The sequence below is a fragment of the Elizabethkingia bruuniana genome (assembly GCF_002024805.1).
Lineage (GTDB): Bacteria > Bacteroidota > Bacteroidia > Flavobacteriales > Weeksellaceae > Elizabethkingia > Elizabethkingia bruuniana.
The window spans coordinates 3,402,615-3,460,285 of record NZ_CP014337.1 but is presented as its reverse complement, the minus strand read 5'-3'; the positions used below and the strand labels follow the sequence as shown (position 1 = coordinate 3,460,285).

Annotated in this window: 55 protein-coding genes (2 of these 55 cut by a window edge); 27 read left to right on the top strand and 28 right to left on the bottom strand. The window is 35.0% G+C overall.

Annotated elements, in window-relative coordinates:
- The 7 genes from AYC65_RS16155 to AYC65_RS16125 form a co-directional block, all read right to left on the bottom strand.
- Positions 1-47: the beginning of a hypothetical protein gene (locus AYC65_RS16155; RefSeq protein ID WP_034868095.1), read on the bottom strand. Its footprint begins 673 nt before the window's first position; 47 of the gene's 720 nt are visible here — the first part of the coding sequence; its start codon is at positions 45-47; the stop codon falls past the left edge of the window.
- Positions 19-528, bottom strand: a complete 510-nt coding sequence (locus tag AYC65_RS16150) for an RNA polymerase sigma factor (RefSeq protein WP_034868094.1) — start codon at positions 526-528, stop codon at positions 19-21. The genes AYC65_RS16155 and AYC65_RS16150 overlap by 29 nt, the downstream gene beginning before the upstream one ends.
- A 140-nt stretch (positions 529-668) precedes the next feature.
- On the bottom strand, positions 669-1,832 hold the full coding sequence (locus AYC65_RS16145; RefSeq protein ID WP_034868093.1) for a GlmU family protein: 1,164 nt from the start codon (positions 1,830-1,832) through the stop codon (positions 669-671).
- A gap of 54 nt (positions 1,833-1,886) precedes the next feature.
- A complete protein-coding gene (brnQ, locus tag AYC65_RS16140) occupies positions 1,887-3,191 on the bottom strand; it encodes a branched-chain amino acid transport system II carrier protein (RefSeq protein WP_034868111.1) in 1,305 nt (434 codons plus the stop codon).
- An 88-nt stretch (positions 3,192-3,279) separates the two neighbouring features.
- Positions 3,280-3,534 carry a type B 50S ribosomal protein L31 gene (locus AYC65_RS16135; RefSeq protein ID WP_034868092.1) on the bottom strand — a complete coding sequence of 85 codons (255 nt, stop codon included), beginning with the start codon at positions 3,532-3,534 and terminating at the stop codon, positions 3,280-3,282.
- Between the two features lie 204 nt (positions 3,535-3,738).
- Positions 3,739-4,983 carry a hypothetical protein gene (locus tag AYC65_RS16130; protein WP_034868090.1) on the bottom strand — a complete coding sequence of 415 codons (1,245 nt, stop codon included), beginning with the start codon at positions 4,981-4,983 and terminating at the stop codon, positions 3,739-3,741.
- Positions 4,946-7,483, bottom strand: a complete 2,538-nt coding sequence (locus AYC65_RS16125; protein WP_034868088.1) for a DUF2339 domain-containing protein — start codon at positions 7,481-7,483, stop codon at positions 4,946-4,948. Before AYC65_RS16125 ends, AYC65_RS16130 begins: the two co-directional genes overlap by 38 nt.
- A 381-nt stretch (positions 7,484-7,864) precedes the next feature.
- Between AYC65_RS16125 and AYC65_RS16120 the strand changes: the two genes are divergently transcribed.
- The 5 genes from AYC65_RS16120 (at position 7,865) to AYC65_RS16100 (ending at position 12,416) form a co-directional block, all read left to right on the top strand.
- Positions 7,865-9,409, top strand: coding sequence for a MazG nucleotide pyrophosphohydrolase domain-containing protein (locus AYC65_RS16120; protein ID WP_034868086.1), 1,545 nt, complete (start codon positions 7,865-7,867; stop codon positions 9,407-9,409).
- The gene (locus AYC65_RS16115; RefSeq protein WP_034868084.1) at positions 9,410-10,198 is read left to right on the top strand and encodes an SDR family oxidoreductase; all 789 of its coding nucleotides are present in this window, start codon (positions 9,410-9,412) and stop codon (positions 10,196-10,198) included.
- Between the two features lie 101 nt (positions 10,199-10,299).
- Entirely contained in the window at positions 10,300-11,115 is an 816-nt protein-coding gene (locus tag AYC65_RS16110; protein WP_034868082.1) for a hypothetical protein, read from the top strand.
- A 38-nt stretch (positions 11,116-11,153) separates the two neighbouring features.
- Positions 11,154-11,828 carry a tRNA (guanosine(46)-N7)-methyltransferase TrmB gene (gene trmB, locus AYC65_RS16105; protein ID WP_034868080.1) on the top strand — a complete coding sequence of 225 codons (675 nt, stop codon included), beginning with the start codon at positions 11,154-11,156 and terminating at the stop codon, positions 11,826-11,828.
- A 15-nt stretch (positions 11,829-11,843) separates the two neighbouring features.
- Positions 11,844-12,416: a DUF6759 domain-containing protein gene (locus AYC65_RS16100; RefSeq protein ID WP_034868078.1), complete on the top strand. Its 573-nt coding sequence runs from the start codon at positions 11,844-11,846 to the stop codon at positions 12,414-12,416.
- 41 nt (positions 12,417-12,457) lie between these two features.
- Here AYC65_RS16100 and AYC65_RS16095 read toward each other — a convergent pair whose 3' ends face one another.
- The gene (locus tag AYC65_RS16095; RefSeq protein WP_034868076.1) at positions 12,458-13,546 is read right to left on the bottom strand and encodes a DUF4407 domain-containing protein; all 1,089 of its coding nucleotides are present in this window, start codon (positions 13,544-13,546) and stop codon (positions 12,458-12,460) included.
- A 201-nt stretch (positions 13,547-13,747) separates the two neighbouring features.
- Here AYC65_RS16095 and AYC65_RS16090 point away from each other — a divergent pair, with 201 nt between their 5' ends.
- Positions 13,748-14,872 carry a hypothetical protein gene (locus tag AYC65_RS16090; RefSeq protein ID WP_034868074.1) on the top strand — a complete coding sequence of 375 codons (1,125 nt, stop codon included), beginning with the start codon at positions 13,748-13,750 and terminating at the stop codon, positions 14,870-14,872.
- Between the two features lie 4 nt (positions 14,873-14,876).
- Here AYC65_RS16090 and ruvC read toward each other — a convergent pair whose 3' ends face one another.
- Positions 14,877-15,431 carry a crossover junction endodeoxyribonuclease RuvC gene (gene ruvC / locus AYC65_RS16085; protein WP_034868072.1) on the bottom strand — a complete coding sequence of 185 codons (555 nt, stop codon included), beginning with the start codon at positions 15,429-15,431 and terminating at the stop codon, positions 14,877-14,879.
- 94 nt (positions 15,432-15,525) lie between these two features.
- Here ruvC and AYC65_RS16080 point away from each other — a divergent pair, with 94 nt between their 5' ends.
- The 6 genes from AYC65_RS16080 to AYC65_RS16055 all read left to right on the top strand — a co-directional run bounded on the left by AYC65_RS16080 (position 15,526) and on the right by AYC65_RS16055 (position 21,610).
- Complete coding sequence (locus tag AYC65_RS16080; RefSeq protein ID WP_034868070.1) at positions 15,526-18,261, top strand: M16 family metallopeptidase; 2,736 nt, start codon at positions 15,526-15,528, stop codon at positions 18,259-18,261.
- Positions 18,262-18,420: 159 nt separating this feature from the next.
- Complete coding sequence (locus AYC65_RS16075) at positions 18,421-18,750, top strand: PadR family transcriptional regulator (RefSeq protein WP_034868068.1); 330 nt, start codon at positions 18,421-18,423, stop codon at positions 18,748-18,750.
- A gap of 11 nt (positions 18,751-18,761) precedes the next feature.
- Positions 18,762-19,484: a hypothetical protein gene (locus tag AYC65_RS16070; protein WP_034868066.1), complete on the top strand. Its 723-nt coding sequence runs from the start codon at positions 18,762-18,764 to the stop codon at positions 19,482-19,484.
- A 4-nt stretch (positions 19,485-19,488) separates the two neighbouring features.
- Positions 19,489-20,199: a hypothetical protein gene (locus tag AYC65_RS16065; protein ID WP_052114634.1), complete on the top strand. Its 711-nt coding sequence runs from the start codon at positions 19,489-19,491 to the stop codon at positions 20,197-20,199.
- Positions 20,196-20,915, top strand: coding sequence for a hypothetical protein (locus tag AYC65_RS16060; protein WP_034868064.1), 720 nt, complete (start codon positions 20,196-20,198; stop codon positions 20,913-20,915). The genes AYC65_RS16065 and AYC65_RS16060 overlap by 4 nt, the downstream gene beginning before the upstream one ends.
- A gap of 2 nt (positions 20,916-20,917) precedes the next feature.
- On the top strand, positions 20,918-21,610 hold the full coding sequence (locus tag AYC65_RS16055) for a hypothetical protein (protein ID WP_034868063.1): 693 nt from the start codon (positions 20,918-20,920) through the stop codon (positions 21,608-21,610).
- A 36-nt stretch (positions 21,611-21,646) separates the two neighbouring features.
- On the opposite strand, the gene AYC65_RS16050 is transcribed toward AYC65_RS16055, so the two are convergent.
- The 3 genes from AYC65_RS16050 to AYC65_RS16040 are packed head-to-tail and all read right to left on the bottom strand — an operon-like array spanning position 21,647 to position 24,072.
- Positions 21,647-22,408, bottom strand: coding sequence for a hypothetical protein (locus AYC65_RS16050; protein WP_034868061.1), 762 nt, complete (start codon positions 22,406-22,408; stop codon positions 21,647-21,649).
- Positions 22,409-22,421: 13 nt separating this feature from the next.
- Entirely contained in the window at positions 22,422-22,949 is a 528-nt protein-coding gene (locus AYC65_RS16045; RefSeq protein ID WP_034868060.1) for a 2'-5' RNA ligase family protein, read from the bottom strand.
- Positions 22,942-24,072 (bottom strand): serine hydrolase domain-containing protein, encoded by a 1,131-nt coding sequence (locus tag AYC65_RS16040; protein WP_034868058.1) that lies wholly within the window; start codon positions 24,070-24,072, stop codon positions 22,942-22,944. The genes AYC65_RS16045 and AYC65_RS16040 overlap by 8 nt, the downstream gene beginning before the upstream one ends.
- A 171-nt stretch (positions 24,073-24,243) precedes the next feature.
- Here AYC65_RS16040 and AYC65_RS16035 point away from each other — a divergent pair, with 171 nt between their 5' ends.
- Positions 24,244-25,653, top strand: a complete 1,410-nt coding sequence (locus tag AYC65_RS16035) for a pyridoxal phosphate-dependent decarboxylase family protein (RefSeq protein WP_034868056.1) — start codon at positions 24,244-24,246, stop codon at positions 25,651-25,653.
- A 55-nt stretch (positions 25,654-25,708) separates the two neighbouring features.
- Here AYC65_RS16035 and AYC65_RS16030 read toward each other — a convergent pair whose 3' ends face one another.
- A complete protein-coding gene (locus AYC65_RS16030; RefSeq protein ID WP_034868054.1) occupies positions 25,709-29,074 on the bottom strand; it encodes a methylmalonyl-CoA mutase family protein in 3,366 nt (1,121 codons plus the stop codon).
- 178 nt (positions 29,075-29,252) lie between these two features.
- Between AYC65_RS16030 and AYC65_RS21105 the strand changes: the two genes are divergently transcribed.
- From AYC65_RS21105 to AYC65_RS16020, 3 genes are all read left to right on the top strand, one after another.
- Positions 29,253-29,699, top strand: a complete 447-nt coding sequence (locus AYC65_RS21105; RefSeq protein ID WP_236887492.1) for a toxin-antitoxin system YwqK family antitoxin — start codon at positions 29,253-29,255, stop codon at positions 29,697-29,699.
- 198 nt (positions 29,700-29,897) lie between these two features.
- Positions 29,898-30,779 (top strand): hypothetical protein, encoded by an 882-nt coding sequence (locus AYC65_RS21100; protein WP_236887490.1) that lies wholly within the window; start codon positions 29,898-29,900, stop codon positions 30,777-30,779.
- A gap of 8 nt (positions 30,780-30,787) precedes the next feature.
- The gene (locus AYC65_RS16020; protein WP_034868052.1) at positions 30,788-31,120 is read left to right on the top strand and encodes a hypothetical protein; all 333 of its coding nucleotides are present in this window, start codon (positions 30,788-30,790) and stop codon (positions 31,118-31,120) included.
- Positions 31,121-31,197: 77 nt separating this feature from the next.
- On the opposite strand, the gene AYC65_RS16015 is transcribed toward AYC65_RS16020, so the two are convergent.
- On the bottom strand, positions 31,198-32,313 hold the full coding sequence (locus tag AYC65_RS16015) for a DUF3667 domain-containing protein (RefSeq protein ID WP_034868050.1): 1,116 nt from the start codon (positions 32,311-32,313) through the stop codon (positions 31,198-31,200).
- Between the two features lie 318 nt (positions 32,314-32,631).
- Between AYC65_RS16015 and rplM the strand changes: the two genes are divergently transcribed.
- The 3 genes from rplM to rpsB all read left to right on the top strand — a co-directional run bounded on the left by rplM (position 32,632) and on the right by rpsB (position 34,421).
- Positions 32,632-33,087, top strand: coding sequence for a 50S ribosomal protein L13 (gene rplM / locus AYC65_RS16010; protein ID WP_034868048.1), 456 nt, complete (start codon positions 32,632-32,634; stop codon positions 33,085-33,087).
- A 5-nt stretch (positions 33,088-33,092) separates the two neighbouring features.
- A complete protein-coding gene (gene rpsI, locus AYC65_RS16005) occupies positions 33,093-33,479 on the top strand; it encodes a 30S ribosomal protein S9 (protein ID WP_034868046.1) in 387 nt (128 codons plus the stop codon).
- Positions 33,480-33,662: 183 nt separating this feature from the next.
- A complete protein-coding gene (gene rpsB, locus AYC65_RS16000) occupies positions 33,663-34,421 on the top strand; it encodes a 30S ribosomal protein S2 (protein ID WP_009085459.1) in 759 nt (252 codons plus the stop codon).
- A gap of 72 nt (positions 34,422-34,493) precedes the next feature.
- On the opposite strand, the gene AYC65_RS15995 is transcribed toward rpsB, so the two are convergent.
- The gene (locus tag AYC65_RS15995) at positions 34,494-34,934 is read right to left on the bottom strand and encodes a DUF6759 domain-containing protein (RefSeq protein ID WP_034868043.1); all 441 of its coding nucleotides are present in this window, start codon (positions 34,932-34,934) and stop codon (positions 34,494-34,496) included.
- Positions 34,935-35,077: 143 nt separating this feature from the next.
- On the opposite strand from AYC65_RS15995, the gene tsf reads away from it, so the two are divergent.
- The 3 genes from tsf (at position 35,078) to AYC65_RS15980 (ending at position 39,594) form a co-directional block, all read left to right on the top strand.
- Positions 35,078-35,902, top strand: coding sequence for a translation elongation factor Ts (gene tsf, locus AYC65_RS15990; protein WP_034868041.1), 825 nt, complete (start codon positions 35,078-35,080; stop codon positions 35,900-35,902).
- A 107-nt stretch (positions 35,903-36,009) separates the two neighbouring features.
- Entirely contained in the window at positions 36,010-37,470 is a 1,461-nt protein-coding gene (gene guaB / locus AYC65_RS15985; RefSeq protein WP_034868039.1) for an IMP dehydrogenase, read from the top strand.
- A 117-nt stretch (positions 37,471-37,587) separates the two neighbouring features.
- Complete coding sequence (locus AYC65_RS15980; protein ID WP_034868036.1) at positions 37,588-39,594, top strand: beta-N-acetylhexosaminidase; 2,007 nt, start codon at positions 37,588-37,590, stop codon at positions 39,592-39,594.
- A gap of 28 nt (positions 39,595-39,622) precedes the next feature.
- Here AYC65_RS15980 and AYC65_RS15975 read toward each other — a convergent pair whose 3' ends face one another.
- From AYC65_RS15975 to gltX, 3 genes are all read right to left on the bottom strand, one after another.
- A complete protein-coding gene (locus AYC65_RS15975; protein WP_034868034.1) occupies positions 39,623-40,669 on the bottom strand; it encodes a hypothetical protein in 1,047 nt (348 codons plus the stop codon).
- 121 nt (positions 40,670-40,790) lie between these two features.
- Positions 40,791-41,747: an acetyl-CoA carboxylase carboxyltransferase subunit alpha gene (locus tag AYC65_RS15970; RefSeq protein WP_034868033.1), complete on the bottom strand. Its 957-nt coding sequence runs from the start codon at positions 41,745-41,747 to the stop codon at positions 40,791-40,793.
- Between the two features lie 46 nt (positions 41,748-41,793).
- The gene (gene gltX, locus AYC65_RS15965; RefSeq protein ID WP_034868031.1) at positions 41,794-43,305 is read right to left on the bottom strand and encodes a glutamate--tRNA ligase; all 1,512 of its coding nucleotides are present in this window, start codon (positions 43,303-43,305) and stop codon (positions 41,794-41,796) included.
- Positions 43,306-43,532: 227 nt separating this feature from the next.
- Between gltX and AYC65_RS15960 the strand changes: the two genes are divergently transcribed.
- Together AYC65_RS15960 and AYC65_RS15955 are read left to right on the top strand one after the other, a co-directional pair.
- Positions 43,533-44,993 (top strand): glycosyltransferase, encoded by a 1,461-nt coding sequence (locus AYC65_RS15960; RefSeq protein ID WP_078674694.1) that lies wholly within the window; start codon positions 43,533-43,535, stop codon positions 44,991-44,993.
- Between the two features lie 20 nt (positions 44,994-45,013).
- Positions 45,014-46,240 (top strand): glycosyltransferase family 4 protein, encoded by a 1,227-nt coding sequence (locus AYC65_RS15955; protein WP_052114633.1) that lies wholly within the window; start codon positions 45,014-45,016, stop codon positions 46,238-46,240.
- Positions 46,241-46,256: 16 nt separating this feature from the next.
- On the opposite strand, the gene AYC65_RS15950 is transcribed toward AYC65_RS15955, so the two are convergent.
- The 3 genes from AYC65_RS15950 to AYC65_RS15940 are packed head-to-tail and all read right to left on the bottom strand — an operon-like array spanning position 46,257 to position 49,545.
- Entirely contained in the window at positions 46,257-47,534 is a 1,278-nt protein-coding gene (locus tag AYC65_RS15950) for a glycosyltransferase family 4 protein (protein WP_034868027.1), read from the bottom strand.
- 1 nt (position 47,535) lies between these two features.
- Positions 47,536-48,528: a hypothetical protein gene (locus AYC65_RS15945; RefSeq protein WP_034868025.1), complete on the bottom strand. Its 993-nt coding sequence runs from the start codon at positions 48,526-48,528 to the stop codon at positions 47,536-47,538.
- Positions 48,529-48,564: 36 nt separating this feature from the next.
- Positions 48,565-49,545 carry a WaaS/CpsH family glycosyltransferase gene (locus tag AYC65_RS15940; protein ID WP_034868023.1) on the bottom strand — a complete coding sequence of 327 codons (981 nt, stop codon included), beginning with the start codon at positions 49,543-49,545 and terminating at the stop codon, positions 48,565-48,567.
- 329 nt (positions 49,546-49,874) lie between these two features.
- Here AYC65_RS15940 and AYC65_RS15935 point away from each other — a divergent pair, with 329 nt between their 5' ends.
- Positions 49,875-50,747 carry a hypothetical protein gene (locus AYC65_RS15935; RefSeq protein ID WP_034868021.1) on the top strand — a complete coding sequence of 291 codons (873 nt, stop codon included), beginning with the start codon at positions 49,875-49,877 and terminating at the stop codon, positions 50,745-50,747.
- Positions 50,748-50,776: 29 nt separating this feature from the next.
- On the opposite strand, the gene AYC65_RS15930 is transcribed toward AYC65_RS15935, so the two are convergent.
- The 7 genes from AYC65_RS15930 to pdxA all read right to left on the bottom strand — a co-directional run bounded on the left by AYC65_RS15930 (position 50,777) and on the right by pdxA (position 56,918).
- The gene (locus AYC65_RS15930) at positions 50,777-51,523 is read right to left on the bottom strand and encodes a glycosyltransferase family 2 protein (protein WP_034868018.1); all 747 of its coding nucleotides are present in this window, start codon (positions 51,521-51,523) and stop codon (positions 50,777-50,779) included.
- Positions 51,524-51,553: 30 nt separating this feature from the next.
- The gene (gene rocD, locus AYC65_RS15925; protein ID WP_034868015.1) at positions 51,554-52,789 is read right to left on the bottom strand and encodes an ornithine--oxo-acid transaminase; all 1,236 of its coding nucleotides are present in this window, start codon (positions 52,787-52,789) and stop codon (positions 51,554-51,556) included.
- 180 nt (positions 52,790-52,969) lie between these two features.
- Positions 52,970-54,328: an acetyl-CoA carboxylase biotin carboxylase subunit gene (gene accC / locus AYC65_RS15920; protein ID WP_034868012.1), complete on the bottom strand. Its 1,359-nt coding sequence runs from the start codon at positions 54,326-54,328 to the stop codon at positions 52,970-52,972.
- A 90-nt stretch (positions 54,329-54,418) separates the two neighbouring features.
- Complete coding sequence (gene accB / locus AYC65_RS15915) at positions 54,419-54,895, bottom strand: acetyl-CoA carboxylase biotin carboxyl carrier protein (RefSeq protein WP_034868010.1); 477 nt, start codon at positions 54,893-54,895, stop codon at positions 54,419-54,421.
- Positions 54,896-54,999: 104 nt separating this feature from the next.
- On the bottom strand, positions 55,000-55,203 hold the full coding sequence (gene rpmF / locus AYC65_RS15910; protein WP_034868008.1) for a 50S ribosomal protein L32: 204 nt from the start codon (positions 55,201-55,203) through the stop codon (positions 55,000-55,002).
- A 38-nt stretch (positions 55,204-55,241) separates the two neighbouring features.
- The gene (locus tag AYC65_RS15905) at positions 55,242-55,781 is read right to left on the bottom strand and encodes a YceD family protein (protein WP_034868005.1); all 540 of its coding nucleotides are present in this window, start codon (positions 55,779-55,781) and stop codon (positions 55,242-55,244) included.
- A gap of 48 nt (positions 55,782-55,829) precedes the next feature.
- On the bottom strand, positions 55,830-56,918 hold the full coding sequence (gene pdxA, locus AYC65_RS15900; protein WP_034868002.1) for a 4-hydroxythreonine-4-phosphate dehydrogenase PdxA: 1,089 nt from the start codon (positions 56,916-56,918) through the stop codon (positions 55,830-55,832).
- Positions 56,919-56,961: 43 nt separating this feature from the next.
- Between pdxA and AYC65_RS15895 the strand changes: the two genes are divergently transcribed.
- Positions 56,962-57,543: a riboflavin synthase gene (locus tag AYC65_RS15895; RefSeq protein ID WP_034867999.1), complete on the top strand. Its 582-nt coding sequence runs from the start codon at positions 56,962-56,964 to the stop codon at positions 57,541-57,543.
- 3 nt (positions 57,544-57,546) lie between these two features.
- Positions 57,547-57,671: the beginning of a sensor histidine kinase gene (locus AYC65_RS15890; RefSeq protein WP_034867996.1), read on the top strand. 1,333 nt of this gene lie beyond the right edge of the window; only the first 125 of its 1,458 coding nucleotides appear in the window; the start codon lies at positions 57,547-57,549; its stop codon lies beyond the right edge, outside the window.

Here is a 57,671-nt window from a genome sequence, read left to right as displayed (position 1 = left end):
CCTGCGAAGTACTGGTCTTTATATTGTTTGGATCTGTCGGTTTTCATATTCGAAAATTTTTTCGAGTTGTGTTTTTATTTTTTGTCGGGCCCTCATCAGGTTTATTCTTACTGCATTGGATTCCATTTCCAGGGCTTCACATATTTCAGGAATACTGTATTCTTCAATGTCTTTCAGATGCATCACCATTTTCTGCTTCTCGGGAAGTTGGTTAATCATATTAATGATAATTTCCCGTGTATTGTCACTATGGTTAACTGAATAATCCTGCCTCACACTCTTAATCTGATAATCTTCTACTACTTTTGCATGTTTCAGTCTGTTCAGACATTCATTGCGCAGGCATCGTAAAGCAAAAGCTTCAATATTCTCATAACGATGAAGATCGTCTTTCATTTGCCAGAGCTTTATCATAATCTCCTGTACCACATCATAGGCTTCATCTGCGCTGACCAGAAAACTTTTAGCAAAACGGTATAATCTATCCTTGTGGATAAAAACCGTTGTTTTAAAAGTCTGTTGGTCCATAGTATTGCTTTTATAAGTAAGACAATCGGAAGAAGTATTCTGTTACATCTAAAATTAAAAAATATTATGATAATATTTAAATATTTGATTTTCAGATAAAAAAAGAATCATCAGTAATGATGATTCCAGTATATTATAGTCTAAAATTCATGATATACATGTTTTAGTATGGCTTTATCTTCTTCGGTCAGTTTTATCTTTCTTCTGGCCATCATAATCTCCGCCGTTTCATAGGCTTTATCCAGGCGGAATTTAGGATCATCATTTGCTCCGCCCCATGTAAAGGCATTGATTAAATTTGGTGGAAAGCCTGTCTTGAAAATATTAGCTGCAACACCAACAACAGTTCCGGTATTTAGCTGAGTATTAATTGCTGTTTTAGAATGATCTCCCATAACGGTTCCGCAGAATTGTAAGCCTGTTTCTACAAACCTTTTTTCGCGGTAAGACCACATTTTTACGGCGGAATAATTATTTTTCAGGTTAGAAGTATTGGTATCAGCACCAAGATTACACCATTCGCCAAGGACTGAATTTCCTAAATATCCATCGTGTCCCTTGCTGGTATAACCAAAGATTACAACATTACTTACTTCTCCACATATTTTGGAATAAGGGCCAAATGTTGTTGCTCCGAAAACCTTAGCACCCATTTTCATGACTGCATGATCACAAATTGCAATTGGACCTCTTAGCATAACGCCTTCCATGACTTCGGCCTCCTTACCAATATAAATGGGGCCGCCATTAGTGTTCAGATAGGCAAATTCAACATCTGCACCTTCTTCTATAAAGATATCTTCAACTTTTCCACGGATATTATTGGTTTCAGAAATTTTCTGAGAGGTCCGGCCTTTGGTTACCAGATCAAAATCGAATCTGATGGCTTTGTCGTTGTATGTAAAAAGATCCCATGGTTTTTTGAAAACAATCAGTTCCTCTGTAATATCTATACATTTTTCAATCTGGCCAATATTAAAATTTTCCAGATTGATATATGAGGCGATTAGTTCATTCTCATATACCAGGGCTTCTCCTTTCTGTAAATCTTTTATTTGTTGTAGTACGCTTTCTGTTGGAAGAAAATTCGGGACTATCAATAAAGATTCTTTTTTTTCAGGTTCAGGGTATTTTACCTGAAGATACTTTTCGGTGACGAAAAAGCTTTCATCAAATCCTAAAAGTTTTTCCCATCGTTCCTTAAATGTTAATATACCTACACGCATATCCGCAATGGGGCGGGTGAAGGTCAGAGGTAAAAACTCTTCCCAATATTGGGCATCAGAGAAAACAAGTTGTTTCATTTTTTAGTGAGGATAATAATATTACAAATTTAAGTAAAACAAAAATTTCCAAAATTACTCTTGGGTTGCAAAAGTATTATTTTTAGAAAAAATAGCAGTAATAATAAATGCTAAAAAAGAGGGAAGTACCCATTCCATGTTGTGTTGAACCAGTGGAAGACTTTCTTTTAAAGAGGTTATAAAATTTTTTGCAATACCATAATACTGGAATACAGTAAGGGAGGATACAAGCGTACTTATAATAACAGCAGCTACATAAGGAGCCTTGGACTTAACAATTTTTCCGAAGAATACTAAGTACATGACCAAAGCAAAAACAACCGGATATACAAAGCCTAGCAATATTCCGGCATAGTTAATTATTTCATCTACTCCTTTTACCGAAAGTATAGCAGCAAGTACACAACAGAAAATAACATTGACTTTATAGCCGAATTTCCCGTTTGTAATTTTTTCCATAAAGCTGGCAAATGCTGATGTCAGTGCAATTGCGGTTGTTAAACATGCAAGCGCTATGGCAACGGAAATGATATAAGTTCCGTATTTTCCTAATACGGAATTAGAGATATGTAAAAGCAGTTTGGTTCGGGATAAATCATCGGTTACAGGATAGCCGGAAGTAGCTCCAAGATATACAAGTCCTCCATAGATCACCAGCAGACAAAAAGCAGCAATAAGGCCGGCCATAATAGTCATTTTGACTCTCTGGTTAACCTGAGTAAATCCTTTTTCGGTAATAGTGGTAATAATAATGCCGGCAAAAATAACAGCGGATAGGACATCCATTGTTTGGTAGCCCTCATGAAATCCTAATGCAAAACTTTCTCCGTGGCTAAGAGCAGATGATGCAGGAGCCCCTGGTGAATAAACAATACCAACAGCTATAAGGATAAGCAATAATAGAATAAGTACCGGCGTAAGGTATTTTCCGATAATATCGACAATTTTGCTTGGAGAGATTGCAAGAAAACCTGTTACAGCAAAAAATATTACAGCACTAATAATAGGTGAAAGTCCTGGGAACACAGGTTGTAATCCTATTTCGAAAGTAGTTGCTCCGGTACGCGGAATCCCGATTAAGGGGCCGATTAGCCAGATGATGATAAACGCAAGTATGGTTATCATGTTCTTATTAACCCGTTTCCCGATATCTGTAAAGTTATGCCCGATTTGTACTACGGCAATCAAACTGATCAGCGGAGCAATAATTCCTGTGGTGATAAATCCTACAATGGCATAAAACCATTCTGTTCCGGATTTTAATCCGATAAAGGGAGGTAAAATAAGATTCCCTGCGCCAAAAAACATGGCAAAAAGAGCAAATCCAAGGGTTATAATAGCGCCGTTGTTGTTTCTCACGTTGTAATATTTTCCGGTGTGCAATTAAATAAAAAACACCAAAGAATCCAATTCTTCGGTGTTTTTGTTCAGTATAAAACTGTATATCTTAGTTCTTAGCGAATTTCTTGTATTTATTCATGAACTTATCAACTCTACCAGCTGTGTCAACTAATTTAACTTTACCTGTGTAGAATGGGTGAGAAGTACTAGAGATTTCCATTTTTACCAATGGATACTCTACACCATCAACTACCAAAGAATCTTTGGTTTCAGCAGTAGATCTTGTAATGAAAACTTCATCGTTGCTCATGTCTTTAAAAGCAACTAATCTGTAATTGGATGGATGGATATCTTTTTTCATTGTCTTAATAATTAGACCGCAAAATTATAAATATTTTTTTAAATGGCAAAATATTTTTATTAATTAAAAAAATGATTTAGACGGTTTTAACTTTCCCGAAGTATAATCTTCAAAATTAATACACCATAAAATGAATGTCTATGCTAGTTTACTGTTGTTTAGCTGTTTATCCGGAAGGGCAAAAAATATTTTAAAAGAAAGCAATTATTCTGCTTTTTTGTTCATGTCTTTAATTAGTCCCAGCGCGAAAAATCCGATAATTATAATGGCGATGATTATACAGCCCCATACAAAGAAGGGAGTCTGCCAAAATGCTTTTCCTGATTTTGGATGCACCGAATGATCAGTGTCTTTCAGATCAGTAATCATTGCATCAGGATAATTCTGATTAAGATTAATTCCGGAGTTTACTAAATCATATTGCGGGGCAGATAATTCGGGATTAATATCCAGTGTATAAGTCTCTCCTGCTTTCAGATCTGCCAAAATTTTCTTTTGAGATTGAAAGAGGTTTATTTTCTTTATATCTAATGGGGGATTATCCTGATTATCTATTTCTATGATCAGTTCTTTTGTGAATAAATCCGGGAAGCCAAACTGGTTATTATTTTTAGATCTGATTTGAAAAGCAGTAAGCTCTTCTCTGTAATTTTCGGTTTTTCTTTTGTAAACTCTGGACTTATTAATTAGTATCCGTGCATCGCGCTGATAAAAAGAAGGTGAGAGAATATCAAAGCTAATTCCATTAATTACCTGCTCATTGGGGAAAGTAATTGTAATAATGCTCTGTTTATTATTCTTGTCCGTGTTTATTTTCTGCTCAAAGTTTTGTAATGCGGTTTTAGCACCAGTTACAACATTATCATATTCTAATCCGGCTTCTAGTACATTAATGGGCAAAGAATTCTTGTCGAGAAAATCGAATTTTAAAAATTTATAGTTGTTTAGAGGAAATGAGAAATTCTTATCGACTGACGTTTTTCCGGATTCATTAAGACCTGATATAATCTGATTGTCAACAAGCCCAAACCATTGCTTTTGGTCGTTGCTTCCACTGATGTTGTATTTCTTATCTATTTCTGTATTGGCAATCTTCAGGGTAAGATTATCCAGGTTAACTATATTCTCATTAGAGATAATAACAGAAGTTACAACATTTGGGATTGTATTTCTGGAGCTTATCGGAAATTGCTTGAAACCAGACTTTTTGAAATTTCCATTTCCCACGATATAAGGAGCTTCATTGTGCTTCGAATCGTAAATCCTTATGAAATCCGTATTGTTCCGGGTTGCAGCAATAACATCCGGAGAAAGCACGATCTGATGCAGTCCGTTTTCTTTTATATTACTGATTTTGCCCTGATAGTTTTGTGCAAGAAGGACAGAGGAACCAATTAGTATTGGCAGCAGCTTAATTATTTTCTGTATCATTTGGTTTGCTGGATTCATCAATAACTAGTTTTTTAATTTTTTGGTAAACAAATGATATAATAAGGATAAGAACCCCTAGTAAAATAAAGGCTATAATCTTTCCTGTCTCCGATACATTTTTGATATCATATAAGAACAGTTTAATAATAGTAATCCCCAGTAAAGCAAGTGCAATAATACGCAGTTGCTTGTTTTGTTTCTTTATTCCGATAATCAGAAAGACGAATGATAGTGCACCCCAAAGAATAGGGTATCCTATTTTGATGATCTGAAGTTTTACAAATCTGAGTTTATCGTCAATAAAAACTATTCTCTGATATTTATATAGGTGTTCCTTTGTAACAGGGTATGTTTTTGCAAGCTCTGCCTGAGAGATAATCTCTCCGGAAAATATTAATCCATGAACCATTATTTCATTACTCATAATGAAAACAATACAGAAAGCAAAAATCCATAAAGCAAATTTATGATTGAGAAGCATGGAGAAACTATTGTCATTTCTCAACTTTATGATGGTATATCCAAAATATACCAGACATGCTAATAATATATAATGTATGAAAAAGGCTGACTTGCCCGATAATCCTGCGTTATAATTCTCCACTATTTCATCTGTTACCAGCTGATGGAAAACTACAATATACAAGAGGATATTGATACAGGATAAAATAATTGCAAGGTTATTTACTGCTATGTTTTTGCGCTTTAATGTAAAGTATATAACTCCTGTACTAAATAAGAAATGATATAAAACAGAGTAAGATTGAGCAGAATAATAATTGGCAATGCCCGTATTCGCCTGATAAGAAATTTCGAATAAGCCTATGAAATACCCTACAATAACAGCGGCAATACTTATTCCGGATCTGTATAGTGAAGGGTTGAATTTAACTGTAAAAATATCAACAGGTTCGTTTTCTTTTCTCAACAGAAGATAAGTAAGTACAAGAGATACCAGAGAAACTAAACCTGTTATGAATATCGGGTTGAAAACTAGTTTCAGTACTCCAGTACTTCTCATGTAATAGAACTCCCAGTCCATCATGAGACTGAAAAGCATTAGAATCTGAACAACTATGGCTCCTAATTTGAAAGCTGCAATTCTTGATTTTTGGAATAGCCAGAATAAAAGCACAGCTTCGGCAGACCAGAATAATGTAATATAATTACCATTAAATTGGATTGGAATAGCGAGAGTTACAAAAGTGAGTGTCAGGCCAAGTAAAAGGTAGATTGCATTTTTGTCCAGCCCGAATTTTCTGTACAATAATATAGCATAAGCAAGATTGTATAATGCCAGCGCAATAGTAAACAGACCCTTGAAGTCCATTCCCCATTTATGAATAATACTAATTCCTATCCCGAAATAAAAGAATGTATTAGCAACGATGATGAAATATTCCAGTTTGGAAAATGTTCCCTTATTCCGCAGATTATTAACAACGGTAGCAATACTGAAGATAAGATAGAAAATAGTTGCATAAAATAAAGCTCCGCGATATGGAAGCCCCCCATCGATAACCTTTTCACCGAACCAGAATGAGAAAAGAACACAGGAAAAAATAAATGCCAGTAAGGTGACCAGACTCCATTTTTTGAAATAAGCAATAATCAGCATTCCTATATTAAGAATGGCAATGTAAGTAAAGAGCACTTTATAGTTCCCTTCGCCGGTACTCACCATAAATGGTACCGCAAAACCTCCAATAAGTGATAAAACAGCCAACTCCTTTCGGTCGTAGGATACTGAAACAAATGCACTAAATATGGTGATAACTACCATAATGATAAATGCTGTTGCCTGATTAAATAAATGATAATCGTGAAATGCAATACCAATGGTAAAGTAGAAGATACTAATGGCTCCGGCAACAAATACCGAACTAAATGCTTTGTAGTTTTTCTTTAATCGGTGTGCAACTCCCATAATGAGAGCACCACACAAAATACCGATCCCAACACGCGCAGGTTCATTAATCCAGTTTTTGTCAATAGCATATTTTACAAAGAAGCTAATTCCCAGTACCAGAATAAGAATGCCTATTTTATTAATAAGATTCTCTCCGATGAATTTTTCAATATCCGGATTTTTTTCTTTGAATATTTGCAGCCAGCTCTTTTTAGGAGGTAAAACAATTTTTTCTGTTACCGGAATCTCTGCATTTTCTTGTAATGGTATTGCCTCGGGTTGAAGTTCCTGAGATACTGCTGCAGACATGGCTGCCTGTACAGGTACTTCTTCAACAACAGGGATTTCCTCAATAATTTGCTTTTCTTCTTCGGCTTTTATTTCTTCCTTTATAGCAGGTTGTGGCTCTTCTGTAACAACAGATATGATCTCCGGTTGAGGTTCTTCAGCTTTTAAAGTTTGTGTGTTTGTACTAATCTTAAGGTTTAATGCATTAATTTCATCTTTAAGCTTGCCAATTGCTTCCTGTGTTGCCTTGGAATTAGCAGCTGATTTGTTAAGTGAAATAATTACAAAAACAAGAATTATTAACAATAAAAATATTTCCATGTGGTGTTTTAATGTTAACAAATATAAAATAAATATAACTAGTGGTGATATATTTACATGTTACACAAGGATTTTAGAAAGATTAACTTTCTACATAATCTGATTATAAGCTTTTTATGTGAAAGCGTTAATGAATAAAAATTTTGTAAGCCTCTTTTTAATAGATTATTACTGATCTGTTATGATCAAAAAAATACAATTTAGTATTTAGCTGAATAAAACGAGTATTCAGAGCATAAATAGGTATAAGTTCTGGCAGATTAAGTCTTCTAATTGCTTAGGAAGTTATTCATCTATCGTATATTTGTTAAAAATTAATCACCAACAAGCTACAGAATCATCATTCCGGGTTCTGTATAATAGCATTATTGTATTAAAATTATGGAAGAAATTAAAAGCCTTCAGCATCAGGTTGACGAATGGATCAGAACAGTGGGAGTACGTTACTTCAACGAACTGACTAATATGGCAATGTTAACAGAAGAAGTCGGGGAAGTTGCCAGAATTATTGCCAGAAGATATGGAGAGCAATCTGAAAAAGAATCGGATAAGAGCAAAGATCTCGGAGAAGAACTTGCAGATGTTCTTTTTGTTACTTTGTGTCTGGCGAATCAGACGGGAACAGATCTACAGGAAGCTTTTAATAAAAAAATGAAATCTAATATGGAGAGAGATAAAGAAAGACACCAGAATAACCTGAAACTACAATCAACTGTTCCGTTTTGTGAAATGCTGGATGGAGAAACAGTAAAAATTGGAGGATCAAAAAGTATAACGAACAGATTATTGATTTTAGAGAAGATATTTGGAAATATAACCTTAGAAAATGTTTCCGATTCTCAGGATTCTTCACTTCTGATAAAAGCTCTGAATGATGAGAGTGATATAGTAGATATTCACCATGCAGGAACATCTATGCGTTTCCTTACTTCTTACTTTGCAACAAAGCCAGGTAAAGAAGTTATATTAACAGGATCCGAAAGAATGAAACAGCGTCCTATAAAGCCATTGGTGGAAGCGCTGAAACAATTGGATGCAGAGATTGAATACCTGGGTGAAGAAGGATATCCGCCATTAAAAATTAAAGGAAAAAAGATTGAAAAAAATCAGGTGAGTATTCCGGCGAATATCAGCAGCCAGTTTATAACGTCACTTTTATTGGTAGGAGCAAGTCTGGAGAACGGACTGAATGTAAGCCTTGAAGGTAAAATTACATCATTGCCTTATCTGTTAATGACAATCGAAATTCTTAAGAAAGCCGGAATTAATGCTTCTATTGAAGAGAACATTATCAGGATAAAACCATTATCCGGAGCATTAGAACCAATTCGTTATGTTGTAGAAAGCGATTGGTCTTCTGCATCTTATTTCTATTCTTTGGCTGCAATAGGCAGGAAAAAGATTAATTTGAAGAGCTTAAATATAAAATCTTTGCAGGCAGATTCCCGTTCAGCTGAAATTTACAAAAGCTTTTTCGGAATAGAAACGGTAGAGGTTTCAGAAAATGAATTGTCTCTTCAGCCGATAGAAGGCTTCCGGTTTCCGAAAGACATGCAGCTGGATATGAATAATTGCCCGGATATTGCCCAGACGGTTTGTGTAACGGCAGCAGCACTAGATATACCTTTTTATATTACAGGTTTGGAAACACTAAAGGTTAAAGAAACAGACAGGCTTACTGCTATGCAGAATGAGCTGAGAAAAATTGGTCTTAACACAGTGATTACAAATGAAACTATAAAATCTCTGGAGAATATTACTCCGGCGGAGACCATTACAATTTCCACATATAATGATCACAGAATGGCAATGGCTTTTGCTCCATATGCTTTGTGTCGTACACTGGAAATCGACGATCCAAATGTAGTAGAAAAGTCCTACCCGGAGTTTTGGAAGGATTTTTATAAAGTGGTAAAAAGAAAATAAATGGTCATTATTATTACCGGAGCCTCTAAAGGGATAGGCTTTACGCTGGCAGAAACACTGGCAAAAAAAGGACATGTTGTTTACGGGTTTAGCAGACAAATTGCAGATAGTGACCATTTTAAAGGCCTTTCTGTTGATGTTACAGATAAGGAGCAAATTAATCAGGCCGTTTTTTCTGTTATTGAAAAAGAAGGAAGAATAGATGTGCTAATTAATAATGCCGGAATGGGAATGGTAGGTTCGGTTGAAGATACTACCAAAGAAGATATTCATAAGCTGTTTGATCTTAATCTGGTAGGGCCAATACAAATGATTTCTGCTGTGATGCCATATATGCGGGAAAAACGTTTTGGAAAAATTATCAATGTTTCCAGCATTGGTAGTGAGATGGGATTGCCTTTCAGAGGATTCTATTCAGCTTCCAAATCTGCCCTGGACAAAGCTACAGAAGCATTACGTTACGAAATTAAAAACTGGAATGTTCAGGCTACGTCACTGCATTTAGGGGATATAAAAACCAATATTGCTGAAAGCCGTATTAAAACAAAGGTTTCAGAAGCCTATAAAACAGTATTCAATAAAATTTATGAATTAATGAATGCTCATGTAGATGAAGGAGCAGAGCCTTCTGAAGTAGCAGATTATGTAGTGAATTTATTAGATAAGACAAGCTGGAAAGCGCATTATTATTTCGGGAAATTCGGGCAAAAGATAGGAGTACCATTGAAATGGATACTGCCACAGAATTTTTATGAAAATCTGATGCGTAAGTATTCCAAAATGGATTAAGATAATTTTATATTCTTCACTACTTTTAACAGAAGACATATAAAGTTTAATAAAACTTTAACCCGTTTTGAAAATCTAAAGAAAGCAAACTCGCTTTTTTTATGTTTAATTTTGCGACCTATATGAAGAAATATTTTACTGGTTTATTGTTCTTATTTATTCTCATTTTTCAGGGGCAGACTTTTAATGGGACTATATACTTAAGGGACAACTCTGCATTATACCTTAATCAGATCTATGTAACAAACCTCAATACTCAGAAAACTGTTCTTGCGGATTATCAGGGGGAATTTAATATCCCAGCGAAAGTCGGAGATGTTATAAGGTTTACTTCCATTGTTACCGAAAGAAAAGATATAACACTTACTCCACAATATTTTCAGGACAAAAGGATGCTTGTAGAACTTTCTATAGCTTATCATGAAATTAAAGAAGTGGTATTAAGACGCTTTAAGCCTACCGGAAACTTCAAAGTAGATGTACTTTCTACCCGGGAAGATAAAAGGCTTGCTTTAGCCAATAAAATAGGATTACCTTCACCAAAGGGCGATGGAACTTCTCCACGTTCCCCGATTGCTTCTTTCAATAATGGAGGACTTGGATTTAATGTACAAAGTGTATTCGATATCCTGACAGGTGAACGTAGGAAACAGGAACGTCTTTATGCTTATGAAGCTATGCAGAAAAATGTAACCAATCTTCATAATTATTATGGTGATGATTATTTTATTAAACTGAAAATTCCTAAAAACTTAATAGATAATTTCCTGCAGTTTGTTTATACATCCGATGATCTGGGGTCTCTTGTGAAGAGTGGAGAATATGCTATGATCGAGATGTCTATTGAGAAATATCTCCCGGTTTACCTTAAAAGACTGCGTAATTCCAACTTACAAGCTGTAATTGGAGATAAATAGCTGTAAATTTGTTATTTTTGCACCCTAAATTTTGAATTTTGGGTAAAAATAAGATCAGACGTTTCGAAGAAAATAAAACTCTTGTCAATGTTTTCCAGCCTACACGTGAAGAGGCTCTTTCGGGCTATGAAATGAAAGGTAAGTGGAGAACTGATTTCTTCAAAAACGATAATCCGATTGTATTAGAATTGGGTTGTGGAAAGGGAGAATATAGTGTAGGAATGGCAAAAGCATTTCCGGATAAAAACTTTATCGGAGTAGATATCAAAGGTGCGCGCTTTTGGTTTGGCGCTAAAGAAGCAGTAGAGAAAGATCTGACCAACGTTGCTTTTCTCCGTACACAGATAGAATTAATCGATCTGTTTTTTGAAAAAGATGAGGTTGATGAAATCTGGATTACTTTCCCCGATCCTCAGATTAAATTTAAGCGGGCTAAGCACAGAATGACGCATCCTGAATTTCTAGAGCGTTATAAAAAAATTGTGAAAAAAGGCGGTTATATTCATCTGAAAACAGATTCTGAATTTTTACATGGTTATACTTTGGGAATACTTCAGGCATTAGGTTATGATGTAGAAGTTTCGCATCATGATATTTACGGAGCTCCTGAATTTGAAACAGATGCCGTACATCTTCGTGAAATTAAAACTTATTATGAGGGCTTGTTTTCTGCAAAAGGGAAGACAATTACGTATTTAAGATTTAAAATTTAATTATATTTGTCCGATATGAAGAAATTTTTACTTATAATTCTTGGTTCGGTTTTATTGTGGAGTTGTGCGTCTAATAATGTGACACTTGCACATATTATGGAAACTAAGGATATTAATGAGCTTTCGGCTTACATTAAGAAATATCCTAAACATAAGGATATTGCCTTCTTAAAGCAGAAATTATTGTCTTTACAAATCGCAGCCAATCCTAAAAAAGCGGCCGATATTCCTAAACCTGTTATTAAAACTCTTGAGGAGCGGGAGGCTGAAGAATTTGCAAAACTTATGGCTCAGGATAAATCCGGACATAACGCTAAAACGGTGAATGTACTCAATCAGATGTTTAATAACGATATCAGTGACACCAATGCGATTTTGCTTGTGGCGAATAATTCGGATTGTAATATGATCCTAAGGATTCAGGGTGATAAGTATTATAATATGGCAATCCCTGCAAAGGGTCAGAATACTCTGGTATTACCACAAGGAACCTATACACTTACCGGTTCACTATGCGGCGCAACTTATACCTCCACCAAGGTTATTCAAAAGAATCTTTCGCTGGCTTTAGGCACAGCCAGACAATAACTAATATAAAACCGGACATTCAGATGAATGTCCGGTTGTTTTTATAAAGTAGATGTGTTCTTGGGATAAAGACTTTCTTTGAGCTCGTTTACTCTGTATTCGGTAGAAATATTCGCTTTTTCTATTTTTTCTTTAGCATAGACTTTTACATCATTTTCATTTTTATCCAGCAACCAGTCATAAGGGCCTACGGAGGAAATAAGTTTAATCAGTACAGGAGATATTTCCAGACATATAAATAGTCCCATAATAAAGGTTGAAGCTAATGCTATAATTGCACTCGCTTTACCAAGTTCATCCAGGGCCTGAAGTCTTGCGGCAAAACCATTAAAACGGTTTTCAGCACCTTCAGAATTCTTTAGTTCCTGCTCCAGATTAGTATATACTTTGGATGTTTCTTTGTCCAGATATTCCAAACGAGGAGCTATCTGCTTCTGATAATTTTGTAAATCTGCAAGCCTGTTTTTCTTCAGCTCTTCCTTACGCTTGGCATTGCTGCCATAACCTATCTTTCCGGAAGTAAGGCCGGATTGTTTTCCCAGAATTTCTTTTTCCAGCTCCACAGAAGCAGAATCATATGACTTCTGATAAGCCGCAAGTTTTGAATTAATTTCAGCCTTTTCCTTATCATAAGGACCGCTTTGCTGCATAATCCGGTTATTGATTTTTGCCTGCAGTTCGGTCTTATTTCTTTGGATAATAGTATTAAGCTGCTTATTAACCTCTTTTTCAAAAATCTTTAGTTCCAGAGGTTTTGCGATAATAATTCCTAAGAAGGCTGCCAGAATAAGACGAGGTATAGTCATCAGTATCTGGTTCCACCATGTTCCTGTCTTTTTAATAGAAGAAACAATATATCTGTCCAGATTAAAGATCATCAGACCCCATAGCAATCCAAAGCCTATAGCTGCCCAGATATCGTCAAAAATAGTATACATGGCATAGCCGGAAGATAACGTTGCAAATACAGCAGTAAATAATACTACGCCACCGATTCCGGAGTACTTATTCCACTCGGATGGTGTTTTTCTCAAAATATGAATGTTTGCCCCGGAGCAAAGCATCATAAAGTGCTGAAACCAATTCATTTTGGCTTCAGCGGGTGCAATATTGGGTTGTAATGTTTTCATAAAATTTTACTCTTGAATTTAATAGGTACGAAAAACCATACCAATGTTACAAATAGTAGTATGTTTTACCTAGTAAAATAATTGTGCAATACTTGTAAAGCAGTTTTACAAGTAATGTACTTTGAAAACCAGTGTTTTAATCTTATTTTTGTTTAAAGTGTTGTATGTGGTTTAATTTATTTCTTTATTTGGTGAAAAAATATGAGAAAGAGTTTTCTGTTTATACTTTTTGTTTTATCATTGAATATTATTGCCCAGATTCATGTTGTAAAAAATGGAGAAAATGTTTCCAAAAATGAGGAAAAGGCATTTGAAGTATTTAAGTCTTATATGGAAGTTGTTGATGACAGAAAAGGAGGACAAAAATTCTGGAACACAGATAAGAAGTTCACCTCTTATGATTTTTTGTTCTCAGAGGGGTTCTGGAATCCTAATCTGTATGCTTACATTTCACAGGCTAATGTTTTATCTGTATCTGATATTGGAGGAAGAGCTAAACTAATCAGAGTTCTAATGTCCCCGTCTGATAAGGCAGATAATATATATGCGATAGCAAATTATATATTTAAGGATAATAAGCTATCTAATTATACTGATTTTTATACAAAAGGATGGGTGGAAAGAACAGTCGGAAATATTGAATATCATTTCCCGTCAGATTATTCTTTCAGTACTACAAAGGCGAAACAGGCAAATGTTTTTGTAAATAAACTACAGGAAATATTTAAACTTGATGATGATAAATTACATTATTACATCGCAAAAAATTGCAAGGAAGTAAGAACGGTGCAAGGCTTTGATTATGTTTTGGGAGAGGGGCAAAGTGATAATTGTGCTTTTTTTGATTCACAAAACAAGATAATATACACAGCAGCATTTTCAGGCGAAAATCATAGACATGAGCTTATCCATCTTATTAATATCAAATATCCCAATGCACATTACTGGCTGACGTCCGGATTTTCTGTTTACAGTAAGTCTGACAATGCGCATATTGGAAAGTCATTAGCATGGCATTGCCAAAAGATTTCAGATTTTACAAAAAAGCATCCGGATTTTAATTTTTTGGATGAAGAAAAAGAGATAAAATTAGAGGGAACTTCTGTTGATTATTTTGTTGGTGCAGCATTAATACATCTGTTTTTGAAAAAGTATACCACAGAAGATTTAGGTATGATTATGGAAAAATCATCGGAAAAAGGTTTCTTTGAAAAAAACTATTATTTATTCGGAGCTACGAGTTTGGCAGATTTAAATAGTAAGATAAAAGAAACAATTAAAGAATTGTCAAATCCTAAGACCAAATTGATGCTGGACCTAAATTAATAATTTATTTAATCCTGCCAGGATTCTGCTTAAGAAAGCTGTCCCATCCCGAATAGGATTTTTCAGAGATATCTTTACCCATATTAAAATGATGACATACTGCAACGGCAAGACCGTCTGATGCATCCAGATATTTGGTGGGAAATTCCTTTAGCTGTAACAGATTTTTCAGCATTCCGGCAACCTGTTCCTTACTGGCATTACCATTTCCGGTAATAGCCATTTTTATTTTTTTAGGAGAATATTCAGTAATTGGGATGTCTCTTGCAAGGCTGGCAGCCATGGCTACGCCCTGAGCGCGGCCTAATTTCAGCATGGATTGTACATTTTTTCCAAAGAAAGGAGCTTCCAGTGCAACTTCATCCGGGTGGTATTCATCAATTAATGCAAGAGTACGATCGAATATCTTCTTTAGTTTTATTTCATGAGTCTCCAGCTTTTTCAGAATTAATTCATGTATAGAAATTAATTCCATCTTCTGTCCCTTTACCGAAATAATACCAAATCCCATAACAGCTGTTCCGGGGTCAATACCTAATATGATTTTTTCGTGTTGCATCCTTATGCAAAGATACAGGGAATAATTGAGGTAAATTAATATTACATGAAGTCGTGAATAATCTTTATATTTATTTCATTAAACCACAAAATATATGAATAGAATTGTACTTAAGGCAGTACTGTTATCAGCAACCGTTTCCGGGACAGTTGTTACTTACGCACAGGCACAGCAAACTCCAAAATTTGTCTCAAATATTGAAGGAGTGAAGCAATATACCATGAATAATGGACTAAAAGTTCTTCTAATTCCGGATGCCTCACAAAGTAATGTTGTAGTTAACATAGTATACAATGTAGGATCTAAAAATGAAGGTTATGGAGAGAAGGGTATGGCTCATCTTTTGGAACATATGCTCTTTAAAAGTACCAAAAAATTAGGTGATATCAAGAAAATGCTCTCTGATAAAGGAGGGAATGCTAATGGAACAACCTGGTATGACAGAACCAATTATTATGAAGTATTTCCATTTAATGAAGAAAACCTACGTTGGGCATTGGAAATGGAAGCTGATAGAATGCTCAATGCAACGATTTTACAATCTGATCTAGATAAAGAGTTCTCTGTAGTAAGAAATGAATTTGAAATTGGTGAAAATAGTCCGGAAGGCGTTTTGCAGGAGAGAATTCTTTCAACTGCTTATCTGTGGCATAACTATGGAAATAGCACGATTGGAAGCAAAGAAGATATTGAAAGAGTAAAAGCTGACAGACTACGTACATTCTATGAAAAATATTATCAGCCGGATAATGCTACATTAGTTGTTGCGGGTAAATTTGATGAACCAAAACTTTTACAATATATTGGACAATATTTCGGGTCTATACCAAAGCCAACCAGGGTTCTGGATAAAACCTATACATTGGAACCTGCACAGGATGGAGAACGATTTGTCGAACTAAAGAGAGCAGGAGATAGTAAAGTTTTTGGGGCTGTCTATCATACGGTTCCATATGCTGATAAAGATTATGCAGCACTGGATGCATTGTCTAATATTTTGACTTCAGACCCATCAGGGTATCTTTATAAATCACTTGTAGATACTCATAAGGTTGCTTCTATTTATTCATATCAGCAAACATTACGAGATGCCAGCTTTATGTATTTTGGGATTAATATTCCAAATGATACGGATATTAAAGTAACGGAAAATTTGGTACGTTCGGAACTGGATAAAATACCAACAATTAAATATACTGATCAGGATGTTCAAAGAGCTAAGACAGCTTTATTAAAACAATATGATAATATTAAGAATAATACAATTAGCTATGCGATAAATCTTACCGAGATTATTGGCGCCGGAGATTATAGACTCGGCTTTTTATATCGTGACAATATTGAGAAATTGACCAAGGCCGATATAGAAAGGGTTGCACAAAAGTATTTCACTTCTAATAACAGGACTGTAGGTATTTTTATTCCGTCTAAGGATGAGAAAAGAGTTAATGCTTTGGAATACTCTGATGATAAACTGGCGGGATTAACAACTAACTATAAAGGAAAAGCCCTTGAAAAAGAAGTAGCTCCTTTTGAAGCTAGCATTTCTAACCTAAAGAAAAACCTGACAGAAGATAAGACCGGAAACGGAATGAAGTATGGATTTATTAAAAAAGAGATTAAAGGTGAGAAGGTATTAGCGTCATTTAATTTCCGGATAGGAGATGAAAAAAGTCTGAAAGGCAAATCTCAGATTGGAGATGCAATGGCACAGCTATTGAAAACCGGAACAAAAAAATATACCAAAGAGCAGCTTAAAGATAAACTGGACGCATTGAAATCCAGTATCAATTTTGGGTATGGAGGACAAAGCCTGTCGGTGAATATCAATACATATAAGAATAATTTTGCTGAGGTGATGGGTATCTTAAAAGATATATTGACTGATTCCACATTTCCTCAAGACGAACTTACAAAATCTATAAAAGAATATAATACATATCTGGAATCATCTTTAAATGATCCTCAGACCTTAGCATTCACAGAGATTAGCAGAATAAACCAAGGTTATCCAAAAGACCATATTTACTATACCCCATCAATCCAGGAACAAATTGACTTTAATAAAGATGTGAAACGTGAACAAATTGTTGATTTCTATCAGAATCTTATTGGAGCTAACTACGGTGTAGGAACAGTAATCGGTAACCTGGATGCAAAAACTGTTAAAACAGTATTGGAAGATACATTTGGAAAATGGAATACAAAAACTAAATACAGTTATGTCGTTCCAACTTTCTTCCCGTCTAAAAAAGAAGATAAAATCATTAACACTCCGGATAAAGAAAATGCAGCAGCAGTTGGTGCTATAAACTTTAAGATGGACAGAAAGAACCCTGACTATCCAGCTCTCCTTCTGGCCAATGAAATGCTGGGAAGCGGAGGTTTCCTGTCAGCAAGAATTCCGATGCGTCTTCGTGAAAAAGAAGGGATCAGTTATGGTGCCGGATCATATATGAGTGTTCCTTATATTAATGATGCTGCTTCATGGGGCTATTATGCTTTCCTTAATCCGACAAAGAAAGATGCTGTAGACAAGGCTGTCCGTGAAGAAATTGCAAAAGCTTTAAAAGATGGATTCACTGATGAAGAACTTAAAGCAAATAAACAGAGTTGGCAGAACTCAAGGAAAACAGGATTGGGTAATGACGGAACTTTAATGGGATTAGTAAATAGTAAATTGTTATATGATATTCCGTTAGAAGACTATGATACTCTTGAAAGTAAAGTGCTAAATATAAACGTTCAACAAGCAAATGAAGCATTACGTAAATATTTAAAAACCAGCGAAATGACCACTTTAGATGTTGGGGACTTTAGTAAAAAGTAGATATAATACTTGTGAAAAATGTTTTCGGAGCAGGAAGCAGTGTTATAAAGCAATAATTTAACGTTTAAACATAGAAATAAAAAGGTGTCAAAATTTTTGATACCTTTTTTATTGATGCATAAGAAATTTATGTATATTTGATATGTAAGAAAATTAGGTATGTCTAAAAAGAATAATAAATTATACAAAGGAACTTTACAGAATATCATTCTGAAGCTATTAGCTCAGGAAGTCAAGATGTATGGTTATCAAATGACGCAAAGGGCAAAAGACCTGACGAAGGGGGAGTTGGAGATGACGGAGGGAGCACTCTATCCGTTATTACATAAACTGGAAGACGAAGGACTTATTACATCTGAAATACAAAATATAAATGGACGTGACCGGAAATATTACTTATTGACTGAAAAAGGTAAGCATCAGCAGGCAGAGCAAGAGGCTGAAATGAAAAGTTATATTTTGAACCTGAATACTATTTTTAATATTTAATAGCAATAGATATGGAATATCAAGATAAAAAGATAACGGATTATTTAATCGAAAAAAGACTTCCTTTGGATATCCTTCTTGAAGTAAAAGATCATATGGCCGATCAGGTTGCTGCTTTAGAGACAGAACAAAATATAACTTTTGATGATGCTTTTGAACAGACTAAACCTTCATGGGGAAAAGATCTTGAGATGAGGTTTAGTTTCTTTTCCTATAAATTCAGAAAGATTACCAGATTGCAGAATAGTATAATGATGCGCAATCAGCTTAGAATACAAAAGAAATCTCTGCTGATAATGTTGGCCATATTCTTTGTGACCTCATATTTTATTCTATATATCCCGAAACTGTCTATCTACGCATTCATTGCTTTTAATGGCGGAGCTGCAATATTAGGAATTGCAGTATCTATTTTAGGACGGAAGCTACTGGAAACTACTAAAGGTAATTATAAAAAGAATATAAGTGTTTTTCAAAGAAGTGTAGGAAGTCTCATGCTTACAGGGGCCCTTTTTATTACAGCCAATAATATTTTAGGAGTGGACTCGCAGATCGAAAAGATTAGTGGAAGTCTAAATGAGATTTTCTTTCAGCATAATTTTAAACCTGGAGATTTCATGCATGCTACGATGAGCTATCTTTATATCTATATGGTAGTTTATGGATACCTTAATTATATTAGTTATAAAAAGGCAGTAGTCAAAATAAAGGAGAGAATGACACTTGAATTTTAATATTATGAACACACCATCACAAAATAGTCCAATACGTCAATACTTATTAGCAAAAAAACTTCCCTGGGATATTATGCTGGAAGTGGAAGATCATATCCATACACAAGTTCAGGATTTGGAGGTTTCAAAAAATATGACATATGAAGAAGCATTTTTAGAAGTTCAGTTATTGTGGAAAGAAGATTTGAAAATAGATCGTCCTGCATTAACTACTTACAATGAATTTCTGGCAACACCTTTTGTCAGGAAAATTTACTGGCAAAGGCGTAAAAGCGCAATTTTTCGTTCTGTAGGCTTTGCCTTGAGTGTATTAATGCTTCTTATTCTTGCTGCAACAGAATTAGATATTTCGTCTTTCCGAATTGTCTTTATGGTTATAGTGATTCTGTCTACTTTTACCCCTGTCTTGTATTATATCAGATATTTCCGGGTGTTTCGGTTTACAGATAAATTTGCAAACAAGTTTTCAATATACCAACGGGAATTTATCGTATGGAATTTTATTTTAGGCGGCTTTAATTTTTTTTGGATTTCCAGAAAACAAATCCCGGACTTTTACCAATTGTTAAATGCACATAAGATAGAAGATGCTTTATATACTTACTTCATATTTGCCTTTTTATTGTTCTGGTTAGGAATGGCTTGTTATTGCCTTTTATTTAGCCAGAGGTTTGTAAAATCAGTGAAACAGATAAAAAAACGGTTAACATTATGATTACCATTGAACAGGAAAATATAATCAGAAATTATTTACTAAATAAAAAACTTACACTGGATATAGCCGCTGAGATATATGACCATATGCTGACGCAGGTTGCCTTATTGATGTCGGAAGGTGAGAGTTTTGAAGTGGCATGGCAAAAAACTAAAATCTCATGGAATGATGAAATGAAAACCATCTATGATGTATGGTATAGTTTTGATGACATTACTCTGCTAATGAAAAAAATAAAACAAAGGTATCTGAGAAGTTCTTTTACAAAAGCTTTTCCTATAGCATTATTAATATGGGGCATTCATGTTGCTTTGTTATGGAGTATTCCTCGTGAATGGGTAGAAGGGGTACAAGTTATAATATGTGTTATTTACTTTGTTGCATTAGGTTACTGGGTATATCGAAGCAAAGATCTTTTCAAACTACAAAGAAAATACACTAACAGACTGAGTGTTTATCAGGAATTTGTAATGCTTCCAGTTTTTACAGGAGGTTTTATAGGATGGATTGGCAATGTTAATGCATGGAATAGGCTATATGATATAAGATACTCGGTGTTTACTTCATCTTTTGGATGGAAGGATGTATTCATTTTTAGTGGAATGACAGTAATGATGGCACTGTTTTACCTGTGCATGGTGATATCTGCAATTACAATTCGAAAATACCGGAACAGTATTATACAGATAAAACCTTTTTTGCAAAAGATACAATAACGATGAATATACTAGAAAGAAAACAGATACAGAAATATCTGGAAGATAAACGACTTCCGTTGGATATTTATTTAGAAATAGAGGATCATATTATTTCTCAGATTGAAGAGCTGGAACATGAAGGTATAGGCTTTCAAGAGGCCTTTTTACAAGTGAAAACTAAATGGAAGAAAGAATTGTCCTTTCAGAATTTTAGTTTTAGTGATGTGAAAGCAGTTCCGAAAATTGTAGCTAAGATAAGAAGTGCGTATGTAAGAGAAATAATGCCTAAAATTTTGATTATTTCATTCTTGATATTATTAGTTCTGGTTTTAGGAGCCTATCAATTAGACATAGAAAGTTTTAAAACATTTTATACAATTATTTATGCAGGATTTATAATTCTTCCGGTTATTGTTTTTATCTTAAACTTTGAGGTGTTGATTCAGCGAGGAAATTACAATAAGCGTCCACTGAATGCTTATCATAAGATGGTAGAGTTGGCTGTAGGAATGTTTATATTTCCGATGGTAAATATAACTAATGTATCAAAGTCATCTGAAATGTTTTATAGTGTATTTTACGTATCAGAAACGAGTCTACTAAGTAAAATATTAACACTTAGTATGCCCCTGTATTTCTCGGCGGTATGTTTATTTTCTGCTTTTGTTTTTATTAAATATAAAAGAGAAGTTACTAAAATGAAACTAGCATAAAACAGAGAAGGTGCAATTGCACCCTCTCTGTTATTTCTATTTCTCTTCCAAGCCTTTACTAAACTCCATGAGTGCTTTTCCCTGAAAGGCTTTTCTACTGCCTTTTTCTATAGCCTTGTCCCATTCTTTTTCTCCTTCTTCCATTCGGCCTATAGCATATAGATAACTGCCCAAAGCGGTATGGCCTTCAGGTTCTCCCATGTCGATTATTTTTTGTGCTAATGCTAATAGCTCCGGATGAGGTTGGATATTTTGTTTGGAAAGGTCTTTTCCTGTGAGTAAGCCTGGGGTTACTTCCAGCATTTTGGCTCCGAATAGATCAAGGCAGGATTTTGCAAGCCCTTTGTCACAAAGTTCCGTGTTGAAGCTGATGAAATCCGGATCGAGTAATGCGGCCAGATCACCCTGATTTTTCTTTTTATCGTAGTATTGTGCAAGTAGTGCTGCTTTCTTCTGTGATAGCTCAGGATTCGTTCTGTTATTTACGGATATAGAGTCTTTATTGAATTTCCATACTTCATTTTCAACCCAAGTCGATATGCCGTGAAGTTCTTTTCCTTTTATCTTAAATATAAAAATATCTTTATCAGGATAGATCATTAAGCTGTCATTTCGGGTAAAATAATCTCCATGTGCCATGTCGCCGATCAGAACTTTTCCGTTGCCATCGAAATTAAAACTCCCATATAAACTTCCATTTCCTTTAACGCCATAATAGCCTTGTAATGCATTGTCGGGTTTCTGTGCAAAAGAAAAGATTGATAGAAATATTAAAAGGTGAGATATAAATTTTTTCATGTGGTCAAAGATACTATTCTCCGGTTAATTTTTTTGTTGATATAGGGACCCATTTTCCATCATGACGAAGAAGTTGTATTTCATCGACTATGAATTTAGTTTTGTAATCTTTATATTCATAGAAATTCCATGCCCTCTTGAAATTATCAAAGCTTAGATCTCTATAACCGACTGTTACGTGAGGATTGAAAGAGTTTTTTATAAAGTTAAAACGATCTTTTACTTTGGAATGAAGTGTATTCAAGTTTTCATTCTTTTCTGGTTGAACAAATAAAACCGGATTTTTGGGATTAGGAAAAGATCCAAAGCCATTTAAGATTAATTCAAAAGGAGAAATATGAGTATCTATCTTCTGAAAAGCCGTAATAATATCCTGTTCCATAGCCTTGTCTCTTGAGAAAGGTGGAAAGAGAGTAATATGGGCATCATTCTTTAGTGCTTTGGAATTGCTATAGTTTTTCGCCAGATCTTCTTTGAAAACCCTGATTTCCTCAATAATAAATTTTGGAGGATAGATGGCTATGAAATATAGTTTATTCATTTTTATGTTCAACAGGCTTTAGTAAATCTTTCTGTAAATCTACGATAACGTTCTGAAGATTATCTGTAATGTTTTTAACCTCTTTATGTGGATTAAATACTGCATTTTTACCTTTATTTTCATCAGCGATATTAGAAAGAATAATAACAGAAGTTTTGGTTTCAGGATAATAAATGTTTAGAGACGGAGATCCCTTTACATATCCACTATGAAAATAAGCTTCAGGCTTTCCGGTATTCAGCATTATGCCATAACCATAGCCCATTTTCCCAAAAACTGCATGTTGTCTTTCCGCACTTTTCTTTGTGAATTCTTTTAGTGTTTCAGGTTTTAGAATTTTACCTCCGTATAATTTCTGATTCCAAAGGTGAAGATCGTCTATAGTAGAGAGGATACCGCCTGCTGGTGTACCTATTTCTTTTCCGGCAAGTCGCTTAGGCATATTGGGAACAACTTCCTGAACCTTTTCATTTCCAAGATATGCACTTGCAAAATTTCCGGTTTTAAAAGTCAGTGCAGTGGACGAATGGTGCATGCCAGTTTTAATAAAAAGCTCTGTGGCATTTTCGTCGTAGGATTTTCCGGAAACCTTCTCCACAATTTGCCCTAATGCATTAAATCCGTCATTAGAATAAAAGAAACCTGTCCCGCTTCTAAACATAAGTCTGTTACCCATAATGTTCAGTCCGGAAGTATGGTTCAGAAGCTGGTTGATGGTGATATTTTCGTATTCCTTGATTCGAAAATCTGGCAGATACTGTGAAACTTTATCTTCCAATTTTAATTTGCCTTGTTCCTTCTGCAATAAGATGAGAACAGCGGTGAATTGCTTGCTTACCGAGCCAATGGCAAAAATGGTGTTGTTGTCAATCTTAGTTTTACTCTTAAAGTTAGAATAGCCATTTTCTTTTCTGTATAATATAGTACTGTCCTTAAAAACAGCAATACTTCCGTTGAAGTGATACTTTTTAAATACGGTGTCAATCTGCTGTTGTGTAAGTTTAGTTTGAAATGCTGTTATTGTAGAATCTATAACAACATTGCGGTCGATAGTTTTTTGCTGTTCCGTTTTACATGAAAATAGCAGGGTGAAAAGAAATAGAAATCCTAATTTTTTTATCATAAGTGTTTTGTTATAAGTTTGAATAGAGTATTGATTAAAATAGCATAACTGATTTTAAATTTAGTGAAATACTCTGAAGTCTCCTAACGAAACAAATTCCATGCTAAAGAACAATTAATATACAATTAGTACTCTTAATTAATACCTTTGATTAGCTAATTACAATAGATTATGAAAGAAAGCCTGAAGAGTGATTCTTTACAAATAGAACATCTGCTAAATATTATAAAAGAACAAGGTGTAGAATATTTGAACTCTATTTCGGAGAGAGCAACATCTGTAGATAATAAATTAATTCCCGAAAAGCAGGCATTACCAGAGGAAGGATATGGTACTGAGGAAGTACTGAAGCTGTTTAATAAAAGATTTGAACCTCTGATGGTGGCTTCATCTGGTCCAAGGTATCTGGGATTTGTGACCGGAGGCTCCACACCTGCATCAGTTGCTGGAGATTGGTTATCGACTATATATGATCAGAATACCCAATCTGTAAAAGGACATGGAGATATTTCAGCAGTTATAGAATTAGAGGCCATAGCAATGTTACTGGATCTTTTGGAATTACCTAAAAGTTTTTTAGGAGGCTTTGTAACCGGAGCCATGATGTCCAATTTCACCTGTGTTGCCGTAGCGAGGCAATGGTATGGAAAAGAGAAGGAGATAGATATAGCAAAAGAAGGAATAACAATTCCGATACACATATTAACAGCTATACCACATTCTTCAGCAATAAAGTCACTTTCTCTTTTGGGAATAGGAAGTGGTAATATTATTAAGATTAAAACTGAAGAGGGTAACAGAGAAGCCATCTCTATTAAGGATCTCGAAGATCATATCCAGAAACTGAATGGAGACCCTTTTATTTTGATTTCAAGTGGAGGCACTGTAAATACGGTTGACTTTGACGATTTTACTGCGATAAGAAAGCTAAAAGAAAAATATAATTTCTGGTGGCATATCGATGCTGCATTTGGAGGTTTTGCAGCATGTTCCGATACTTACAAACACTTGGTAAAAGACTGGGAATATGCAGATAGCATTACCGTAGACTGTCATAAATGGCTGAATGTTCCTTATGAAAGTGCTGTGTTCTTTATAAAAGAGCAATACAAGCTTTTACAGGTTGAAACTTTTCAGAACTCCAATGCTCCTTATCTGGGAGATCCGCTGGAAAGTTTTAATTATTTAAATTTTCTTCCGGAAAATTCGAGACGCTTAAAAGCCTTACCGGCATGGTTCTCACTTATGGCTTATGGTAAAGATGGTTATCGGGATATTGTGGAAAACAGCATTTTTTGTTCAAATCAATTTGGGGAATTTATAGAAAGCAGTGATGATTTCGAATTGCTGGCTCCTGTGCGTCTGAATACAATATGTTTCACTCTAAAAGGAGAAGAGAAGCAGGATATGGTAAATCAATTTCTGGAATTGCTGAATGCTACAGGTAAAGTTTTTATGACACCAACCAATTATAACCAGCGTAAAGGAATAAGAGCTGCTTTTGTTAACTGGCGGACTACGGAACATGATGTAAAGTTGATAACTGAGGCAATGGCTGAGTTGGCCACAGATCTGAAATAAATAAAAATCCCTCATAGTATTTTCTACGAGGGATTATTTTTTTAGGCTGTAGCCTCTACATATTTCTTCGGTATTTGCCACCTACTTCAAACAAAGCATTGGTAATTTGCCCCAGAGAACAATATTTTACAGCATCCATCATAACCCCAAATAGGTTTTGCTGATTAATGGCTGCATGTTGTAATTTTCTTAAAGCCTCTTCAGATTTTCCTTCATTGGCTTCCTGGAAATTGTGAAGAGATTCAATCTGTGCCTGCTTTTCTTCCTCAGTGGAACGAATAACCTCTCCTGGTAAAACAGTTGGAGACCCATCTTTGCCCAGGAATGTGTTTACACCAATAATAGGATATTCCCCGGTATGTTTCAGCCATTCATAATGCATAGACTCTTCCTGAATTTTTGAACGCTGATACATGGTTTCCATAGCACCAAGAACACCACCTCTTTCTGTAATTCTGTCGAATTCAGTATATACAGCTTCTTCTACAAGGTCTGTTAATTCCTCGATAATAAAAGAGCCCTGAAGCGGATTTTCATTTTTAGCCAGACCTAATTCTTTGTTAATAATAAGCTGAATGGCCATCGCTCTTCTTACAGATTCTTCTGTTGGTGTTGTAATCGCTTCGTCATATGCATTGGTGTGAAGTGAATTGCAGTTGTCATAAATAGCATATAAAGCCTGAAGCGTGGTTCTGATATCATTAAAATCAATTTCCTGAGCGTGAAGTGAACGGCCGGAAGTCTGAATATGATACTTCAGCATCTGGCTTCTTTCATCTGCACCATATTTCAGTTTCATGGCTTTTGCCCAGATTCTTCTTGCCACACGGCCGATAACTGCATATTCAGGGTCGATACCGTTGGAGAAGAAGAAAGATAAGTTTGGTGCAAAATCGTTGATGTCCATTCCACGGCTTAGATAGTATTCCACATAAGTAAATCCGTTTGCCAATGTAAATGCCAATTGCGAAATCGGATTAGCTCCGGCTTCTGCAATATGATATCCTGAAATAGAAACCGAATAGAAATTTCTTACTTTTTCTTTAATGAAATACTCCTGAACGTCACCCATTAATCTTAGTGCAAATTCGGTAGAGAAAATACAAGTGTTTTGTGCCTGATCTTCTTTCAGAATATCTGCCTGGACTGTTCCCCGAACGGTAGCTATTGTTTGGGCTTTGATTTTTTCGTAAACATCTGCAGGGATCACTTCATCTCCGGTAATTCCTAACAATTTTAAGCCTAAACCATTATTAGATGGAGGCAACTCTCCGTTATATTGAGGTCTCTTTAAGCCTTTTTCGTCAAACTTGGCTTTCAGAACAGCTTCTACTTTCGCTTCAAGCTTGTGTTCAGTAATATATTTTTCAACATTCTGGTCGATAGCTGCATTCATAAAGAAAGCCAATAGCATCGGAGCAGGACCATTAATAGTCATAGACACAGAAGTCAGAGCATTTACAAGGTCAAAACCAGAGTATAGCTTTTTAGCATCATCCAATGTTGCAATAGAAACTCCGGCATTACCAATTTTACCATAGATATCTGGTGGTAAAGCAGGATCCTGACCATATAATGTTACCGAGTCAAAAGCTGTAGACAAACGTTTTGCCGGCATTTCTGCAGAAACATAATGGAATCTTCTGTTGGTTCTTTCCGGTCCGCCTTCTCCGGCAAACATTCTCGTAGGATCTTCTCCGGTTCTTTTGAATGGATAAATACCTGCTGTGTAAGGGAAACTTCCCGGAAGGTTCTCCTGGCCTTTCCATTTAATCAGGTCTCCCCAGTCATTATACTTAGGTAGTGCTATTTTAGGAATTCTAAGATGGGATAAAGATTCTGTTGAGGTTTCTACTTTAATCTCTTTTCCACGAACGAAGTAAGAATAGAATTCTGCGTTGAATGCTTTTTTTGTATCATCCCAGTTTTTAAGGAAATCTATGTTTTCCTGTTGCAGTTCTTTTTCCGCTTTTTGATATTCAGTTTCCAAAACCTCATTGGAGATAATCTTCTTAACACCGTCAATATGATACATTGTTCTGGCTAATTCAGCCTGTTTCTCAATTGCAGCATCATATTGCTTGTTATTTTCTACAATTTCAGACAGATAACGGACTCTTTTGGGCGGAATTATGGTCACTTCATCTGTTACCTCCTGTTCTATAAAAGTATTAAACTCCGATACATTGTCCCCCTGAGTCTGTCGAAGGGTCTCATTTACCTTTACAACTAATCTGTTATAGAGTTCTGTTGTGCCATGATCGTTGAATTGAGAAGCTTTGGTTGCAAAAACCGGCATATCATCTAATGGATTTTCCCATAAAAGATGGTTTCTCTGGAATTGCTTTCTTACAGCTTGTAATGCATCCAGGGCACCGCGTTTATCCGATTTATTTAAAGCAACAAGATCTGCATAATCCAGCATGTCTATTTTTTCAAGCTGAGTAGAAGCTCCATATTCAGGAGTCATTACATACATTGATACATCTGCAAAATCAGAAACTTCAGAACCGGACTGTCCGATACCAGATGTTTCCAATATAATAACATCCGGATGTGCCAATTTTAGGACATTTAATGCAGAGTGAATAAACGGCGAAACCGAAACATTATTTTCTCTGGTAGCCATCGAACGCATGTAGACTCTTGGATCATTAATAGCATTCATACGGATTCTGTCACCTAAAAGGGCGCCTCCTGTTTTCTTTTTGGAAGGGTCAATAGAGATAATCGCAATCTTTTTATCCGGATTAGAACGCAGGAAGCGTCTTACCAGTTCGTCCGTTAAAGAAGATTTACCAGCACCACCAGTACCAGTAATACCAATAATCGGAATATTCAGATCTTTTGATTGTTCATCTATAGCCTTTACCAGCTCAGGTTTTTCGTCTGAGAAATTCTCCACTGCCGAAATAATCTGGGCAATGCTCGTTGGATTGTCGAAGTTTATAGCACCCAGGTCTTTTGCAGTTATATCTTTTCCAGTAGCAAAATCAGATCTGTGTACAAGATCATCAATCATTCCCTGAAGACCAAGCTCTCGGCCGTCGTCCGGAGAATAAATTCTGTCGATACCATAATCCATAAGGTCTTTTATTTCTTCAGGCAGGATAACGCCGCCGCCGCCACCGAAGATTTTAATCTGTGGTGAGTTCTTTTCTCTCAGCAGATCATAGATATACTTAAAGTATTCGTTATGTCCGCCCTGATAAGAAGTCAATGCTATAGCATTAGCATCTTCTTGTATTGCTGTGTTTACAACTTCTTCTGCTGATTTGTCATGTCCAAGGTGAATAACCTCGCATCCGGTTCCCTGGATCACCCGCCGCATAATGTTTATAGCAGCGTCATGTCCGTCGAACAAAGCCGCTGCTGTAACGATCCTAACTTTATTGTCAGGAGTATATTTTTTTGTATTCATATTAGGGTTTAGTAATAATTCAAATATAATAAATTGAGGGCATATCTTCTTCAGGATTATATGGTTAACGGAAAGGGCTTAAAAATGGCTGGTTTCAGCCATTTTTGCTTATAAATCATAGTCTGTAGATTAAAAATTAATACTTTTATGCACGTAAAATCTAATACTAAACACTATAATGATGAATTTTAAAACTACTTTAATAATAGCGTTAATCAGTGCGTATTCTGTAGCGTTTGCTCAGGAGCGTATTTACTTTGATGAAAACTGGGAAGCTACCACCAAAGGCCAGATGGTTTACTACCGGGAAACCTCTAAACAAGGAAATCTTATTCTTTTAAAAGATTATTATAAAAACGGAGCACTGCAATTCGAAGGCTTGGCATCGGATGTCACACCAAACCATGAAGTCTATGAAGGGAAGGCAACATGGTATTTTCCTGATGGTAAACCTGAAAAAATTGCAGAATATGTAAAAGGAGTGCCAACAGGAGTGTCTAAAATGTTTGACGGACAAGGACGTCTTGTTGAAGATCTGATCTATAATAAAGAAGGAAGATACGACGGGACATCTTATCTTTATAAAAATACTGATGAGAACACAGGTTATAATATGATCACGTAGTATAAGAATTCTGAAGCTACTTATACAGTTGTTTTCGATGATTCTAAAAAAGGAATAAGAAGTGAGACTATTTATAAGGAAGGTTATGAGTCTGAAGTTAAATATTACGACGAAAAAGGGAAATATATAGGAAGTAAAACGTATAATACTAAAGAAGGCAAATATGAAGGGACTCTTATAGAATACTATTATGCACCTATGAGAATTGCCAGTATAGAAAGATATAACAAAAAAGGTGATCTGTTGGAGTCTAAGAACTATTATAAAAATGGCAAACTGAAACAGGATGTAAAAATATCCGGTAAAAACAGGCAGAAAATAACTTATAATGAAGAAGGGAAGGTAATAGCAAGGCTTAACTTAAAGTATAATGAAGACATTAAAGATGCTGTTGCTTATGAAGGGGAAGATTATGAATTCTATGAAGAAGGAGAGACTGTAAGACATATATCTACCTACCATGAAGGAGTACTTATTTCTGATAAGAACTATGATGAAGACGGAAAATTAAATACCGAAAATTTCTATAAAGGAGAGGACAAAGTAGCTACTAATTACTATAATACTGATGGTACTTTAAAAGCAAAACTGGAGTTAAAGGATGGCGTTGGTTATAATGGGACAGAAATTGCAAGTGCCGGTGAAATAGTGTATAAAGACGGAATTGTTCAGGATATGAAAAGACTTTTCGAAAACGGAAAAGTACAATGGACAAGGCATCTTAACCCTGAGAAAAATATATATGAATCTAAAGTATATAACGAAGACGGAGCAGTACTTTATTCTTATACAAGATCAGTACAGGAGGATTCGTTTAGCGGAGAAGTATTACAATATGTAAAAGGTAAAGTAAGTAACAAGGCTGTTATAAAGGATAATAATCTTGTTAGTGGCAAAATCCGAATCGATGAAGATGTACGCGATGTAGAGATCGAAAGAAAAGGAGAATGGATCATAATCCGACAATATACAAAAGCTGGTAAGTTATTTTCAGAAGAAAAAGTTCTTATTAATGAAAATCCTTACGGAGAATCTTATTATTTTCGCGAAGAATCTCTTGTCAAGAATTATAACTATTAATAAGAAGCATGAAAAAAGCAATTTTATATCTTTTATTGGGAACTGCAGTTAGTTTCCTGTTCCATTATTTTTTATCAGGATTCGGGAAAGTTTCTTTAGACCTGTATTATGCTTTTGCTTTTGGATTGGGTTGGGGAATGGCTTATTTTCTGGACAGACCCGATTTTGCACTACCCAAAAAATTAGGGCTATCCTTTATAGGCATTATCCTTTTAGTAGTATTAGGAGTTGTTTTCTTTAATCTGGAAATTGCTATTCCTTCTATTATTCGTTTTTCAACAGTTTTTGTTGCCTATTATCTTTTGGCTAGTTTCAGACAAAGTAAGTCGTTGAGAAAATAAAATTGATTTTAATAAAATCAAAAGAAGCGTTTCAGATATCTGAAACGCTTCTTTTTTATATTCTATATCCTGCATGTTTAGTGAATCATCAGGAAGCTTATTAATATTAGAATCATTAAAAGGAATGTAAATAAAATTGTATTAATAAAGAATAAAGATATCCCTGCAATACCTGTAGTAATCGGATGTGTCCTGTATACTTTATAATGAGCAATGAAAAAATAAACTCCACTATAAATTGAGAATATGGTAGCTAAGAAATATCCGATATTTCTGAAAAATGATAAAAACGGGAACCATTTTGCAATAAGACTTAGGAATAGAACTATTGCAATCTCTACTAATAGAAATGAAAAATAATGCAACGTGAAAACGCCGTGATCAAAATACCAAAACTTTTTCTTGCTATGAAATAGCCATAGTGTAAGTGCAAATAAAGGTAGATATAAAAAGAGAGCTTTTGGAAGAGAATGAAAGAAAGTTATAATTAGGCCGTTCAGTACATCTTTATAAGTTGCACCATGCTCATGAAGCTCAAAAGCTTTTTTTACAATAGGTCGTTCAATAGTAGTAAAGTTCATAGGATTTTTTGCTTGTATTGAATCGTATTGTTTTATATTATTAGCACCTTTTATATGAGTGCCTTCTAAAAAGCGTTGATCTTTCCAGTTCATAAGATCACCTTGGATAGTATTTTTTTTTATCAGAGAATCTTTTGTAGCTTTTAAAAATGCCTGAAGTTTTATTGAATCAACTTTCTTTATGTTATTTTCTTTGACGATAATACCTGTTGCTTCAACAGTGTTTAATTCACGGAGGTGATTTTGAGTTTGAATCAGTTCTTCATCTTTTTCATTATGACCACTTCCGACGTTTATGGGTAAAAAAGCAACCATTAGAAAAGTTATGAAACTCATGAAAATATATAGTTTCACAGGCGGAACATACTTTTGGCGTTCACCTTTTAGGTATGTAGTTGTTAATTTTCCAGGATTGAAGAGAAGATTTTTTAATGTTCCCCAAAACTGACCGTCATAATGGGTGAAGTCTTCAAAGAAGTGTGTGAAAAGATAATAGAAAGGCTGTTTGGGTTCAGTGTTTTCCTGGCCACAATGCGGGCAGAATCTCTCTTCTACCTGATGGCCACAGTTTAGGCATGTCTTGTCTGATCGGAGTTTTCCGTGGTGTCCCATTTTTGAATAGTTTTCTCCAAAAATAATCAGATTTTGGAAAAATGGAAATAAAAAAAGCAATACCTTATAAAAAGGGACTGCTTTTTTCTATGTTGATGTGTTTTTATGTTTGAATTATACACAATTCGTGTGCCAAAATAGGATGAGGTAATATAGATAAAAATCGATTTTTATATAAGCTTTTGAATTATAGCGCTTTGTCAATTTAAACACTTGCGTAATATAAAAAAGCAAATAGCTGTTTTGTTTTAGAAAAATTATTTATACCTTTGCAAACCCGTAATGGGGAAAATTATGTTTAATCGTAAACGATAAGTAGTGAATACATTAAGTTACAAAACCGTATCGGCTAACAAAGCTACCGCAAATAAAGAATGGGTTGTGGTAGACGCTGATGGACAGCCTTTAGGGCGTTTAGCATCTAAAGTGGCTAAGATTTTGAGAGGAAAGCACAAAACTAACTTTACACCGCACGTTGACTGTGGCGATAACGTTATTATTTTGAATGCTGAGAAAGTAGCACTTTCAGGAAACAAGTGGGCTGATAAAGAGTACATCTGGCATACTGGATACCCAGGAGGTCAAAAATCTTTAACTGCTGAAGAGCTTCACAAGAAAAATAGTGCAACGGTAGTTGAAAAAGCTGTAAAAGGGATGCTTCCTAAAAACAGATTAGGAAAAGCTATCTTCAAAAACCTTCACGTATACGTAGGTGGAGAGCACAAGCATGAAGCACAGCAGCCTAAAGAAATTAATATTAACGAAATTAAATAATTAAGATGTCTACAGTACACAAAATCGGAAGAAGAAAAACATCTGTAGCGAGAGTTTACGTTAAGCCAGGTGCTGGTAACATTACTGTTAACGGTAAAGATGCTAAAACTTACTTCTGCACAGATATGTTGGTTTACAAATTAAATCAACCATTTTTATTAACTGAAACTGCTGGACAGTACGACGTTACCGTTAATGTTTTCGGTGGTGGTATTACAGGTCAGGCAGAAGCTATCAGACTAGGTATTTCAAGAGCACTTTGCGCAATCAATGAAGAATTCAGATTATCATTGAAACCTCACGGTCTTCTTACCAGAGATGCAAGAATGGTAGAAAGAAAGAAATTCGGTCAGAAAAAAGCGAGAAAGAGATTCCAATTCTCAAAACGTTAATTTTCAAAATTCAGGATCTCGGATCATGGATTTCGGACGCTTCACTTGGTCTGTTATCTTATTTCTGAAATCTATTTTAAACAAAACAAAAATTGCCCGTTTAGTTTAGCACCCAAACACTTCTCCCGTTCTTTGAAGTTGTTGATTGCTTAAAGCGGAATGTAAACTAAAAAAATTAAAGACATGGCAAAAGCAAATGTAAAAGACCTATTAGAGGCTGGCGTACACTTCGGTCACATGACTAGAAAGTGGAATCCAAATATGGCTCCATATATCTTCATGGAGAAAAACGGTATTCACATTGTCGATTTACATAAAACGGCAGTAAAATTGGACGAAGCTTGTAACGCTTTAGAAAAAATTACTTCTGCTGGTAAAAAAGTTCTTTTCGTAGCTACTAAAAAACAAGCTAAAGAAGTTGTTGCAAAACACGCTTCTGAACTGAACATGCCTTATATTACTGAAAGATGGCCAGGTGGTATGCTTACCAACTTCGTAACTATCAGAAAAGCGGTTAAGAAAATGAACGCTATCGATAAAATGAAGAAAGATGGTACTTTCGAAACTTTATCTAAAAAAGAAAGATTACAAGTTGACCGTCAGAGAGCTAACCTAGAGAAAAACTTAGGTTCTATCGCTGACATGGTGCGTCTTCCTTCTGCTATTTTCGTAGTAGATATTATGAGAGAACACATCGCGGTAACTGAAGCTAAGAAATTAGGTATTCCAGTTTTCGGTATCGTTGATACGAACTCTGACCCAAGAAAAGTAGATTTCGTTATCCCAGGTAACGATGATGCTTCTAAATCTATCGATATGATTCTTTCTGTAGTGTCTGAATCTATCAAAGAAGGTCAGTCTCAAAGAAAAGCTGAAAAAGAAAAATCTAAAGAAGGTGAAAAAGCTACAGCTGATGCTGATGCTGATTTCGATGCTGAATAAGAATTTTCTTATATACATAAAAGAACCCGTTAGTTTACTAGCGGGTTCTTTTTTTATCCAATATGGAGTTGATTATTTTAAAGATAACTGCTGGGAGTTTCGGATACTGATGGTTTCTCTGTAAACTTTCTGACAAACATCGGCCGAAAGGGTATAGGTCCCTTTGCGGATCATAGCATAGCCAACCTTTCCGGTACCAATTGGTATTCTTTTAAAACCATTACTTCCGCTGATGGTGAAAACCATATTACAGGAAGATTCATTTTTTATAACAATAGAAGTATTAATAGCATTTGGATCTGTACTGTTCAAAAGATCATTTAATACAGCTTCCGTTTCAGGTTTATAAGTCTTTAGTAACTCATTATATTCTCTTTCAGTATTTGCCATAGAAGTATTGTTGTTTCCGGGGTAAGAAGGATATCTTGGAAATCGGTTGTATGTGCCATAATTCATGGCATCGCACCCGGCCAGAAGTACTGTTGCAGAAATAAGGAATAAATATTTTTTCATCCGTCAAAGATAAATTAATCTTCTTAAAATTAATTATTTCGTAATACACCGAAACACAAAACACAGCTTTTTAATTTGTTGTATTTTTTTTATCTTTGCACTGCTAAAATTTCAAGCATTATTTAATTAAAATATTTCAAACTATGTATACACCAGTAGCAGCAGACGTAGCTAAACTAAGAAACCACACAGGTGCAGGTATGATGGATAGCAAAAAAGCTTTAGTGGAAGCTGAAGGCGATTTTGAGAAAGCTATCGAAATCCTTAGAAAAAAAGGTCAGAAAGTAGCAGCTAACAGAGCTGACAGAGAAAGTACTGAAGGTGCTGTTATCGCAAGAGTTAATGAAGATAACACTTTAGGTGCTATCATTAGCCTTAACTGTGAGACTGACTTCGTTGCTAAAAACGAAGCTTTCATCGAGTTAGCTTATGAATTAGCTGAAATGGCAATTACTGCTGCGACTAAAGAAGAATTATTAGCTACAGATTTCCACGGAATTACTGTTGCTGAGAAATTAATCGAGCAGACAGGTGTTATCGGTGAGAAAATCGAGATCGGTAGCTTCGAAAGAATTGAAGGACCTTTCTTAGGTGCTTACATCCACGCAGGTAATAAAATTGCTGCTATTACTTCTCTTTCTGCTAACGTAGAAGGTGGTGTTGATGCTGCAAAAGCTGTTTCTATGCAGATCGCTGCAATGAACCCAATCGCTCTTGATGAAACTCAGGTTTCTCAGGAAACTATAGATAAAGAACTAGAGATCGAAAGAGATATCTTAACTAAAGAAGGTAAGCCTGCAAATATTATCGATAACATCCTTAAAGGTAAAATGCAGAAGTTCTACAAAGAGAACACTCTTGTTCACCAGGCGTTCATCAAAGACGGAAGCCAATCAGTAGCTGACTATGTAAAATCAGTTAACGCTGACCTAAAAGTAGTAGGATTCGTAAGAGTAAGCTTAGCTTAATCAAACTGAAATAAAAAGAAACCTCGGGAAGTTCCCGGGGTTTTTTGTTAATCAGAATTAATGTTTCTCATTCCATAATAATTTCGTAATTTTGCAAAGAAAGTGCTATGCCTATACACGACAAAATAATAGAGACGGCAATCACCTTTGATGACGTTCTTCTAGTACCTTCATATTCTGAAGTATTACCAAATCAGGTTTCTCTAAAATCAAGACTTTCCGATAAAATCACCCTGAAAGTTCCTATCGTTTCTGCAGCTATGGATACGGTAACGGAAGCTTCACTTGCTATTGCATTAGCGAGAGTAGGAGGGTTAGGATTTATTCATAAGAATATGCCTATCGAGGAGCAGGCTAATCAGGTTAACAGCGTAAAAAGATCCGAGAACGGTATGATCTCCGATCCTGTTACACTATCCAAAGAGCATACTCTTGGAGAAGCTAAAGCGATGATGGCTCATTATAAAATCTCAGGACTTCCTGTAGTAGATAATGATAACAAACTGGTAGGTATTATTACTAACAGAGATGTGAAATACCAGGAAGATCTAGATCTTAAGGTTGAAGAGATTATGACAAAGAATAACCTTATTGTTTCTCATAAGTCAACAACTCTGGAAGAAGCAAAAGAAATTTTGTTAAAAAGCAGAGTAGAAAAACTTCCTATAGTAGATGCTGAAAACAAATTGGTAGGATTAATTACTATTAAAGATATCGACAATCAGCTGGAGTATCCTAATGCTAATAAAGACGGAAACGGAAGACTTATTGTAGGTGCCGGAGTCGGAGTTGGAGCAGATACAATGGACAGAGTGAAAGCTCTAGTTGTAGCTGGTGTGGATATTATTGCAGTAGACTCTGCACACGGTCATTCAGAAGGTGTTCTTGAAAAGATCAGAGAAATCCGGGCAGCATATCCGGATCTGGATATCGTTGGAGGAAATATTGTAACTGCTGAAGCAGCAAAAGCTCTTATTGAAGCTGGTGCAAATGTTCTGAAAGTAGGTGTTGGTCCGGGATCTATCTGTACAACAAGAGTTGTTGCAGGTGTAGGTGTACCACAATTATCAGCTATCTATAACGTTTACGAATATGCAAGAACACAAAATGTAGCTGTTATTGCAGACGGAGGTATTAAGCTTTCAGGAGATATTGTAAAAGCTATTGCAAGTGGGGCCGGAGCAGTAATGCTTGGATCTCTTTTAGCAGGAACAGAAGAAGCTCCGGGAGATGAAATTATTTTCCAGGGAAGAAAATTCAAGTCTTATCAAGGAATGGGATCTTTAGCAGCAATGAAGCGTGGTGGTAAAGAAAGATATTTCCAAAGTGAGGCTAAGAAATTTGTACCGGAAGGTATCGAAGGACGAGTTCCTTTCAAAGGTAAGTTAGAAGAAGTTATTTTTCAGCTTAGCGGAGGATTAAGAGCCGGAATGGGATACTGTGGAGCTAAAGATATCGAATCTCTTCAGAAAGACTCTAAAATGGTTCGTATCACAGGATCCGGACTTAAAGAATCTCACCCGCATGATGTAATCATTACGCAGGAAGCCCCTAACTACTCATTGTAAATTATATTTGATACAATAAATAAAAGCCAGCTGCACAGCTGGCTTTTTTGTTTGAATATTATTCCGGAAATATGAATATCTTTACGATAACTAATAATCATAATTCCTTAATTTATAATGAGAAATGTTTTCATTCAGCTCTGTCTGCTGGTAGGTACAGTATGTACTTTTTATAGTCAGGAAATTTCTGTAATTCCTAAACCCCAGCTGCTGCAGCAAAAGACCGGAAATTTTGTAATTGATCAAAATACAGGAATACAGTTAAATGGAGCGTCCGAAAAAGATGTTCAGCTATTTCTAACCCAACTGAGAAAAGCTTCGGGATACGCTTTGTCTGTAAAAAACGGAAAAGAAAATACAATAGTTTTCCAGTTGGATACAAAACTGAACTTGCCCAATCAGGATGGCTATACATTGGATGTGTCTGATAAAAATATTGTAGTAAAAGCAAAAAACGGGAATGGCCTTTTTTACGCTACGCAAACACTTAGACAGTTGCTGCCTGTCTCTGTAGAAAGTTCGGATAAAAAGGAAGCCCAGAATTGGACAATCCCAGCTTTAACAATTACAGATTATCCAAGATATGACTGGCGGGGATATATGAAGGATGTCAGCCGTACGTTTTATGGAGTGGATGTTGTGAAAAAGTATTTAGATCTGATGGCACTTTATAAGATGAATACTTTTCACTGGCACCTTACAGATGATCAGGGATGGCGTATTGAAATTAAAAAGTATCCTAAACTAACTTCCGAGCAGGCAACAGTATTTCACAGAACAGAAAATCAGCCGGCAGAAAGAAGTGGATTTTATACTCAGGAGCAGATAAAGGAAATTGTAGCTTATGCTAGGGAACGTAAAATAACAATTGTTCCGGAGATTGATGTTCCGGGGCACTCATGGCCTACAATATTAGCTTATCCACAGCTGGGTGTTAATAAAAACAGTTACCCATATTTTGTGTTTCCTTTCGTTTCTTCATGGGGGTATTGGGGAAATCAGTTTACACCGAATACCTTGGATCCTTCTAAAGAGGAAGTATATACCTTCTTGCAAAATGTTTTTACAGAAATAGCAGCATTATTTCCGGGTGAGTATATTCATTTTGGTGGAGATGAAGTCAGACATGTACTGTGGGAGAAAGAACCGCATGTACAAGAGTTTATGAAGGCACACCAGATTGGAAATGTAAAACAACTGCAGAGCTATTTTGTTCAGCGCGTTTCAGGTATTATCAAAAAGCTAGGCAAAAAGCCTATTGGCTGGAACGATGTATTGGCAGATGATAAAGGTTTGCCAAAAGAAACAGCTATTATGAGCTGGTTGGGAGAAGAAGCTATAAAAGATGCTGCAAGTCATGGATTTAAAGCTGTAGCAACACCCTATTCACATGTTTATTTAGATATTACACAGGCTGACAGAAATGACGGAACTCCGAGTGACCTGGCGTATAGTAATATTAATTCAATAGACAGGATTTATGCTTATGATCCGTCCGCAGGTTTAACTAAAGAAGAAGAAAAATTTGTATTGGGTATACAGGGGAATCTTTGGTCCGCATTGACACAGGAAGCTAAAGATATGAATGTGCATGTTTTCCCACGTTTATTAGCCATTGCGGAAACAGGATGGACATTACCAGCCAACAAAAATTTTGAGGACTTTAAAAAGCGTCTTTTAACAGGTGAAAAAAGATTGGATGAGTTGAAGGTCGATTATTATAAACCGGGAGGATATATAAGCGGGAAATGGGCTAAAAACGATATTAAAGAAGAATTTGCAGACCTTGCATTTGATGTTACTTCTAAAGTTTATACAAACGGAAGAATTGTTGCCGGTTTTTTCTATACCTCCGGTAAAAACTTTTTAGAAATCGATGGAGTTCAGTTACTGGAAAATGGTACGGTTATATCAGAAGACCTGCATCATTCATTGGCAGATACATTCAGAGGAACGAACAAAATAAAACCGTTCTATTATAATTTTAAGGTAGATCGGTATAATCCCAAAGCGAAATACACCGTAAAAGCAAAAGTACGAGGAGCAGGGGGAACAGATTCTAATGGAAACTTTACATTTAATCTTAGTCCTTATAAGCCGTTTACAGCTGTTGAACCTAATTAATAAAAAGCCTGAGATATTCTCAGGCTTTCTAATATGATTTTTTATAATTCCGAAGGACAAATTTTATTCCGGTTTCAATAATATCGCCCATTGTTTTACAATATTTGAAATTTACATCATAAGTCAATTTCTGTAATGCTGTTTTAAGCTCCTTAACATTAGCTTCCGGCGCAATATCTTCTTTTTTCATAATCGAAATCAGTTCATCGAATCTATTTTGGCTACTGGTGACTCTTTTTACGATCTGTGAACGTACTTCTTTCCGATACTGCTCTATGGAATTAGGTTTTAGTTTCTCCAGAACCATATTCACCATGACGCTGTTTTCTTTGAAATACTGAGGCAAATATACCTTTAAATTTCCTTCATAAGTCTGTTGGTCAAAATCAATGGGACGAATTCTGTATATCACCTGATCAAAATCGTGAACCGGGATAATCACATAATTGTAAGAACGCATATCTCCCAATAGCCCAATAAGACAACGTTCATTGAATTTTACAAATTCTTTGGAGATCTGGGCTTTTTCCAGTTCTGTACAATTAGACAGATGCTTCTTGATGAAGACATCACCCGGAATTCCCAGAATATGCTCTTCGATCAATGTATTTTTATGAATAAGAAAGTTAATTCTGTTTGGAGAAAGTAAATCCTCCAGCTCTAATCCGTATATCCGCGAGGCATCGGCCTGTTTGATATAGAAATTGGTGTAATTGTCATTCAGAATATTTCTTACCCGAATCCGAAAAGGTTTGGAGTTGCCAAAAGTACAGAAGTCTATTGTGTCTACCTTTAGATAAGGTAGGGTGGCCTCGTCTCCGTCTGAATGGAGTAGGGTATATATTTTATTCAGATTGGCTTCTATTTCCTGAAATTCGTGTTCAGGATAGAATACACCCAGCCATAGAGTGTCCTTACCTTCTTTATCCAGAATACTTACACTGTCACTAAACCGTAAAAGGTCTTCATACAAAAACTGAATTTTAGTAGTTCTGTTGTGTTTTTCCAGATATTGCTGTAAGGCCTCGGAAACAGGAAATATGGGTTTTCTAAAAGCGATCCTTACATCTTTCATTGCATTATATACTTTAATCTAAATATAGAAAATATTTGAATGCCTCATCCAACAATTGTTATTTAGCCAATAAGAAAAGCCACTCAACTGAGTGGCTTTGTATATTTTAAGGAATTTAGATTTATCCTTTGAATTTACCCATATTGATAAATTTCTCCTGTCTTTGTTCCATTAATTCTTTACCATTGAATTTCTTCAAAGATTTAATGTTGCTCAGGATTGTACTTTTTACATTCTGGAAAGCAACTTCCGGCTCGTAGTGAGCACCGCCAAGAGGTTCTTCGATGATACCATCGATTAATTTCTCTTTTAGCATATCCGGAGCAGTCAGTTTCATTGCTTCAGCAGCAACCTCTTTGTATTCCCAACTTCTCCATAAAATTGTAGAACAGTTTTCAGGGGAAATTACAGAATACCAGCTATTCTCCATCATGTAAACTTTGTTTCCTACACCAATACCTAATGCACCCCCACTAGCTCCTTCACCGATTACAATCGTGATAATAGGAACCGTCATACGACACATTTCATAGATGTTTCTTGCAATAGCTTCTCCTTGTCCACGTTCTTCAGCTTCAAGACCAGGGTATGCTCCCGGAGTATCTATCAGCGTAACAATAGGGATGTTAAATTTCTCTGCAAGCTTCATCAAACGAAGTGCTTTGCGGTATCCTTCCGGGTTAGACATACCGAAACGGCGATGTTGTCTTTCTTTTGTCGTTCTCCCTTTCTGGGTTCCGATAATCATTACACTTTGCCCTTCGATGGTAATAATTCCGCCTACCATTGCAGGATCATCAGCAAAATTACGGTCTCCATGAAGTTCTAAGAAACTTCCTTTGTCTGCAACTCCATTAATGAAGTCTAAAGCATAAGGTCTGTTTGGATGGCGGGAAAGTTGAACTTTCTGCCATGGTGTAAGCTTGCCGTAGATATTCTTCTTTTCAGCAATAATTTTATCTTCTAACTGGCTGCATGCCAATTTTACATCGATACCACTTTCTTCACCTACCAAAGAGCATTTGTCGTATTGCTCCATAAGCTCTTCAATCGGCTTTTCAAATTCTAAATATTCCATTCGTATGAATTCAAGGTCTCAAATTTAAGGATTTTTTATGGAATCCCTATTTTAAAGTTTCAATTGCTTTAGTTATTCTGGAAATAGTCTCTTCTTTTCCGATCATTTCCATAAGATCTGGTACATCTGGTCCCTTAAGTTCTCCAACTAAAGAAAGACGCAGAGGCATCATTACTTTTCCCATACCCAAACCTTTGGCTTCTGCTAAGTGATGGATACTTTCTTTAATAGTTTCTGCTTTAAAATCTACAGTCGAAATAGTTTCGGCTAATTCCTGCATTAATACAGCTGTTTCCGGAGACCATGCTTTTTTCGAAGCTTTTTCATCAAAAGATTCTGGTGCATGGAAAAAGAATTTACCATCATTATAGATATCTTTAACAAAGGTTGCTCTTTCTTTCATCAGACCAATTATTTTTAAAGCCTTTTCATCAGAAACTTCAACATTGTTTTCTGCCAGCACTTTTTTAAATTCAGGAAGGATAGCTTCATTGGGTGTCAGTTGCAAGTACTGCTGATTGAACCATTTGGCTTTTTCGGCACTGAATCTTGCCCCGGCTTTATGAACTTTATTAAGATCAAATTCTTTAATCATTTCATCCATACTCACAATTTCTTTATTGTCAGCAGGAGACCATCCCAACATGGCAACCATATTGATAAAAGCTTCTGGTAAATAACCTTCTTCACGGTAACCAGCAGAAGTGTTGCCCGTAGTCGGATCGGTAAAATTAAGTGGGAATACGGGGAAACCGAATTTATCACCATCTCTTTTGCTTAGTTTCCCTTTTCCTTCTGGTTTCAGGATAAGTGAAAGATGGGCAAATTCCGGTGCATCCCAACCCATTGCTTCATATAATAATACGTGAAGTGCCATAGATGGCAGCCACTCCTCACCACGGATAACATGGGTGATTTTCATCTCGTGATCATCGATAATGTTCGCAAAATGATAAGTTGGCATTCCGTCATTTTTTACCAGAACTTTATCATCCAGGGTATTAGTATTTACACTAAACTTCCCACGGATAATATCATTAAGATTAATGATCCTGTCTAATGGCATTTTGAAACGGATAACATATGGCGTTTTTTCTTCCAAAAGTTTTTTTACTTCTTCTTCAGGAAGAGAAATACTATTTCTTAGTCTGTTACGGGTTTCGTAGTTATAGGCAAAAACATCACCTCTAGCTTCAAATTCTGCGCGGATCTGATCCAGTTCTTCCGGTGTATCGAAAGCAAGGTAAGCATAATCCGTTTTCAGGATTTGTTCTGTATACCTGTCATAGATATCTCTACGTTCTGACTGACGATACGGAGCATAAGGACCACCATGTTTTGGACTTTCATCCGGAACCATACCAATCCATTCCAGAGCTTCCATAATGTACTCTTCGGAGCCCGGAACATAACGCTGAGTGTCGGTATCTTCAATTCTCAGGATGAAATCACCACCATTGTGTTTTGCAAACAGATAGTCATATAATGCTGTACGTACACCTCCCAAATGTAAAGGCCCGGTTGGGCTGGGAGCAAAACGTACCCGTACTTTTTCCATGTAAAAAAATTTGGTGCAAAGTTACGGAAAATGTAGTTTTGTACTATAGTGATGCTTATTATTTAGTTAGAATTAGCTTATATTTTGTCAAATAGTATATATTGATGGAGTAGAAAGAAGTTTCGTATTAATCTTGAAGCATTGTCTATTGATAGACAATATCTTATTTAGATATTTTGCATATAATGATGAGTTTCAGATTTCTAATAAAGTTATTTTAACAATATATGACAGAAGCCAATCCCAATCTAAGGAAGGCAATTTGCCTAATGGTTATAGGTGAAAAGTATGAAAAGCTTTACAATGAGAATAAGAATGTTTTTGAAGAATACTCTCAAAAGTGTGGGGCAGAGCTTATTTTAATAAAAAATCCTTTGGATAATGGTTTTAAAAGACCATTATTATCACAGAAACTTTTAATTCCTGACTATTGTAAAGATTTTGATATTGTAGCTTTTTTAGATTTAGATATCCTTATTTCACCGAAAGCACCTTCTATATTCAATTTTCTGCCAGAAAATAAAGACTTTGGAGCCGTACTTGATCCGAGAGAAACTAATGAATTTAAGAAAACATGGGAGCATATCCCAAGAATATTAGAAGAGACAACTGAAAAATATTTTACTGACAGGAATTTTAGTATCCCTATAGGAACAGAACTTCAAGGGAGTATAAATGGAGGTGTCTTTATATTTAGACCTAATATGGTTAGTAAAATATTTAATGATTATTATTTTAGTGATCATCAACAGGGAGATCTAAATAGTTTTGAAGAAGCCCCGATGGCGTTCTTGACCCAGGTAAATGATATTTTTCAACCACTACCATCGGAATTCAATGTCCAGATTATGTATAAGTATAACGGGACAGTAACAAAGGAAGATGATAGAAAACAAACAGGTGGTATTAAAAGATATTTTCATTCTAGGATAGCAAAAAAAAGAGGGTGGAGTATTTACCCGACAAATATCTATAAAGAGTTAGTTTCTGAGTTATATCAAAAAAACTATTTTATCCATTTTGCAGGTAGTTATCCAATTATTAAAAAGGATACCAAGAGCAAAATAAATCTTACATATGGTGTCACTGTATGCAATGAGTCAATAGAATTAAAACGATTACTAATATTGCTTATTGAAAATATAGATGCTGGAGATGAAATATTGGTTCTAAAAGATTCTTCTGTTGAAAGTAAAGAGGTAGAAGCTGTCTTACATGAGTTTAAAAACGATATTAGATTAATATATCGTCCTTTAAATAGAGATTTCGCAACTTTTAAAAATAGTCTGATTACTGCGGCAGCTAAAGATTATCTTTTTCAAATTGATGCAGATGAAGAACCTAAAATATCATTAATTAAAAACCTGAAAAGATATTTATTAGACAATAAAAAAGTTGATGTATTTAATGTTCCAAGGATTAATACCGTTATAGGAATCACTCCGGAACATGTTAAAAAATGGAATTGGGCTGTAGATAGTAATAATTATATTAATTTTCCTGACTATCAGCAAAGAATATTCAAGCTAAATAAAGGTATTGTTTGGAAAAATAAAGTGCATGAGCATTTGTCTGGGTTTAAAAAACAAAACACTTTGCCCATAGATACAACTGATTTTTGTTTGTTGCACGAGAAAATTATAGCTAAACAAGAACAGCAGAATAATTTCTATGAAACATTGGTATAATTATATTAGAATAATTTGGAATGAAAATAAAAGTTATTTTTGATATATGGTTAATCGGAGATTCAGCAGATGCCCTCAAAACGGGTATCTACAGAGTTGCCGATTTGCTATTTAGAAATTTGTATTCTCAAAAAGAAATAAAACTTTTTTATGCAAATGATGGTTATATAACCGGAAAATGCGCCAATGAAAATATAGCTGTTTATTTACATGAAAAAGAAATTAATATTGAAAGGGCTAATACAAGAAAAAGAAGAAAGTTTGTTCCTTTTAGAAAAGAAAAGCTTTTCCGGTTTCTTTATAAGAAAATTAATATTCATGAATATAAGGTCAGTTACAATAAGAAAGTAATAAAAGAAGCTCAGATTTTTCATTCTCCTTATTATCCGATTCCTCAATCTATAAGTAAATTCAGACACATAAAAAAGGTAATAACAATTCATGATCTGATTCCTATATTATTCCCGCAATATAATGTTACAACTGAGATGTTAAAGGAAATTGTAGAGAGTATTGCAGACAATGGGTATGCAATATGTGTGTCGGAAAATACAAAGAAAGATCTTCTGAAATATGAACCCAGAATAGACCCGAACAGAGTTTTTGTAAGTTTATTAGCAGCTTCTCCCGATACATTTTACGTATGTAAAAATGAAGAAAAACTTCAAAGGGTTAAAAATAAATATAACCTGCCTCAAAAATATTTTTTAGGGCTTAGTACAATAGAGCCTCGGAAGAATATAACCCATACAATCAGATGCTTCATTCAGATGATTACAACTCATAATATTGACGATTTAAGTCTGGTTCTGGTAGGGGCTAAAGGCTGGATGTATGATGAAATATTTGAAGAATATGAAAATACAAATCATTTAAAAGATAAGATAATCTTTACGGGGAGAGTTGAAGAAGAGGATCTTGCAAGTATATATAGTAATGCCTATTCATTTTTTTATATGTCTTTATACGAAGGATTTGGATTGCCTCCATTAGAAGCTATGCAGTGTGGTACACCAACAGTTACATCTAATACTTCTTCTTTGCCCGAGGTAATTGGTAATGCAGGGATTACATTGGATCCAAAAGATGAAAATGCATTATGTGATGTAATGTGGACTTTATACTCCGATCAAAATCTAAGAGAAAACTTATCCTTTAAAGGACTTCAAAGATCAAAATTATTTTCATGGCAGAAGTGTGCAGAGGAGCATGTAAACATATATAAAAAAATACTTGATCACATTTAATCAAGTATTTTTTTATCTAACGGCCTTTTATTTTTTTTAAAAATTCATTAACCTTTTTCCTTGCTTTATTGTACAGCCCTTTTTCCAAATAAATAACCCTTTTTTCGAGAATCTTGTTTTCACTCATTAGCTTTACAAGATTGTCTTTTACATGGGTTTCATCTCTTTCTGGTAGAATGAAATTTTCAATAACATTCAATCTCGTTTTCATTTTCATTCCAATGGTATGCAGGGAGAGTTGTTTGTTGATGTCCAATTTTGCTTGCTCACCTATTTTCTTTGCATATTCCTGATTATTGAAAACAAAATTCATCATTTCTGCAGCGTGATCTGTATCAGGCTCAGACCAATAATTATCTTTAGGTAAAACGCCCAAATCATCTTCTTGTTTTACTATTTTATATTTAACAAGAAATGAGTTGTTGGTAGTCATGTAATCAAGGTTTCCGGAATATCCGGTTGCAATTACAGGTTTGCCCAATGCCATAGCTTCTGCCATAGTCAGCCCAAAACCTTCTGATCGGTGCAGAGAAATATAACAATCAGCCTGATTCATTAATGCAAGTAATTCTCCCCTCCGAAGCATTTCTTCTTTGTAAATGATACTTTTATTATCTCCAATTCTGGATAATACTTTTTCTTTTGCTTTTGGATGGTGATTGGGAATAGATGTCTTTAAAATAAGCTTTACATGCGGGTTGTTTTTTCCAAAAGCTTTTTCATATGCATCAATAAGTCCAAGCGTGTTTTTACGCTCTATAAGGCTGTTATAATCGAAAACGAATAAAAAATTATAACAATCTTTTGATAATCCGGTTTCAAAATTTTGATCAATATCTTCTGTTCCAACGTTAATTGGATGAGGAATATTAATGACAGGAATATTAGATTTCAAAGAAATAGAATCTAAACAGTATTTTGAACAAGTCCATATCTCATCATAATATTTGAAATATTCTGTGTAAACTTCTGGGAAAATTTCCAGCTCCCAGGCCCAGTAACCAATATTATATTTGCCTTTAAAAAAATCCGAAGATTTTTCTTGTAAAAAGCTTCCAATAGTATCCATGTTGACATGAACAATGTTGATAGGATGATCATTTATATTATCATCATAATTAACAGAATTGTCATTAAGACGATGTCTGAGATGTAAATTAAAATTAATAGGTTTTGCCGGGATATCAACAGTTTTTAAAGCTTTTAAATTGTTACGAATTGCTTCTCCAAAACCAATTTCGGCATTGAAAAAACCAGACATATTCACACCCAAAACCTTTTTGTCTTTTTCCATATTAAGTTATTGCGAAAATTTGTTTTATCTTGTTTTCAAAAGCAGTTTCTTCAATAAGAACCGCCTTTTTATAGGTTTCAAAGTTACTGATATGTTTAGTGTAATTGTTTAGAATATCTTCAATTTTTTCTATAATATGTGGAATGTTTTTTTCACTAAAATTGAATTTATATTCATCAGGAATCATCAGATCCTCATAATATAGAGAAGATCCATTTTTGCCCGAAATGATACAGCAATCCTGTGATACAGATTCACGCAGCATTTTATCTCTGCCGGGATTCTCACCAAAATCAACATACAGTAAAGATTTTGCCATCAAATCTTTTATTTGATGGGCATTCATATTTTGTATGGGAATCCAGACTAATTCCGGAGAGTTTTTAATCAGCTCGGATATTTCTTTTTTACCCTTTTGGGGATTATATAATATAGTTCTGTTTGTTACGTCTTTTTGGATCTCCTTGTTATTTTTTAAAAAAATAGGATTGATATAATCACAAACATAGTCTATTTGATCTTCAGGAATTTTATGATCCTTTATATAAATAGAAGATCTATATGATTGTGCCCATTGAAAAACATTAGGCAACTGTTCAAAATTGTATTCCCTGTCTTTTTGCTGATAGAATAATTTGGAAAAAATATTTTGGCGGCGGATTCTTAGATCCATTAAGATTTTATAGAAGTCAACACTTAACCACCAGATTATTTTCTGAGACTTTGGATATTTTTTTACTAAGAAGGTCATAGACTCTGGGATAATCAGTATGTTTTCTTGATTGTCCTCTATTGTGTCTATTTCCTGTGTATTATATATCGAATAGCTTTGGGGCTTAGCATTTTTCTTTTTGGGTAAATAAGACATGAAAACATTTCTGTTTCCTAAGCGTAGTAATTTGTCAGATAATTGGTGCAAAGCTTCTGGTCCACCGGTAACTTTCTGAGGAGGGCAAAATATTATAACCTTAGACTGTTGTGTATAAGCAATCATATTTAAAGATTCAGTGTAATGAATATAATTAAGATTTTATGTCAAAGGTAGATTAAAGACCCTTTCAGTCCATTGATTCAGCGTATATTTATTATAATATTCTTTTGCAAGCGCATTATAAGGTTTCTGAAAGAAGTCTGAATTTATATTAGTCATATCTTTATCCAAAACTAATATATTATCAGGATTATAAAAATCGTAATTTTTTATATTTTCGTTATCTGTTATAATTTTCTTTTCCAAAGCAATTGCCTCAAAAACTCGAAAACTTAATCCATTCTGTCCTTCTCGCATAAGCTCCAGAATTGCGGTGCAGTTTTGATAAGATTCTATCATATTTCTGGGATCGGTTCGCTGTGTTCTAAAAGTAACAGAAGAACTTCTAACAGGGAAAAATTTTGTTTGTAATATTTTTTTCCATGCCTTTTTTCCAACAATGATAAATTGAGATTTAACTTTTAGTTCTGCTAATTTTTTGTCCAGTACGCCTATCTGTCCCAGTCGTTTTTTATCATAAGAAGTAATGTAAAACAAATCATTAGATGGAGACTGGTTTTCTTTTGGCAGATGAGAAAGATAAATATAGTTTGTTAGTTTTTCAAAGCCATGCTTTTCTACGTCCGAATCATCGAAAGAAAAAATCTTATCAAAATAATGGAGTTTGTCTTCTACAGGAAATCGTCCAACACTATCATAGAGATATGTAATAAGTCTGTCAGTATATTTTTTTACAATTTCCAGAGTTGCAATGTCCATTGAATCCGGATTTAATACCAAAATCTGATCCTGTTTACCAAGAGCCTGGAGTGATTGAATAATAAAACTCTGGCGCTTTTCGTATTTCAAATTTTTCTTCAGAAATACTTTGCTAAGGGCATTGACAGCCTTGTCTTTGAAGCTTGCATGAGTCAGCGCCCCAATATTGATGTGGTGTGCATCAACTCCTTTATTGGAAAGAGTTTCAACTATATATTGGTCGTAATGCCAGTAATCAAAACTTATGACGCAAATTTTCATTAATTCGTTTTATTTTTTGTTCCGTACTTCTTTCGAAGATTCTAGTGCTACTAATAAGATGGCTTTGATGAAAAAAGGTTGCGTTGTTTTTTCATTATTTTAGCTAAAATAAAATTATTTAGCTTATCTAGATAAACGAAAACAAAACTATTTTCTGATGTATGAGGATATATTTTATTAAAAAATTATAATATTCGGTACGTAATAAGGGATAGTTAATATAAAACAGAAACCTATAATTTTTGATATCCATGGTTTTATTCTAAATTTGTCCCACAGAAAGGAAATTTATCATAATTTTCAAAACTTCATATGAATACCTCCCTTAAATGAATATAGTATACTTAGTTTTTGGTAATAATCTGGATCATTATCAACAGGTGTATTTTTCTATATACACTGCATTTGCCTATAAAAATCCGGCAGATAAAATTATTGTTATAGCAGAAGATACTTCATTGTTCAGTTCTTTTGAGGATAAAATAGAAGTAATACCAATAAATAGAGAAACGATAACAGAGTGGGAGGGGGAGCATAAATTTTTCTGGCGGGTTAAAATTAAAGCGCTGGAATTAATTGCTAAGAAGTATCCACATGAATCTATTCTTTATTTAGACGGAGATACCTTCTTCTACCAGAGAACAGATAAGCTATCAAAAAGTTTACAAAGTGGGCAGAACCATATGCATGTAAAAGAAGGAAAATTATCTGTGCTTTCTTCTAAAACTGAAAAGTTGATGTGGCAACAGATGAAAGGGAAGACATATCATGATATAAGAATAGATGAAGCTACGAGTATGTGGAATGCTGGGTTGATAGGTATCTCTAATCAGCATTTAGAAAGTTTGCAACTTACCTTAGATGTTAATGATGCATTGTGTGCCGATAACGTTACAAGGCGACTTATCGAGCAGATGGCTTTTTCTATAGGACTGAATGAGTACTCTGTATTGCAGCCTGCAGATGATACTGTGGGACATTATTGGGGAAATAAGCAACAATGGAATACAATAATTGATCATTTCCTGAAAGAAGCTTTCATGAAAAAATATTCTTTTGAACAGATTATAGATAGGGTTAAAGAAATGGATTTGCTACAGAACCCTATCTGGGTAAAAGAGTCCAATACTCAGAGAAAACTCAGAAGCTTCATAGATATCTTTTACAAGGATAAAAAGCCTGTTTATGTTATCACAAAATGAAACCAATAAAAAAAGCTAAAGTAGATACTTTAGCTTTTATTTTTAAGTGTCTGATAGGTTTCATCAACATATAAACTCTGGAGATAACTGATTTTTAATCCATCAATTCCGTCGAGGATACCTAACTTTAAAAAGTAGGTTTTAATAAATTTAAATGCAACTTTGCTCCAGTGAGTAAAAACAGAATATTTATTTCCTTTCTCTATAAGCTCAGTACCTTTTAATAATCCATAATACATCATTTTCTTTTTAAAAGATTCGAAATTTTCAAAAGAATAATGCAGTAATTTATGTTTTAAAATTCCAGTACTTCCTTGTACTTCAAGTGTTTCATGTACTTTTTTTGTTTCTGTATAAAAAGCTTTCGATTTTCGGAAAAGTCGGAAGTTTTTATCATTCTGAGTTCCTGAAAAATTTATTTTCTTTTGGCCTACAAAAAAGATTCTGTAGATATAATAAGCATCTTTAGAGTCTTTGTTATTTATGGTCTCAATAATTTCTTTTTCAAGATCAGGAGTTGTCCGCTCATCACCGTCAAGAAAAAATACCCAGTCGTTTTCAGCTAAAGAAAGTGCCTTATTCCGCTGTTTAGTATAATCAACGAATTCTTGTTGATAAACTTTAACTTTTGGATTTTTTTGAGCAATTTCCACTGTTTTGTCTGTGCTGAAAGAATCAACAATAATAATCTCCTCACAGAAATTAAAACAGCTTAAAACAGCCGCAATATTGCGTTCTTCATTGTAAGTAATGATTAGCCCACTGACTTTTTCCATGCAGGAAAGTTATAAATAAAATATAACTTATTAAAACTCTAAAATCGTTTTCTCAATAATTTTCACACAGTCAAGTAATTGTTCTTCAGTAATTACTAAAGGTGGTGCCAGACGGATAATATTACCATGAGTTGGCTTAGCTAATAACCCGTTTTCTTTAAGAGCTAAGCATAGATTCCATGCTGTAGAGCTGTCCGGTGCATCATTAATAAGAATAGCATTTAATAATCCTTTTCCTCTTACTTTAGTAATCAGATCCGTTTTCTCTATTAGTTTTTCAATTTCACTTCTGAATAGATTTCCTAATTCTTCTGCTCTTTCGGATAATTTTTCGTCTTGTACAACATCCAGGGCAGCCATTGCTACTGCGCATGCCAATGGATTTCCTCCAAAAGTTGATCCGTGCTGTCCAGGCTTGATGACATCCATAATATTGTTGTTCGCTAAGACAGCAGATACAGGATACATTCCTCCGGACAAAGCTTTACCCAGAATAAGAATGTCTGGCTGAACATTTTCATGGTGACATGCTATTAATTTACCTGTTCTGGCAATTCCTGTTTGTACTTCATCTGCTATGAAAAGAACATTGTATTTTTTACAAAGTTCAGATGATTGCTTCAGGAATCCTTCATTAGGAACATATACACCAGCCTCACCCTGAATAGGTTCAACAAGAAAAGCTGCAATATTTCCTGCTTCTTTGCTTAGAACTTCTTCTAATGCAGCAATGTCGTTATAAGGAATACGAATAAAACCAGGAGTGAAAGGACCATAATTTTGGTTTGCATCCGGATCATTGGAAAACGATACAATAGTTGTTGTTCTTCCGTGGAAGTTATTTTCACATACAATAATTTTTGCTGCATTTTCAGCAATCCCTTTTACTTCGTAACTCCATTTTCTTGCTAGTTTTACTGCTGTTTCAACAGCTTCGGCTCCGGAGTTCATTGGTAAAACTTTATCGAAACCTAAAAGAGATGTTATTTTTTGCTCGTATTCTCCTAGCTTCGAGTTATAAAAAGCTCTTGAAGTTAACGCCAATTTGCTTGCCTGATCAACAAGTGCCTCTACAATTTTGGGATGAGAGTGTCCCTGGTTAACAGCCGAATATGCAGAAAGAAAATCATAGTATTTTTTGCCTTCTACATCCCATACGAATACACCTTCTCCTTTGTCTAAAACAACAGGTAATGGGTGATAATTGTGTGCTCCGTGTTTCTCTTCAAGTTCAATGAAATATTCTGAATTTTTAATTTCTGACATAATATTTAAAGTTTGAGTGACGAATTTACGGTTTCTATTTCGCCTTCACAAATTCGTTTTTTTAGACATAAAGTGCATGATTATTTGGTGAATGATGTAGATTTCGTATTTAATTCTGATGTAAACAAAAATGGCAGGAACTAATTCCTGCCATTCTTTATTTTGTATGTATATATCACTTTAGAAGTGATTTTCATAATTTTTATCCATCACAAAGCTTTCCATGAACTTTGTTGTATAATTTCCGGCAATGAAGTCTTCATTATCCAGAAGTTGTCTGTGGAATGGAATAGTGGTTTTTACTCCTTCAATATAAAATTCCTCTAAAGCTCTTTTCATTTTTGCAATAGCTTCTTCACGTGTTTGTGCAGTTGTAATAAGCTTAGCAATCATAGAGTCGTAGTTAGGTGGAATTGCATATCCGGAATAAACGTGAGTATCTACTCTTACACCGTGTCCACCAGGAATGTTTAATCCTTTTATAACACCTGGAGAAGGACGGAAATCAGCATATGGATCCTCTGCATTAATTCTACACTCTATAGCATGAAGCTTAGGGTAGTGATTAATACCAGAAATAGGAGTTCCTGCAGCTAATAAGATTTGCTCTCTGATAAGATCATAGTCAATTACTTGCTCTGTAATAGGATGTTCTACCTGGATACGGGTATTCATTTCCATGAAGTAGAAATTTCTGTGTTTATCCACAAGAAATTCAATTGTACCAACGCCTTCATATCCAATGTACTCTGCTGCTCTCACAGCTGCGTTACCCATTTCTTCACGAAGTTCAGGAGTCATAAAAGGAGATGGAGTTTCCTCAATCAGTTTCTGGTTTCTTCTTTGGATAGAACAGTCTCTTTCAGAAAGGTGACATGCTCTTCCGTTTTGATCTCCTGCTATCTGGAACTCAATATGACGAGGCTCTTCAATAAGCTTTTCCATATACATACCTCCGTTTCCGAAAGCTGCTACAGCTTCCTGAATTGCAGAATCCCAGTGATCTTTAAGGTCTTCTTCTTTCCATACAGCACGCATCCCTTTACCACCACCACCTGCGGTAGCTTTGATCATTACCGGATAACCAATTTCTTTAGCAATCTTTACAGCATGCTCATAAGAATCGATAAGTCCGTCGGATCCTGGAACACATGGGATACCTGCAGCTTTCATTGTAGCTTTAGCTGTAGCTTTATCTCCCATTTTTTCAATTTGCTCCGGAGTAGCTCCGATAAATTTAATACCGTTCTTCTGGCAGATTCTGGAGAAATTAGCATTCTCTGAAAGGAATCCATAACCAGGGTGAATAGCATCTGCATTAGTAATTTCTGCTGCAGCAATAATATTAGGGATCTTTAGGTAAGAATCTTTACTTGGTGCAGGTCCTATGCATACAGCTTCGTCTGCGAAACGCACATGTAAGCTGTCTTTATCTGCTGTACTGTATACAGCAACAGTCTTAATTCCCATTTCTTTTGCAGAACGCAAAATACGCATGGCAATCTCACCTCTATTGGCAATTAATATCTTTTTGAACATTGTTTCGAAATTTTAAATTTTAAATTCTGAATCTTAAATTATTTTAAATACAAAAGCATCTAAAATTTATAATTTTTAATCTAAAATTCCTTAAGAAGGATCTACCAAGAATAAAGGTTGGTCGTATTCAACTGGTGAAGCATCATCAACAAGGATTTTTACAATTTTACCACTTATTTCTGATTCAATCTGGTTGAATAATTTCATTGCTTCGATAACGCAAACTGTATCTCCTGAAGAGATAGTATCACCTACATTTACGAACACATCTTTATCCGGAGATGGTTTTCTGTAGAAAGTTCCGATCATCGGAGATTTCACAGCTACATATTTGCTGTCGTCATTATCAGCAGCTGGTGTTGTAGCTTGTGGAGCAGATGTTACAGGTGCAGTAGCCTGAGGAGCTGTTTGTTGGAAAACTGGCTGTTGAGGGATGTAAGTAACACCTTCTGCAGCAGCGCTTGGAGTTTTGATGTTGATTTCAAAATCCTTTGTTTTATACTTTACTTCAGACACTCCGGCCTTAGCAACAAACCTGATCAGGTTCTGTATATCTTTAATATCCATAAAAATAGTTTTTTAGGGGTCAAATATACGAAATAACAACAAAAAACCATTCAATTTCATGGAAATCGAATGGTTTTTGTATAAATTTCAGAGAAAACCGGGTATTAGTTTTCTTCTGTAGTTTCAACTTGTTTTTCAAGTACAACTTTACCTCTGTAGTAAAGTTTACCTTCATGCCAGTGTGCTCTGTGATAAAGGTGAAGTTCTCCAGTTGTAGCGTCTTTAGCTAACTGTGGAGCTACAGCTTTGTAGTGAGTTCTTCTTTTATCTCTTCTAGTAGCAGACTGTCTTCTTTTAGGATGTGCCATTGTCTGATATTTTTAATATTTTTTAATTCTTGTTTTAGTTAATTTTTGCCCTTTAATTTATTAAGTGCTGCCCATCTTGGATCAATATCACCTTCTTCATTTTCTTCTGCCTGATCCTCTTCAACTTCTTTCGGGCTGTATTGGTCCAGAGCTTCCAAATCTTCTTCTGTTAAATTGGGAGAAAGTTTCTTCATCGGTATTGCTAATACTACAGCTTCAAATATAAGTTGTGAAATATTGAACTCATATTCATTCTGCGGGATTACAATAACCTCTTCATTGCTATCGTCATATTCTTCTCCGAATTTCACCAATACTTTTATATCATTATGTATTGGGTGACTAAATTCTTCATTGCTGATGTCGCAGGTTAACTGAACTGTTCCTTCAACTTTAATTTCAAATTCTAAAAAAGTTGAGTGTTTGTCCAACATTGCTTTCACTTTAAGATCAGCTTTGTCAAACTCTTGTTCAGTGTCAAATAAATTAAAGAACTCCTGTTTTACATCAAAAATAAACTCGTGTTTACCGTTTTTTAAACCTGTAAATGCGATATTGTAGTTTCTGATTTTCTCCATAAAAATGGTTTGCAAAAATAAATTAAATAATTGAGATTACAAAGTAAATTATTCATTTTCTTCAGGTAAGTCTTCATCTACTCCGTTGGCATCGAAGGTTTTCTTCGGCTGTAACTTGTTTTGAAGTAGTTCCTGATATTCTCTTCTGTTCTGGAAAATTTTTATTCCGGAAAAAATAGCTTCTTCAAAAGATTGTGCATCTGCAATATTTTTTCCCGCAATATCATAAGCTGTTCCATGATCAGGTGACGTTCTTATAAAAGGAAGACCAGCACTATAATTTACTCCTTCTTCATAGGAAATAGTCTTGAAAGGAGTAAGTCCTTGGTCATGGTACATTGCTAAAACAGCATCGTAAGCTTTATACTTTTCGGGCTGGAAAAAGCTGTCCGCAGGAAAAGGTCCAAAAGCCAGAACTCCTTCATCAAATAATTTATTGATAGCAGGGGTGATAATTTCTATTTCCTCTTGGCCTATGCTGCCTCCGTCTCCTGCATGTGGATTTAGCCCTAAGATAGCAATTTTAGGTTTCTGAATGCAGAAATCCTCGCGTAATGTCTGATCCAGTGTTCTGACTTGTTTTACAATTCTTTCCTTGGTAATCTTAGAAGCAACTTCTGCAACAGGAATATGATGTGTAGATACAGCAACCTTTAAATCTTCAGTTACCATAAACATCAACGCTTTCTGCTTGAACTTAGCTTCCAGATATTCCGTATGTCCTGTATAACTAAATCCTTGCTTTAGCATTTCGTCCTTGTTAATAGGTGCTGTAACCAGAACGTCAATTTCACCTTTCATTAAGGCTTCAGTTGCAGCTTCCAGAGACTGAATTGCCAAGGCGGTAGATTCTTCAGTTGGTTTACCAAACTCAATGTTTACATTGTCTTTCCACAGGTTTAGAATATTGATTTCGCCATGCTTTAGCTGCGATAATTGTTGTATCAGGTGGTAATTCTGATTGACTTTGAAAACATTTTTCTGGTAGGAGAATAGTTTCCCGGAACCAAATATGACCGGAGTGAAAAAATCCAGTATAGATTTTTCCTTCAATGTTTTAATGATGATTTCCGGTCCAATGCCGTTAAAATCCCCTATAGAGATTCCCACACGTATTTTATGATGCTTAGCGCTCATTTTTTGCTATCTTTGAAGATACAAATTTAATATTTTTAAATCAATGTTTACGGGAATAATTGAAGCGATAGGAAAAGTAGAAAATATCGTTCATGAAGACGCTAATGTTCACTTTACAATAAATAGCCCTTTTACAGGGGAACTGAAAATAGATCAGAGCGTTGCTCATAACGGTTGCTGCCTGACTGTAGTAGCGATAAAAGATAGTGAGTATGTTGTAACAGCGATAAAAGAAACGCTGGATGTAACTGCTTTAGACGAACTGAAAGTTGGAAATCTGGTAAATTTGGAGCGTTGTATGATTATGAATAGCCGTCTGGATGGACATATTGTACAGGGACATGTTGATCAGACAGGCTATTTGGATACTATAGAAAATCAAGACGGAAGTTATCTGCTTACCTTTAAATATGATGAAAAGGATTTTACAACAGTTAACAAAGGTTCTATTACTGTAAATGGGATTAGCCTGACAGTCGTAAACAGCCAGAAAGGTCAGTTTTCTGTAGCGTTGATACCTTACACCTGGGAACATACGAATATGCACCAGTTAAATATTGGTGACAAGGTGAATTTAGAATTTGATATTATTGGCAAGTATGTTGCTAAGCTTATGAATAAATAATATATGGCTCTAGGTCAGAGAGGAATAAGTCTTCAACTTAAAATTTTTTCGGGGTTAATATTAGTGTCTCTGTTATGTGTTGCAGGGACAACTCTTATTTCTTATCTGGTGATCAGAAGAGTGGCGCA

Bases quoted from the DNA above. Each gene is read 5' to 3' on its own strand.
- AYC65_RS16150 (WP_034868094.1), bottom strand. From the start codon at position 528: ATGGACCAACAGACTTTTAAAACAACGGTTTTTATCCACAAGGATAGA.
- AYC65_RS16145 (WP_034868093.1), bottom strand. From the start codon at position 1,832: ATGAAACAACTTGTTTTCTCTGATGCCCAATATTGGGAAGAGTTTTTA.
- AYC65_RS16135 (WP_034868092.1), bottom strand. From the start codon at position 3,534: ATGAAAAAAGATATCCATCCATCCAATTACAGATTAGTTGCTTTTAAA.
- AYC65_RS16130 (WP_034868090.1), bottom strand. From the start codon at position 4,983: ATGAATCCAGCAAACCAAATGATACAGAAAATAATTAAGCTGCTGCCA.
- AYC65_RS16125 (WP_034868088.1), bottom strand. From the start codon at position 7,483: ATGGAAATATTTTTATTGTTAATAATTCTTGTTTTTGTAATTATTTCA.
- AYC65_RS16120 (WP_034868086.1), top strand. From the start codon at position 7,865: ATGGAAGAAATTAAAAGCCTTCAGCATCAGGTTGACGAATGGATCAGA.
- AYC65_RS16115 (WP_034868084.1), top strand. From the start codon at position 9,410: ATGGTCATTATTATTACCGGAGCCTCTAAAGGGATAGGCTTTACGCTG.
- AYC65_RS16110 (WP_034868082.1), top strand. From the start codon at position 10,300: ATGTTTAATTTTGCGACCTATATGAAGAAATATTTTACTGGTTTATTG.
- AYC65_RS16100 (WP_034868078.1), top strand. From the start codon at position 11,844: ATGAAGAAATTTTTACTTATAATTCTTGGTTCGGTTTTATTGTGGAGT.
- AYC65_RS16095 (WP_034868076.1), bottom strand. From the start codon at position 13,546: ATGAAAACATTACAACCCAATATTGCACCCGCTGAAGCCAAAATGAAT.
- AYC65_RS16090 (WP_034868074.1), top strand. From the start codon at position 13,748: ATGAGAAAGAGTTTTCTGTTTATACTTTTTGTTTTATCATTGAATATT.
- ruvC (WP_034868072.1), bottom strand. From the start codon at position 15,431: ATGCAACACGAAAAAATCATATTAGGTATTGACCCCGGAACAGCTGTT.
- AYC65_RS16080 (WP_034868070.1), top strand. From the start codon at position 15,526: ATGAATAGAATTGTACTTAAGGCAGTACTGTTATCAGCAACCGTTTCC.
- AYC65_RS16075 (WP_034868068.1), top strand. From the start codon at position 18,421: ATGTCTAAAAAGAATAATAAATTATACAAAGGAACTTTACAGAATATC.
- AYC65_RS16070 (WP_034868066.1), top strand. From the start codon at position 18,762: ATGGAATATCAAGATAAAAAGATAACGGATTATTTAATCGAAAAAAGA.
- AYC65_RS16065 (WP_052114634.1), top strand. From the start codon at position 19,489: ATGAACACACCATCACAAAATAGTCCAATACGTCAATACTTATTAGCA.
- AYC65_RS16060 (WP_034868064.1), top strand. From the start codon at position 20,196: ATGATTACCATTGAACAGGAAAATATAATCAGAAATTATTTACTAAAT.
- AYC65_RS16055 (WP_034868063.1), top strand. From the start codon at position 20,918: ATGAATATACTAGAAAGAAAACAGATACAGAAATATCTGGAAGATAAA.
- AYC65_RS16050 (WP_034868061.1), bottom strand. From the start codon at position 22,408: ATGAAAAAATTTATATCTCACCTTTTAATATTTCTATCAATCTTTTCT.
- AYC65_RS16045 (WP_034868060.1), bottom strand. From the start codon at position 22,949: ATGAATAAACTATATTTCATAGCCATCTATCCTCCAAAATTTATTATT.
- AYC65_RS16040 (WP_034868058.1), bottom strand. From the start codon at position 24,072: ATGATAAAAAAATTAGGATTTCTATTTCTTTTCACCCTGCTATTTTCA.
- AYC65_RS16035 (WP_034868056.1), top strand. From the start codon at position 24,244: ATGAAAGAAAGCCTGAAGAGTGATTCTTTACAAATAGAACATCTGCTA.
- AYC65_RS16030 (WP_034868054.1), bottom strand. From the start codon at position 29,074: ATGAATACAAAAAAATATACTCCTGACAATAAAGTTAGGATCGTTACA.
- AYC65_RS21105 (WP_236887492.1), top strand. From the start codon at position 29,253: ATGATGAATTTTAAAACTACTTTAATAATAGCGTTAATCAGTGCGTAT.
- AYC65_RS21100 (WP_236887490.1), top strand. From the start codon at position 29,898: ATGAGAATTGCCAGTATAGAAAGATATAACAAAAAAGGTGATCTGTTG.
- AYC65_RS16020 (WP_034868052.1), top strand. From the start codon at position 30,788: ATGAAAAAAGCAATTTTATATCTTTTATTGGGAACTGCAGTTAGTTTC.
- AYC65_RS16015 (WP_034868050.1), bottom strand. From the start codon at position 32,313: ATGGGACACCACGGAAAACTCCGATCAGACAAGACATGCCTAAACTGT.
- rpsI (WP_034868046.1), top strand. From the start codon at position 33,093: ATGTCTACAGTACACAAAATCGGAAGAAGAAAAACATCTGTAGCGAGA.
- rpsB (WP_009085459.1), top strand. From the start codon at position 33,663: ATGGCAAAAGCAAATGTAAAAGACCTATTAGAGGCTGGCGTACACTTC.
- AYC65_RS15995 (WP_034868043.1), bottom strand. From the start codon at position 34,934: ATGAAAAAATATTTATTCCTTATTTCTGCAACAGTACTTCTGGCCGGG.
- tsf (WP_034868041.1), top strand. From the start codon at position 35,078: ATGTATACACCAGTAGCAGCAGACGTAGCTAAACTAAGAAACCACACA.
- guaB (WP_034868039.1), top strand. From the start codon at position 36,010: ATGCCTATACACGACAAAATAATAGAGACGGCAATCACCTTTGATGAC.
- AYC65_RS15980 (WP_034868036.1), top strand. From the start codon at position 37,588: ATGAGAAATGTTTTCATTCAGCTCTGTCTGCTGGTAGGTACAGTATGT.
- AYC65_RS15975 (WP_034868034.1), bottom strand. From the start codon at position 40,669: ATGAAAGATGTAAGGATCGCTTTTAGAAAACCCATATTTCCTGTTTCC.
- AYC65_RS15970 (WP_034868033.1), bottom strand. From the start codon at position 41,747: ATGGAATATTTAGAATTTGAAAAGCCGATTGAAGAGCTTATGGAGCAA.
- gltX (WP_034868031.1), bottom strand. From the start codon at position 43,305: ATGGAAAAAGTACGGGTACGTTTTGCTCCCAGCCCAACCGGGCCTTTA.
- AYC65_RS15960 (WP_078674694.1), top strand. From the start codon at position 43,533: ATGACAGAAGCCAATCCCAATCTAAGGAAGGCAATTTGCCTAATGGTT.
- AYC65_RS15955 (WP_052114633.1), top strand. From the start codon at position 45,014: ATGAAAATAAAAGTTATTTTTGATATATGGTTAATCGGAGATTCAGCA.
- AYC65_RS15950 (WP_034868027.1), bottom strand. From the start codon at position 47,534: ATGGAAAAAGACAAAAAGGTTTTGGGTGTGAATATGTCTGGTTTTTTC.
- AYC65_RS15945 (WP_034868025.1), bottom strand. From the start codon at position 48,528: ATGATTGCTTATACACAACAGTCTAAGGTTATAATATTTTGCCCTCCT.
- AYC65_RS15940 (WP_034868023.1), bottom strand. From the start codon at position 49,545: ATGAAAATTTGCGTCATAAGTTTTGATTACTGGCATTACGACCAATAT.
- AYC65_RS15935 (WP_034868021.1), top strand. From the start codon at position 49,875: ATGAATATAGTATACTTAGTTTTTGGTAATAATCTGGATCATTATCAA.
- AYC65_RS15930 (WP_034868018.1), bottom strand. From the start codon at position 51,523: ATGGAAAAAGTCAGTGGGCTAATCATTACTTACAATGAAGAACGCAAT.
- rocD (WP_034868015.1), bottom strand. From the start codon at position 52,789: ATGTCAGAAATTAAAAATTCAGAATATTTCATTGAACTTGAAGAGAAA.
- accC (WP_034868012.1), bottom strand. From the start codon at position 54,328: ATGTTCAAAAAGATATTAATTGCCAATAGAGGTGAGATTGCCATGCGT.
- accB (WP_034868010.1), bottom strand. From the start codon at position 54,895: ATGGATATTAAAGATATACAGAACCTGATCAGGTTTGTTGCTAAGGCC.
- rpmF (WP_034868008.1), bottom strand. From the start codon at position 55,203: ATGGCACATCCTAAAAGAAGACAGTCTGCTACTAGAAGAGATAAAAGA.
- AYC65_RS15905 (WP_034868005.1), bottom strand. From the start codon at position 55,781: ATGGAGAAAATCAGAAACTACAATATCGCATTTACAGGTTTAAAAAAC.
- pdxA (WP_034868002.1), bottom strand. From the start codon at position 56,918: ATGAGCGCTAAGCATCATAAAATACGTGTGGGAATCTCTATAGGGGAT.
- AYC65_RS15895 (WP_034867999.1), top strand. From the start codon at position 56,962: ATGTTTACGGGAATAATTGAAGCGATAGGAAAAGTAGAAAATATCGTT.